At 60.1% G+C, this 56,280-nt stretch carries 52 protein-coding genes, 1 tRNA gene and 1 pseudogene; 22 read left to right on the top strand and 32 right to left on the bottom strand.

What is annotated here, in order from left to right:
* Positions 1–139: 139 nt before the first annotated feature.
* The gene (locus EIC84_RS23530) at positions 140–454 is read left to right on the top strand and encodes a hypothetical protein (RefSeq protein WP_003061444.1); all 315 of its coding nucleotides are present in this window, start codon (positions 140–142) and stop codon (positions 452–454) included.
* Between the two features lie 4 nt (positions 455–458).
* Here the strand turns inward: EIC84_RS23530 and EIC84_RS23525 are convergent, their stop codons facing one another.
* A complete protein-coding gene (locus EIC84_RS23525; protein ID WP_003061447.1) occupies positions 459–1,391 on the bottom strand; it encodes a LysR family transcriptional regulator in 933 nt (310 codons plus the stop codon).
* A 119-nt stretch (positions 1,392–1,510) separates the two neighbouring features.
* On the opposite strand from EIC84_RS23525, the gene EIC84_RS23520 reads away from it, so the two are divergent.
* Positions 1,511–2,500, top strand: coding sequence for a bile acid:sodium symporter family protein (locus tag EIC84_RS23520; protein WP_003061449.1), 990 nt, complete (start codon positions 1,511–1,513; stop codon positions 2,498–2,500).
* Positions 2,501–2,567: 67 nt separating this feature from the next.
* Here EIC84_RS23520 and EIC84_RS23515 read toward each other — a convergent pair whose 3' ends face one another.
* The 19 genes from EIC84_RS23515 to aceA form a co-directional block, all read right to left on the bottom strand.
* Entirely contained in the window at positions 2,568–4,544 is a 1,977-nt protein-coding gene (locus EIC84_RS23515) for a LapD/MoxY N-terminal periplasmic domain-containing protein (RefSeq protein ID WP_034361216.1), read from the bottom strand.
* Positions 4,545–4,609: 65 nt separating this feature from the next.
* Entirely contained in the window at positions 4,610–5,293 is a 684-nt protein-coding gene (locus EIC84_RS23510) for a transglutaminase-like cysteine peptidase (RefSeq protein WP_003061455.1), read from the bottom strand.
* 277 nt (positions 5,294–5,570) lie between these two features.
* Positions 5,571–12,497 (bottom strand): retention module-containing protein, encoded by a 6,927-nt coding sequence (locus EIC84_RS23505; protein ID WP_134737346.1) that lies wholly within the window; start codon positions 12,495–12,497, stop codon positions 5,571–5,573.
* Between the two features lie 258 nt (positions 12,498–12,755).
* Positions 12,756–13,394, bottom strand: coding sequence for a DNA-binding response regulator (locus tag EIC84_RS23500; protein ID WP_003069989.1), 639 nt, complete (start codon positions 13,392–13,394; stop codon positions 12,756–12,758).
* Positions 13,395–13,427: 33 nt separating this feature from the next.
* The gene (locus tag EIC84_RS23495) at positions 13,428–14,840 is read right to left on the bottom strand and encodes an HlyD family type I secretion periplasmic adaptor subunit (RefSeq protein ID WP_003069987.1); all 1,413 of its coding nucleotides are present in this window, start codon (positions 14,838–14,840) and stop codon (positions 13,428–13,430) included.
* Complete coding sequence (locus tag EIC84_RS23490) at positions 14,837–16,975, bottom strand: type I secretion system permease/ATPase (protein ID WP_050789012.1); 2,139 nt, start codon at positions 16,973–16,975, stop codon at positions 14,837–14,839. Before EIC84_RS23490 ends, EIC84_RS23495 begins: the two co-directional genes overlap by 4 nt.
* Before the next feature lie 182 nt (positions 16,976–17,157).
* Positions 17,158–17,403, bottom strand: a complete 246-nt coding sequence (locus EIC84_RS23485; protein WP_003069983.1) for a hypothetical protein — start codon at positions 17,401–17,403, stop codon at positions 17,158–17,160.
* A gap of 38 nt (positions 17,404–17,441) precedes the next feature.
* The gene (locus EIC84_RS23480; RefSeq protein ID WP_003069982.1) at positions 17,442–18,953 is read right to left on the bottom strand and encodes a TolC family outer membrane protein; all 1,512 of its coding nucleotides are present in this window, start codon (positions 18,951–18,953) and stop codon (positions 17,442–17,444) included.
* Positions 18,954–18,994: 41 nt separating this feature from the next.
* Positions 18,995–19,570, bottom strand: a complete 576-nt coding sequence (locus tag EIC84_RS23475; RefSeq protein ID WP_131361385.1) for a hypothetical protein — start codon at positions 19,568–19,570, stop codon at positions 18,995–18,997.
* A gap of 199 nt (positions 19,571–19,769) precedes the next feature.
* Positions 19,770–19,846, bottom strand: a tRNA-Pro gene (locus tag EIC84_RS23470).
* A 30-nt stretch (positions 19,847–19,876) separates the two neighbouring features.
* A complete protein-coding gene (locus EIC84_RS23465; RefSeq protein WP_003069980.1) occupies positions 19,877–20,326 on the bottom strand; it encodes a MerR family transcriptional regulator in 450 nt (149 codons plus the stop codon).
* 240 nt (positions 20,327–20,566) lie between these two features.
* Positions 20,567–20,893, bottom strand: coding sequence for an integration host factor subunit alpha (locus EIC84_RS23460; RefSeq protein WP_003069978.1), 327 nt, complete (start codon positions 20,891–20,893; stop codon positions 20,567–20,569).
* Between the two features lie 28 nt (positions 20,894–20,921).
* Positions 20,922–23,375, bottom strand: a complete 2,454-nt coding sequence (pheT, locus tag EIC84_RS23455; RefSeq protein WP_003069977.1) for a phenylalanine--tRNA ligase subunit beta — start codon at positions 23,373–23,375, stop codon at positions 20,922–20,924.
* Between the two features lie 165 nt (positions 23,376–23,540).
* Positions 23,541–24,593, bottom strand: coding sequence for a phenylalanine--tRNA ligase subunit alpha (pheS, locus tag EIC84_RS23450; protein ID WP_003069975.1), 1,053 nt, complete (start codon positions 24,591–24,593; stop codon positions 23,541–23,543).
* Between the two features lie 200 nt (positions 24,594–24,793).
* A complete protein-coding gene (gene rplT / locus EIC84_RS23445) occupies positions 24,794–25,153 on the bottom strand; it encodes a 50S ribosomal protein L20 (RefSeq protein WP_003053572.1) in 360 nt (119 codons plus the stop codon).
* A gap of 26 nt (positions 25,154–25,179) precedes the next feature.
* The gene (gene rpmI, locus EIC84_RS23440) at positions 25,180–25,383 is read right to left on the bottom strand and encodes a 50S ribosomal protein L35 (protein ID WP_003053571.1); all 204 of its coding nucleotides are present in this window, start codon (positions 25,381–25,383) and stop codon (positions 25,180–25,182) included.
* 193 nt (positions 25,384–25,576) lie between these two features.
* Positions 25,577–26,209 (bottom strand): translation initiation factor IF-3, encoded by a 633-nt coding sequence (infC, locus tag EIC84_RS23435; protein WP_012838978.1) that lies wholly within the window; start codon positions 26,207–26,209, stop codon positions 25,577–25,579.
* An 82-nt stretch (positions 26,210–26,291) separates the two neighbouring features.
* Entirely contained in the window at positions 26,292–28,211 is a 1,920-nt protein-coding gene (thrS, locus tag EIC84_RS23430) for a threonine--tRNA ligase (protein WP_003069971.1), read from the bottom strand.
* A gap of 324 nt (positions 28,212–28,535) precedes the next feature.
* On the bottom strand, positions 28,536–29,867 hold the full coding sequence (gene aceA, locus EIC84_RS23425) for an isocitrate lyase (RefSeq protein WP_003053566.1): 1,332 nt from the start codon (positions 29,865–29,867) through the stop codon (positions 28,536–28,538).
* 506 nt (positions 29,868–30,373) lie between these two features.
* On the opposite strand from aceA, the gene EIC84_RS23420 reads away from it, so the two are divergent.
* Positions 30,374–31,285 carry a DMT family transporter gene (locus EIC84_RS23420; RefSeq protein ID WP_003069969.1) on the top strand — a complete coding sequence of 304 codons (912 nt, stop codon included), beginning with the start codon at positions 30,374–30,376 and terminating at the stop codon, positions 31,283–31,285.
* Between the two features lie 16 nt (positions 31,286–31,301).
* Here EIC84_RS23420 and rraA read toward each other — a convergent pair whose 3' ends face one another.
* Positions 31,302–31,817 (bottom strand): ribonuclease E activity regulator RraA, encoded by a 516-nt coding sequence (gene rraA, locus EIC84_RS23415; RefSeq protein WP_003069967.1) that lies wholly within the window; start codon positions 31,815–31,817, stop codon positions 31,302–31,304.
* Positions 31,818–32,095: 278 nt separating this feature from the next.
* Here rraA and EIC84_RS23410 point away from each other — a divergent pair, with 278 nt between their 5' ends.
* A complete protein-coding gene (locus EIC84_RS23410; protein WP_003053560.1) occupies positions 32,096–32,404 on the top strand; it encodes an SWIB/MDM2 domain-containing protein in 309 nt (102 codons plus the stop codon).
* A gap of 572 nt (positions 32,405–32,976) precedes the next feature.
* Here EIC84_RS23410 and EIC84_RS23405 read toward each other — a convergent pair.
* On the bottom strand, positions 32,977–33,237 hold the full coding sequence (locus tag EIC84_RS23405; RefSeq protein ID WP_003069963.1) for a helix-turn-helix domain-containing protein: 261 nt from the start codon (positions 33,235–33,237) through the stop codon (positions 32,977–32,979).
* Between the two features lie 105 nt (positions 33,238–33,342).
* Between EIC84_RS23405 and EIC84_RS23400 the strand changes: the two genes are divergently transcribed.
* The gene (locus tag EIC84_RS23400) at positions 33,343–33,738 is read left to right on the top strand and encodes a helix-turn-helix domain-containing protein (RefSeq protein ID WP_003069961.1); all 396 of its coding nucleotides are present in this window, start codon (positions 33,343–33,345) and stop codon (positions 33,736–33,738) included.
* A 103-nt stretch (positions 33,739–33,841) separates the two neighbouring features.
* Here the strand turns inward: EIC84_RS23400 and EIC84_RS23395 are convergent, their stop codons facing one another.
* From EIC84_RS23395 to EIC84_RS23375, 5 genes are all read right to left on the bottom strand, one after another.
* Positions 33,842–35,245 (bottom strand): sulfite reductase subunit alpha, encoded by a 1,404-nt coding sequence (locus tag EIC84_RS23395; protein WP_003069959.1) that lies wholly within the window; start codon positions 35,243–35,245, stop codon positions 33,842–33,844.
* Positions 35,242–36,360 carry an FAD:protein FMN transferase gene (locus EIC84_RS23390; RefSeq protein ID WP_240701984.1) on the bottom strand — a complete coding sequence of 373 codons (1,119 nt, stop codon included), beginning with the start codon at positions 36,358–36,360 and terminating at the stop codon, positions 35,242–35,244. The genes EIC84_RS23395 and EIC84_RS23390 overlap by 4 nt, the downstream gene beginning before the upstream one ends.
* An 85-nt stretch (positions 36,361–36,445) precedes the next feature.
* Positions 36,446–37,246 carry a DUF4198 domain-containing protein gene (locus tag EIC84_RS23385; protein WP_003069955.1) on the bottom strand — a complete coding sequence of 267 codons (801 nt, stop codon included), beginning with the start codon at positions 37,244–37,246 and terminating at the stop codon, positions 36,446–36,448.
* Between the two features lie 192 nt (positions 37,247–37,438).
* Positions 37,439–37,960, bottom strand: a complete 522-nt coding sequence (locus EIC84_RS23380) for a DUF2271 domain-containing protein (RefSeq protein WP_003069953.1) — start codon at positions 37,958–37,960, stop codon at positions 37,439–37,441.
* A gap of 27 nt (positions 37,961–37,987) precedes the next feature.
* Positions 37,988–38,638 carry a PepSY-associated TM helix domain-containing protein gene (locus tag EIC84_RS23375; RefSeq protein WP_003069950.1) on the bottom strand — a complete coding sequence of 217 codons (651 nt, stop codon included), beginning with the start codon at positions 38,636–38,638 and terminating at the stop codon, positions 37,988–37,990.
* 372 nt (positions 38,639–39,010) lie between these two features.
* On the opposite strand from EIC84_RS23375, the gene EIC84_RS23370 reads away from it, so the two are divergent.
* From EIC84_RS23370 to hemP, 8 genes are all read left to right on the top strand, one after another.
* Positions 39,011–41,263 carry a TonB-dependent siderophore receptor gene (locus EIC84_RS23370; RefSeq protein ID WP_003069948.1) on the top strand — a complete coding sequence of 751 codons (2,253 nt, stop codon included), beginning with the start codon at positions 39,011–39,013 and terminating at the stop codon, positions 41,261–41,263.
* 308 nt (positions 41,264–41,571) lie between these two features.
* Entirely contained in the window at positions 41,572–42,252 is a 681-nt protein-coding gene (locus EIC84_RS23365) for a Fe2+-dependent dioxygenase (RefSeq protein ID WP_003069946.1), read from the top strand.
* A 144-nt stretch (positions 42,253–42,396) separates the two neighbouring features.
* A complete protein-coding gene (locus tag EIC84_RS23360; RefSeq protein ID WP_003069944.1) occupies positions 42,397–43,524 on the top strand; it encodes an alpha-hydroxy acid oxidase in 1,128 nt (375 codons plus the stop codon).
* A 95-nt stretch (positions 43,525–43,619) separates the two neighbouring features.
* Complete coding sequence (locus EIC84_RS23355; RefSeq protein ID WP_034358951.1) at positions 43,620–43,913, top strand: bacterioferritin-associated ferredoxin; 294 nt, start codon at positions 43,620–43,622, stop codon at positions 43,911–43,913.
* 144 nt (positions 43,914–44,057) lie between these two features.
* On the top strand, positions 44,058–44,786 hold the full coding sequence (locus EIC84_RS23350; protein ID WP_012838990.1) for an energy transducer TonB: 729 nt from the start codon (positions 44,058–44,060) through the stop codon (positions 44,784–44,786).
* A gap of 23 nt (positions 44,787–44,809) precedes the next feature.
* Entirely contained in the window at positions 44,810–45,532 is a 723-nt protein-coding gene (locus tag EIC84_RS23345; protein WP_003069935.1) for a MotA/TolQ/ExbB proton channel family protein, read from the top strand.
* Positions 45,533–45,535: 3 nt separating this feature from the next.
* The gene (locus EIC84_RS23340) at positions 45,536–45,952 is read left to right on the top strand and encodes a biopolymer transporter ExbD (protein WP_003069934.1); all 417 of its coding nucleotides are present in this window, start codon (positions 45,536–45,538) and stop codon (positions 45,950–45,952) included.
* A 250-nt stretch (positions 45,953–46,202) separates the two neighbouring features.
* The gene (gene hemP, locus EIC84_RS23335; protein ID WP_003069932.1) at positions 46,203–46,412 is read left to right on the top strand and encodes a hemin uptake protein HemP; all 210 of its coding nucleotides are present in this window, start codon (positions 46,203–46,205) and stop codon (positions 46,410–46,412) included.
* A 203-nt stretch (positions 46,413–46,615) separates the two neighbouring features.
* Here the strand turns inward: hemP and EIC84_RS23330 are convergent, their stop codons facing one another.
* The gene (locus EIC84_RS23330) at positions 46,616–47,023 is read right to left on the bottom strand and encodes a heme-binding protein (RefSeq protein ID WP_003053536.1); all 408 of its coding nucleotides are present in this window, start codon (positions 47,021–47,023) and stop codon (positions 46,616–46,618) included.
* A 192-nt stretch (positions 47,024–47,215) separates the two neighbouring features.
* Between EIC84_RS23330 and EIC84_RS23325 the strand changes: the two genes are divergently transcribed.
* The 3 genes from EIC84_RS23325 to EIC84_RS23315 all read left to right on the top strand — a co-directional run bounded on the left by EIC84_RS23325 (position 47,216) and on the right by EIC84_RS23315 (position 49,218).
* Positions 47,216–47,908, top strand: a complete 693-nt coding sequence (locus EIC84_RS23325) for a Bax inhibitor-1/YccA family protein (RefSeq protein WP_003053535.1) — start codon at positions 47,216–47,218, stop codon at positions 47,906–47,908.
* 145 nt (positions 47,909–48,053) lie between these two features.
* Positions 48,054–48,407 (top strand): hypothetical protein, encoded by a 354-nt coding sequence (locus tag EIC84_RS23320; RefSeq protein WP_003064119.1) that lies wholly within the window; start codon positions 48,054–48,056, stop codon positions 48,405–48,407.
* Between the two features lie 310 nt (positions 48,408–48,717).
* Positions 48,718–49,218, top strand: coding sequence for a DUF2325 domain-containing protein (locus tag EIC84_RS23315; protein WP_003064122.1), 501 nt, complete (start codon positions 48,718–48,720; stop codon positions 49,216–49,218).
* A 131-nt stretch (positions 49,219–49,349) separates the two neighbouring features.
* Here the strand turns inward: EIC84_RS23315 and EIC84_RS26090 are convergent, their stop codons facing one another.
* Positions 49,350–49,703 carry a hypothetical protein gene (locus tag EIC84_RS26090; protein ID WP_160162807.1) on the bottom strand — a complete coding sequence of 118 codons (354 nt, stop codon included), beginning with the start codon at positions 49,701–49,703 and terminating at the stop codon, positions 49,350–49,352.
* 46 nt (positions 49,704–49,749) lie between these two features.
* Here EIC84_RS26090 and EIC84_RS23305 point away from each other — a divergent pair, with 46 nt between their 5' ends.
* Together EIC84_RS23305 and EIC84_RS23300 are read left to right on the top strand one after the other, a co-directional pair.
* Positions 49,750–50,385 (top strand): superoxide dismutase, encoded by a 636-nt coding sequence (locus EIC84_RS23305; protein WP_003064128.1) that lies wholly within the window; start codon positions 49,750–49,752, stop codon positions 50,383–50,385.
* Positions 50,386–50,388: 3 nt separating this feature from the next.
* Positions 50,389–51,306 (top strand): ZIP family metal transporter, encoded by a 918-nt coding sequence (locus EIC84_RS23300; RefSeq protein WP_003064130.1) that lies wholly within the window; start codon positions 50,389–50,391, stop codon positions 51,304–51,306.
* 36 nt (positions 51,307–51,342) lie between these two features.
* On the opposite strand, the gene rlmD is transcribed toward EIC84_RS23300, so the two are convergent.
* Both rlmD and EIC84_RS23290 read right to left on the bottom strand, forming a co-directional pair.
* Positions 51,343–52,842, bottom strand: coding sequence for a 23S rRNA (uracil(1939)-C(5))-methyltransferase RlmD (gene rlmD / locus EIC84_RS23295; protein ID WP_003064132.1), 1,500 nt, complete (start codon positions 52,840–52,842; stop codon positions 51,343–51,345).
* A 152-nt stretch (positions 52,843–52,994) separates the two neighbouring features.
* Complete coding sequence (locus tag EIC84_RS23290) at positions 52,995–53,306, bottom strand: hypothetical protein (RefSeq protein ID WP_003064135.1); 312 nt, start codon at positions 53,304–53,306, stop codon at positions 52,995–52,997.
* Positions 53,307–53,537: 231 nt separating this feature from the next.
* Here EIC84_RS23290 and EIC84_RS23285 point away from each other — a divergent pair, with 231 nt between their 5' ends.
* Genes EIC84_RS23285 through EIC84_RS23270 form a run of 4 tightly spaced genes read left to right on the top strand, consistent with a single transcriptional unit; the run spans position 53,538 to position 55,912 of the window.
* Complete coding sequence (locus tag EIC84_RS23285; protein ID WP_012838998.1) at positions 53,538–54,077, top strand: GbsR/MarR family transcriptional regulator; 540 nt, start codon at positions 53,538–53,540, stop codon at positions 54,075–54,077.
* Positions 54,078–54,124: 47 nt separating this feature from the next.
* Positions 54,125–55,009: an NAD-dependent epimerase/dehydratase family protein gene (locus EIC84_RS23280; protein WP_003064140.1), complete on the top strand. Its 885-nt coding sequence runs from the start codon at positions 54,125–54,127 to the stop codon at positions 55,007–55,009.
* Positions 55,002–55,439: a DoxX-like family protein gene (locus EIC84_RS23275; protein WP_003064143.1), complete on the top strand. Its 438-nt coding sequence runs from the start codon at positions 55,002–55,004 to the stop codon at positions 55,437–55,439. Before EIC84_RS23280 ends, EIC84_RS23275 begins: the two co-directional genes overlap by 8 nt.
* On the top strand, positions 55,436–55,912 hold the full coding sequence (locus EIC84_RS23270) for a DUF2269 domain-containing protein (protein ID WP_003064146.1): 477 nt from the start codon (positions 55,436–55,438) through the stop codon (positions 55,910–55,912). The genes EIC84_RS23275 and EIC84_RS23270 overlap by 4 nt, the downstream gene beginning before the upstream one ends.
* Positions 55,913–56,020: 108 nt before the next feature.
* On the opposite strand, the pseudogene EIC84_RS23265 reads toward EIC84_RS23270, so the two are convergent.
* Positions 56,021–56,280: pseudogene (locus EIC84_RS23265) on the bottom strand (hypothetical protein); the annotation flags it as partial.

The following is a 56,280-nucleotide window of genomic DNA, read 5'->3' as shown; positions in this document are numbered from 1 at the left end:
CTCACGCACGTCCAGCGCACAGCCACAGCACAAATCTCGCTCATGAATTGATACAGTCTCTTCGGTGCATTGCGCTTATGCTCGCAGCGTTTTAAAACCGATGCGGCCATGGCTTGGGCCATGGACTGCCCCACCCACAATGAAGAAAATCCTTGCTCTTGTTTCCATCTGCCTGCCTGTGGTGCTGATTGCCACGCCACTGAGCAGCCAGGCACATGATCGTCATCACCATCACCACAAGCGCGAGCACAAGGAAGAGTACTGGGACGGCCACTGCAAAGTGGAGCGCAAGTGGAAGAACAATGGCGAGTACAAGGAAAAGCGAAAGTGCAGAAACCGTCCAGATGCCTACTATGCGCCACAACCGGTTTATGTAGCCCCGCCCCAGCCGGTATATGTCGCGCCGCAGCCGCAAGGGCTGGTGATTGATTCACGCATCGTGCTCAGGCCCTGAGCCGCTATTCGCCCAGAAGGCCGACAGCCTCCGCTGCAATCAGATCCCAGACCAAGTGCGCGACGGGCGATAGCTCACGCTGCTGCCGCTTGACCAGCATGATGCTGCGCTGCACCCGGGGCACCAGGGGACGGCTGACCAAAGCGGCACTGCCAGCTGCCGCAGTCGTAGCAGTCTGAGCTGCCCAGGCCGAGGGAATGGCGAGACGCGGCACCACGCTCAAACCCAGGCCTTGCTGCACCATGCTGTAGATGGTGGCCGTATGTCCCACCTCCTGCACCACCGATGCAGCCGCGCCATGCGCCTGCAGTGCGGCATCGATCAGGCGTCGGCTGCCCGATGCATGATCGAGCAGCACCAACGATTCACCAGCCAGCTGTTCCCAGTGCACCTCTTTCTTGCGCGCCAGGCTATGCGAGGAAAGGCAGACCAGACAAAAAGGCTCGGTCAGGATGGTCTGTGCATGCAGGTCCTGTTTCTCGGATGGGTCGATCACCACCCCAAAATCCACCTCCCCGCTGCGCACGCTGAGCAGCACATCGCTTTGAATACGATCGAGCAGCTGGATATTGACGCCCGGTGACTGTTGTCTGCCACGCGCAATGCATTGCGGCAGCAGGTTGGCGGAAAGCGTGGGACTGCTGGCCACCTTCACGCGGCCCTTGCGCTGAGTCGCCAGGCCTTGCACTTCGAGCAGGCAGGCATCGAGATCCTCAAGCACGCGCGAGAGATTGCCCAGCAGCAGACGGCCTGCCTCGGTCAGCTCCACCTCACGCGTAGTGCGATGCAGCAGCAGCAAGCCCAAGGCCTGCTCCAGATCCGTCACATTGCGGCTGACAGCAGGCTGGGTCAATGCCAGGGCATCGGCAGCACGACTGAAACTGCTGCTTTGGGCCACTGCCACAAAGGCACGCAGTTGACGCAGACTGACATTCATATCAAAAAATTATAGGTCTATCGAATAAATCCATTTCTCTTTTAAATGGATTGCGTGTCCAATACGCAGCCATCGCGCACCGGTCCGGTGCTTTGCATGGATGGCTTCAGTTCAAGAATATGTCTCGCCCCCGCTTTCTCCCCGATAACTTCACACTGGCACTGATTGCCACCGTCATCTTCGCCAGCTTTCTGCCCGCCTCGGGCCAGGTCGCCAAATATGTGGAACTGACCACCACCGGCATCGTCAGCCTGCTGTTCTTTCTGCACGGCGCCAAGCTCTCGCGCCAGGCCATCCTGGCGGGCATAGGTCACTGGCGCCTGCATATCTGGATCTTCATCGCCACCTTTGTGCTGTTCCCCGTTCTGGGGCTGGCGCTGCGCCCGGTGCTTTCGCCCATGGTCACCACCGAGATGTATATCGGCGTGCTGTTTCTCTGCACCCTGCCCGCCACGGTGCAATCGGCGATTGCCTTCACCTCCATGGCGCGCGGCAATGTGCCCGCCGCCGTGTGCAGCGCGTCCGCCTCTACCCTGCTGGGCATTCTGGTCACGCCGATTCTGGTGAGCCTGATACTGCACAAAAATGCAGAGGGTGGCGATGCACTGCATGCCATTGGCAAGATTGCCATGACGCTGCTGCTGCCCTTTGTCATCGGTCATCTGATGCGCCCTGTGATCGGCGGCTTTTTGCAGCGTCGTGCCTCCATCATCAAGCTGGTGGACCAGGGCTCCATTCTGTTTGTGGTCTATGCCGCCTTCAGCGCGGCCGTCATCAGCGGCCTGTGGAAGCAGACACCCATGCCCTCGCTGCTGGGCTTGATCGTGTTGTGCTGCATTTTGCTGGCCGTCGTGCTCCTCATCACCACCTGGGGTGCACGCCGCCTGGGCTTCAGCAAGGAGGACGAGATCACTCTCGTGTTCTGCGGCTCCAAGAAAAGCATGGTCAGTGGTATTCCCATGGCCAATGTGCTCTTTCCCGCCGCCTCCGTGGGTGCAATCGTGCTGCCGCTGATGCTGTTCCATCAGATCCAGCTCATGGTCTGCGCCGTACTGGCGCAGCGCTATGCCAAGCGTGTGCAGATCGCCGATCAGAGCGAAGCTCATTAAGAGCACAAGACCCATAAAAAGGGGCGCTTCATGCGCCCCTTGTTCTTTTCACGGAAGATCCATCATTTCAAGTAAGCAGCGTCAGCGCGTTTTGCTGACGCAGCAGCTTCGCAGCCTCCGTATTGACGACATCGGTCACCACCACTTGAATTCCAAGCCCGGTCGCAGTCTCGACGATGGCCTGCAGCAGATGCAAGGCACCAGGGCTTTGCGCAGCCTGCTCCGAGAATTCACCACCCAGTTTCACATAGCGCAGCGGCAAGGTATGGAGCTTGGTCAGGCCCATGGGCTGCTGATCCAGACGGCGCAGTCCCACGCCGACACCGGCCAATGCCATGGCCCGACAGAACTCGGCCACTTCCTCGGGATAAGCCGTCAGTCCATGCGCATCCAGCTCCAGACAGAGCAGGGACAGGCGATGCTCCCACTTCTGTGCACTCAGCTCTTCACGCAGCCGGCCCAGGAAGTCGGGCTGGGCCAGCGAGGGCAAGGAGATTCGAATGACCAGCTCGCAATCGTTCTGCTCAAGCCATGCAGCCCCGAGGGCCACCGCTCGCAAATCGAATTCTGCCGACAAGCCCAGGCGCACGGCGACCGGCAGGAACAGCGACCCCATCAAGGTCTCGCCGGAAGCAGTGCGCAGCGAGAGCGACGCTTCGCCGCGCTCCTGCATCCCGTTTCGGCCCTTGAATTGCAGTAGTTGAACGGACAGGGAAAGCGCATCCTGTGCCTCCAGGGCGGCAATCAGCATCTGACGCCACAAGGTTTCTCCGGCCAGATCGGAAACCACCTCATCATCGCCGTAGGCTACATATTCCACCTCGGCCTGGCCCGAACTCTCGGCTCGCATCAGACCGTAGTCCAGCCGCGCAAGCACACCTGTTACCGAACTCGATGCCGAGTAATCGGTCAGGGCAAAGCTCCAGCGGCACCATTGGCCGCTACTCAAGGTCACACGCATGGACAGCAGCACCTGTCGGATCTGCTGCACCAACGACATGGCCTGGGGCCCGGCCAGGGCCGGCATGAGAACCACAAAGTCCGAGCCATTGAGGCGCGCCAGTTGGGCCTTGCACTCGGCATGACTCTTCAACACCTGATTGACCTGTTCACCCATCGCAGCCAACCATGCATCGGCACTGGCCCGGGACATCTGCGCATTCAGAGCCAGCAGATCACGCTGCCTGAACAGCATCACATGGCCATGTGCCGCAACGCCATCAGTTTCACTGAGCGCGCGACGCAACTCATTGACAAAGTACTTGCGATTCGGCAGCTGAGTAACTGGATCAAGATTGACCTCCAGCTCCAGTGATTCGATACGCTCCATTTGCTCCTGCGCCGTAGCCTGCACCCGCTCTCGGGTGTCTGCAATGGCGCTGAGTACGGGCACCAGCTCGGCAACCGCGGCCTTGACGGGCTTCGCCGGTGCCTCACTTCCTGCCTGACGTCCAATCGCCTGAACCTGCGCCGAGATTTCCTGCTGCAAGACCTTGCGAAACCATCTGAATAGCAAGACTACAAAGAAAGCCCAGGCCAGCCCGGCCAGCACCACCACCCCCGTCAAGCGCACGCTGCTGCCCCACAGTGCCTGGCTCGCATAGCTGTCGTCCACAACCAGCGTCAATTGCCCAACCTGCTTCCAGCCATCGCTGATCACACGCTCTGCCTTTGGCGAACGCAGCGGCAGCACCTCCACAAACCACGGCGGAGCAGCACCGTCCTTGAGCTTGGCAGAACTATCGGTAATGCCGTTGTCGCGTCTGCGCTCGAACAAGGTCTCGCCCTGGGGGGACGCTAGGCGGATCAGCTTGAACTGCCCGCCATCGAACAAGGCCATCATCAGCAACTCCTGCGTGACCGGATCCTGGTTGGCCGGCTGCGACAGCGACAAGGCCAGCGAAGATGCGGCGTTCTCACTCTCGGACTGCAACTGCCCATCCAGATACTGGCGCGCAGCACCAATGCTGAAAGCCAGGGTGCCGATCAAGATTGCCACAATGGCCACCGTCACGCTTATCAAAAGTTGTTTTAACAACGACATCTTGCTGCCTTATCTGTGTCGGCCATTCAACATGGCTCCGCTGCCCGCACCGCCAAACATGGCATTCATGGCAAAAAACCTTCCTGCCTCATGCGTGCCAGCAGATCGCGCCAACGCGTGATCCTGTCCACCGAAGCAGGCTGTGCACCCGCGACATATACACCCTGTGCATTGAAGCTGAATACTGGAGTCAAGTCCTTGCGCTGGCTTGCCGGCATGATGTTGTCCAGCAGACTGTCCAGCACCAGCGGCTCGGCTGCAGGTGTCTCGTAATAGCCCAGCACCATATGCGCAATGCTCTGCGTACTACCCACGCCCCCCAGGCGGGCACGCACATAGATCAGGCGCAGTTTCTCTACCGCCACGCCCAGGCGCAGCAGCGAAAAATACTTGCCAATCACGTAATCCTCACAGTCTCCAGCCCCCCTACCCAGGGTTTCAAGAGGCGTGGCCCAATAGTCGGACTGGGACCAGAGGACGCTGTCCTCAGACTGCAACACTGCGCGATTCCAGAACGTGTTGACGGCCGGCAGCTGCTGCTGCAGCGACCTGTCTTTCTGGGCTTGCAGCATCGTCAGCCACTGACCCAGCCTCTGGACACCTGCGGCGCCATAACGAGACTGCATGCTGCTCTGCAGCCGCTCGCCGTCGAAATCCAGCGCGACGGCCTCAAATCCGTTCTGCAGCGCCCAGGCTCCGAGAATCGCCGAGCCATACAAAAGCATGCCTCTGCGCGACAGACGCTGCATTTTTTCCACGGGCTGTGGAAACAGGAGGCTAGGCGAAGTACTCAATCGAGCTGTAAAAAGAGCAGGCGCGCAAGACATAAATTGCTTGAGACGCCTGTAAATATTGTGATGACCGCTATGAATCTTGAAAGGTCGACGAGAACACAGTCAAGATGCAATGCTCACAAATGTAACCAATCAAGCAAGCTCTTGAAACAAGCTGCCGATCACAGCCGAGCGAAGAGGCAGAAGACTTGATATTTCAAGACTTCTGCCTGACCTCGCCGGGGGCGGCTTATCAGCTGTGGTCGATCTTGAGCTTGCCTTGATCGATCAGCTCCTTGATCAAGGCGTTCTGATCCGCCGTGGTGGTCAACGAGTGCCCAGCGGTGAGATCCACTCCCTTGAACGTGATCAGTTGATCGTAGTTGGAGCCTGTAGCACCCAAATTTCCATCGGTGGAGACCTTGAGCACGGTATCTGCACCACTCTTGGAGAAATTCAGGAACTTGGACAGATCCGTGCTGCCCTCCTCCCCTTGCAGCAGATCATGCAGGTCCAGCACATCATTGCCGTTGGTATCGGAGCCGCCCTTGCCGAAGTCGTTGATCACATCCTTGGCAGGAGCCGCAGTGGTTCCCTGATCGCCCTTGAGCCACAGGAAAACATCATCTCCTTCACCACCAATCAGCGTGTCATCGCCCTTGCCGCCGACCAGCACGTCATTGCCCTTGCCGCCACTCAGCGTGTCGTTGCCATTGCCCGCCAACAGGATTTCGCCGTCGTTGGTGCCTATCAGGTGGTTGCCCGACTGGTAGCTAACCGAGACGTTGGCGCTGTCGCTGTGGCCGTCCGCCGTCTGGATGGTGTACGAGCTATTCGCGGTAGCGCCGTCCAGGTTGACGTTGCTGTAGTCGACCTTCATGGTGAGCGTATAGTTTTCCGCGCTAGTGTTACCCGTGCCATTCCCATTGTCGGGGATGTTGACAATGTGGATCTCGTAGTTGCCCGACTCAGTCACAGGAATCGTACCTCCATCGGGAACCACGGTGTATGGTCCAGTCGAGCCGGCCAGACGGTATTCCATCCTGATCCAATTGGGGTCGGCGAAACTGTGATCCAAGGTCAACACTTCACCGGCGGTCAGCGCAATGAATAGAGTGTCTTGATCGTTGCCATTATTAGCGCCAACTTTGTCCAGATAGCCCTTCACCACCAGTTGGGCCTTGTCCGTACCCGCGCCGGTTTTCGTAAATTCACTGCGCGCGATCGTCAGTTCCTTAGTGTTCTTGTTGTTGGCGATGTCATAGGTCCTCAACGTGCTGCGCGTGAAGTCCTTGCCTTGATCCCAGCCCGTATTCACTGTCAGCGGGCCCATAGTCAGCGCACCCGTACCGCGCACGTCGTTGGCCAGCAGTGCGCCGGACTGCACCGTGAGCTGCGTGCCCATGATGTTGGTGATGATCTTGTCATTCACCGCATCCGGGGCCTGGTACACCGGCGCCGTCACGTTGACCGTGATGCTGGAACTCGCCGTGTCGCCGTCGCCGTCCTGCACCGTGAACTGGATGGTGTCGGTGCCGGCCGTCTTCGGTACGTAGCGGTAGTTGCCCAGGTTGTCGCCAGCCATGTCAAGCGTGAACTTGCCATGCGCGGTGGTCACGGTCAGTTCGGACGTGGCGGGGTCGAAGCTGTACGTGGCGCCCGAGGTGGCGGTCACCTTGTTGGTCGCGGCATCGTAGTTGTACGTCTTGCCTTCGATGACCAGCTGCGTGATGCGCGCACCGCTCAGGTCGGCGCCCAGCGTGCCGCCCGCGGCGATGTCGCCGTTGATGGGTGGCGCGATGGTGCCTTCGATCGCCGTGTCGAGACCGTTGAGGTCCTTCACGAGGATCGTGTTGCTGTCTGCGGGCCGGTCAGGGTTATAGGAGATCGGATCGATGTAGCCGCCGGTGGCGCCAGTACCCAGGCCGATGCCATAAGAGTTGATATGGTTGTCCGCGAGGAACTTTTCCCACGTCGCCTGTTGGGCGGAATTGACGGAACGGTTCGAATCGGGTTCTCCGTCGGTGAAGAAGTAGGAGATGTTCTGGACGTTGCCACCCTCCAGCTTGCCCGTGCCGGAGTTGTTCCAGGCATTCATCGCAGTGTCCAGCGCGGTCTGGTAGTTGGTGCCGCCGCCATAACCAAGGCCGCTCACCAGCGCCTTGGCTTCCGCCAGGGACATCCAGCCGCCGCCCTTCTGCGAGGCTGAGGTATTGAACTCCACGATCATCACGCGGACGTCGCCGGCTTCGCCGTACTTGTCGAGCAGGTTGTTGACCGAGGACTTCAGTACCGCCAGGCGCGACAGCTGCGTCCAACCGTTGTACACGCCGCTGCCATAATTCATGCTGCCAGACGTATCCAGCGTCAGCATGATGTTGGTGCCGTGCGAAGACAACGCCGAGCTTTCGGCGATCGGCTTGAGGCTGGGAGCCGTGTCGGTGATCAGCACGCCCAGGTCGCCCGTCGCCTTGCCACCGAACTTGTCTTCCACCGTAATCTGGAAGTGGTCCTGCACGTTGGTGTCGTCACCGGTGTGCGCCTGCTGGCCGCTGGTCTGGTAGGTGTAGCTGACCTTGCCGGTCGTGGCGTCGTATCCGGTCAGCGTCAGCGTGCCTTTGCTGGTCGTCAGCGTGACCGGATTGTTCACCAGGTCGGCCAGACGGTCCAGCGTCAGGGTTGCGTCGGCGTTGTCCGGGCCATCGAGCGTCAGCGACTTCAGGCCTGCGCTCGCGGTGATCGTGAACGTGCCGCTGCCGGAGGCCAGAGCTTCCGACACGCTGATGGCGCCCGGCGCAGCGAGGTTGTAGTCCTCGATGTTGAGGCTGGGAGCAGGAGGTTCCACACCCGCCACTTCGAAATGGCCAGCGGTGGAGTCACCGTCGGCATCCGTCACCTTGTAGGTGAAATCGAGCTTGCCGTCCGCGGTGCCTTGCATCGGCTGGTATTGATAGAACTCCCACTTGCCGGTGGCTGGCGTCAAGCGCATCTCGAAGATGAGATTGCCCGACGGGTCGCGGCCTTCGATCAGATTGCCGTTGCTCAGCGTCGTCGTGATGTTCGCGCCGTCGCGCGTCTTCAGGCCGCCTTCCGCGCCGGTCAGCTCCAGACGGCCTGCGCCGTCGGCCCCGTAGCCGTAGTTCAGAGTGCCTTCGCCGTAGGCGATAGCCTGGACGGTATTGCTACCCAGGAAGGTAATGCCCGTGACGGTGAAGTCGCTGTTGTCGCTGGACGAATCCTTGTGGTTGTCCGTGGCCGAAATCACGATCGTGTCGAAACCGCCTTCTTCGACGCGGAAGTTGGCTGCGTAGTCGCCGCCGTTCTGATCGGAGGTGAAGGTGCGTTCGGCGATCAACACGCCATTGCGGTAGAACTTCGCGACGCCGCTTTCCACCTCGCCGCCGTACATGGCGCCGAAATCGATAGTGGCGCCATAGGCAACCTTGCCACCAGTCAGGCGTATGGTCAGTTCTTCGGACGCGCCCTTGCCATCCGGTCCAACGCGGTAGTCGATTTCGTTGGCGATGTTGTGATACGGCGCATCCTTGCTTGCGACACCCAGGCCGGTCTTGCTTTGGTTGACATTGGCGTCGATCAGCGTCAAGTCAGACTTGGACGTGAAGCCCTTGGCCGTGACTTCGATCGCGCCATTGCCGAAGGTCATCTTCATCTGGTTGGTGCTGGTCTGGGAACCAGCGAAGCTCACCTTGCCCGTGTAGACATCAGGGATGTTGGTGGTTTGCACCGAGACGGGGTCGTTCGGTTGCACCACCGGCGAGTCGTCCTCGATCGTGATGTTGATGTTGGTGGACACCGCCGGATTGACGCCATCCGACACCTTGACGCCGACCGATAGGCCCAGCGTGTCTTCACGCGAGGTGTCGGGGTGGTCGACCGGAGCCAGCAGCTTCACGTTGTAGGCGCCGTTATCGTCGATCTTGATGACGATGGCGTCCGTGCCGCCCGCGCGGCCCGTCAGCGTGTGTCCATTGTCGGACAGCGCCCAGACTATGGGCGTGCCGTGGGACGTCAGGGCGCTATTGGCGGGCGCAACCAGCGTAATGCTGTAGGTGGCGTTGTTGTCGTCGGTGATCGACAGTTGGCCGTTCGCCTGGGGCGAATCGGTCGTATCCGATGTGCCGTTGCTGTCTTTGATGCCACCAGCCAGGCCTTCTTCGGAGACGGCCGTGTTTCCATCTCCAACGACAGGCGGCTTGTTGATGTCGACGATTGCGGCGTTGCCGCTATCGGTGATGCCCGAGGGCAGCGCGGTGCCGCTGGCGGTGGCACCGGTCAGCGTCGCCGTCAAGGTCATGCTCTCACGGCCTTCGTAAATGCCGTCGGGCGTGGTCGGAACCGTGACCACGATGCCGCCGGTGGTGCCCGCGGGCACCTTGAAGCTGTAGGTGCCGTCGGCGTTGGCAGTGACGGTGACGGACTGGCCGCCGATGCTGACAGTGGGAACACCATGGTCAGCCGCGGTGATCTCGCCGCCGAGCTTGAAGGTCAGCGTGGTTTCGGCATCAACTGCCTTGTCCAGGCTGACGTTGAAGTTCGCTGCGTTGCCTTCGATGACATCGCCCGCATCCTTTACATCCAGCTTGGGCACGTCAGCGCCCGGACCTTGGCTGTCGACGATGGCGGCGTTGCCGGTGTCGGTGATGCCGGCGGGCAGATCCACGCCGCTGGCGGTCTTGCCGCTCAGCGTGGCTTCGAGGGTCAGCTTCTCGCTGCCGCTGCCTTCGAAGACGGCGTCGTCGGTGGTCGGAACGGTGACCACGATGCCGCCGGTGGTGCCGGCCGGGACCTGGAAGCTGTAGGTGCCGTCGCCGTTGTTCACCAGGGTGACCGTGGTGCCACCAATGGTGACCACGGGCGTGCCGATATCGTCGGACTCGATGTCACCACCCAGCTTGAAGGTGATGGTGGTGGCGGCGTCGACGGCCTTGTCCAGCGTGATGTTGAACGTGGCATCGGTGCCTTCGTTGACGTCGCCGGGGTTGGACACGTCCAGCTTGGGCACGTCAGCGCCCGGATTGGGGTTGCCCGGATCCGTGCTTTCGGTGTCGACGATTACGGCACTACCCGAGTCGGAGATACCGGACGGCAGCGTGCCGCTGGACGTTTCCCCGGTCAAGGTAGCCGTGAGCGTCATCTGCTCACGGCCTTCAAAGACTGCGTCATCGTTGGTCGGAACCGTGACAACGATGCCTCCCGTGGTGCCAGCGGGAAGCGTGAAGCTGTAGGTGCCGTCGGCATTCGCTGTGACCTGGACGGTCTGGCCCCCAATGGTGACCGTCGGCGCTCCGTGATCGGCCGTTTCGATCTGGCCGTCCAGCTTGAGCGTGACCGTGGTGTCCTTGTCAAGGTCGACCGTGTTTTGCAGGCTGATGTTGAACGTGGCCGAGGAACCTTCGTTCACGTCACCGGCGTCGGAGACGGTAATCGTGGGTACGTCGAGGACCGGCGTGACACCGATATTGATGATCGAGGTGGCTTTGCCGCCATTGCCGTCGTCGACGATGACCGTGAACTGGTCAGGACCGTTGTAATTCTCGTTCGGCGTGTAGGTATATTCACCCGTGGTCGGGTTGAACACCAGCGTGCCATTCTCCGGCTGCTTGTCGACCGTGTAGGTCAGGTTGTCGCCGTCGACGTCGGTGCCGACGACCTTGCCGCTAACGGGCTGTTCCTCGGGCGTCGTATGCTCATAATTGGGAACCAGCGGTGCGTCATTGACCGGGGTGACGCCGATCTCGATGACGGAAGTGGTCTTGCCGCCGTGGCCGTCATCGACGATGACCGTGAACTGATCGGGGCCGTTATAGTTTTCGTTCGGCGTGTAGGTGTACTCGCCGGTGGTCGGATTGAATTCCAGCTTGCCGTGCTCGGGCTGCTTGTCGACCGTGTAGGTCAGCGTGTCCCCATCGGGATCGGTGCCAGTGACCTTGCCGCTGACGGGCTGGTCTTCCGGCGTGGTGTGCTGATAATTGGGCACCACAGGCAGATCGTTGGTGCCAGTGATGGTGACGGTGATGGTCTGAGTCGCTGTGCCGCCGTGACCGTCGTCGACGGTCACGGTGATGGTATCGGTGACCTTCTGACCTTCGGCCAGGGCCTGGACCTTGGGATCGTCGTTGTTCAGCACATAGGTCCACTCGCCGTTCTGGTCAACCGAGAAGCTGCCGTACTGGCCCTTACCTTCGTTGCTGACGCTCCAGCTGTGGGTATCGGTGATGTCGACATCGGCCACGTCGAGCTTGCCGGTGACCACCGACACGCCGTCTTCGGCCAAAGCCCCATCGGCCTTACCGGTGAGGACGGGATCGTCGTTGGTGCCAACGATGGTGACAGTCAATGTCGCAGAAGAACTGGCGCCGTCTTTATCGACCAGGGTATACGTAAAAGTTTCGACCAGGGTCTCACCCACACCCAATGCCTGCACAGCATTCAAGCTGCTATCAAGCTGATAGCTGTAGCTGCCATCGGAGTTGAGGGTAATCTTGCCATACAGCCCTTGATCTGCGCCGACCAGAACAACTCGATGCTCTGTGAGGACCCCTTCGCCCAATTTGTCGTTGGCGAGCACATTGCCTTGCAAGGCGGATACCGCATCTTCGAAGATCACACCCGAATCAGCACTTGCCTGGGGAATGCTTGTGACAGGCTGAGGCGGCGTAACTTGATCCGTGTTGTCCGCCAAAGCGCCCACCCCACTAAAAAGTGGAAGGACAGTAGTCGCTGGTACAGGACGTCCATACTCCAGCGCCAGCGGCGACACCGCCTCAATGATGCTGGAAAGGCGCACAAAAGTGCTGCCACCCTCGCTGCCGCCCGACAATGTGGCCGCCGTGGGATCCAGCTCATCGAACGGATCCTGGCCGGCATTGATGGCCGCAATGATCTGGTCAATCTGCGCATTCGCGGGGCTCGCCACAGCCGCCTCTTCCACGGTGGGCGGCTGAATCAGGTCCGCAGTGAGATGCACATCCTGGTTCTCGCCCACCATCAGCGGTGGCTGACCATCCGCCTGCAACTGCACGGTGCTGCCGGAAGCCGTCACTATCTCGGCGTCAGCGGGAATACGCATGCCTTCACGGAGCACCGTCAGATTGCCATCAGAACCACGCATCCAAGCCTGGCCAGTGAGTTTGGTAACGAGAACGGTTTGAGCTGCCATGAGGGTCTGCCTATCCAGTCAGATTAAAAAGTGAAGGTGCACAAAGACACCTCTCCAATATTTCAGCTGAATGGTAGAAGCCAAGGCCCCACAGCACTATTGGCGCCAAAGCCAATCGGGATCTGTTTTATTCGATCTCTGCTGCTGTAAATCAAAAAAAGCCTGAAGCCTGCATATTGCAGGCTTCAGGCTTTTCAGCAACAGGCACTCCAGAGGAAAGAGGTGACTAGGTATTCATCAGTAACCCAAAAATCAGGCTCAAGCCAGCTGCTTGCGCCCGATACCGTGAACCTTCAATGTCAGCATCAATCGATCCTGTACCTGCAGTTTCTCAAAAACAGCAGACAGATGGGCCCGCACAGTACGCTCGCTGATGGACATGCGTTCGGCAATCTCCGCATTGCTGTCACCCAGCGATGCATAGCGGGCAACCTCCTGCTCGCGTGCAGACAATGGTTCGGCCCAGTCCGACTCATGCTCAGGCAGACGGGCGTCCACATCGCGCAACAAGCGCTGCAACAGAGAACGTCCAAGCCAGATGTTGCCGCCAGCCATGCTTTGCAGCATCCGTGCCAGCACCTCCGGGCTCGATTGCGCATGGGCGTAGCCCGATGCTCCGCGGGACAGCAGGTTTCGCCCCTCCTCATCGCTGGGGCGGTTGCTGAGAACCAGAACCTGAAGATCCTTCAGCAGCTCAATCCAGCGGGCCGCTGTCGACTCGGGCAAGGATGGCAGGGCTGCATCCAGCACCACCACGGTACGACCTTGCTGCTTCCAACGTTGCAAATCGGCCAGACTCTGGCCGCGCGCAGGCATCCACTGAGGGCCTGCGATCTGCTGCCATTCCTGCCACAGCGTGGCATCCTGAGTCAGCATCAATACAGGCAAGGCATTCATAGAGTTCCTTTGTAATTGTTGGCGATCCATGAACTAACGTTCGATCAAGGCATTGGACTTGGCACGCAGAATCGGCTTGAGCAGATACTGCATCAAGGTGCGCTTGCCCGTGAGGATATGCACCTCGGCCTGCATACCAGGAATGATGGGGCGCGAGTCATCGCCCACGTGAGCCTTCTCCGTGCGCACCTTCACGACATAAAAGGAGTTCCCCTTTTCGTCGGTAACGGTGTTGGCACCGATCTGCTCCAGTTTCCCCTGCAGACCTCCATAGATGGCAAAGTCATAGGCAGTGAACTTCACTTCAGCCTGCTGACCAAAATGCAGGAAGCCGATGTCGCGCGGATTGATCTGCACTTCCATCAACAAGGTGTCATCCAGCGGCACGATGTCCAGGATGTCCTTGCCCGGCTGCACAACACCGCCGACGGTATTCGCCATCAAGGTGTTGACCGTGCCGCGCACGGGTGCGCGCACTTCGGCCAGCTTGACGCGATCCTCCAGCGCCACCTTGCCTTGCTCCAAGGTGCCCAGTTTGGCCTGGGTTTCCGAGAGCTCGGAGCGAGACTGATTGCGCATATTCAGCTCCGACTCCTGAATCTTGCGCTCCGCTTCCTGAATCGCAGCCTGAATGCGCCCGATCTGCGCACCGGCCGCCTTGGCCTCGCCACAGAAGCGAGCCACATCGCGTTGCAGGCGCAGCAAATCCACTTCGGACACTGCTCCACTCTTGAGCAAGGGGCGAGTCACCGAAAGCTCTTCGGACGTCAAGCTGCAACTGGAGGAGGCCTGGTCACGGTTGGCCTGCGTTTCGCGCAGCTCCTGCTGACGTTGGCGCAACTGGTCACGCGCAATATTGACGTTGGTGTTGAGCTCCTGGGAGCGGCTCTCCCACATGCGCCGCTCCATCTCCACCAACTGAGGCGCCAGAGCCTGCACATCTTCCGGAGCCTTGAAAGGCTCGCCCGATGCCAGGGCCTGAAGACGCGCGGCCTTGGCCTTCAATGCCAGAAGTTCGGCCTTGTTCTCGCCCAGGGACGAACTGTAGCGCGTTGGATCGATGCGCAAGATGACCTGCCCCTGCTCTACATGCTCGCCGGGGTGCACCAGAATTTCCTTGACGATACCGCCATCCAGGCTCTGCACCACCTGAACCTGACGCGAAGGAACCACCTTGCCCTGGCCTCGCACCACTTCATCAATGCGACCCAGGCAAGCCCATAGCAACAGAACCACCACGGTGACCAAAGATACCCATATCAACAGACGCGAACCACGCGCCTGCTGCTGCCCTGCAGCCCACTGCGCATCGGCCTTGAGGTCATCCGGCTGATGCGTTCCGACAACCTCGCTGCCGTCAAGCAGCCATCGCTCCAGTCGCGTCCAGCGCGCCTTGAGCGCATCCTTGAAGCGCGACGGCTTTTTTTGGGGTTTGGACTCGCTCATGCTCGCCCTCCTACTCCACCAATCCGTCCCTGCTTCAGGGCTTCGATCACCTGATCCTTGGCTCCATCGGCAACAATTCTGCCGCCATCAATCACGATCAGCCGGTCAACCAAGGTCAACAAGGCCGTGCGATGAGTGACCAGCAAAATGGTCTTGCCCTGGGAGGCCTCTTCCAGACGACGTTTGAGCTGTGCCTCGCTCTGGTTGTCCAGATTGCTGCTGGGCTCGTCCAGCAACAATATGGCCGGGTCGTTGATCAGGGCACGAGCGACAGCAATGGATTGGCGCTGGCCGCCAGAAAGTGACTCGCCCCGCTCGCCAACCAACATGTCGTAGCCCTTGGGATTGCGCGCCGCGAAATCATCCACACCCGCGATGCGTGCCGCATGCAGCATGTCTGTCTCATCCGCGAATGGCGCACCCACCAGCAGGTTGTGCTTCAAGCTGCCATAGAACAGCATCGGGTCCTGCGGCACATGCCCGATGGCCCGCCGCAGATCCACCGGGTCTATCTGGCGGGCATCCATACCATCGATCAGAACCGAGCCTTCACTGGGCTGATACAGCCCCAAGACCAGCTTTTCAAGCGTGGTCTTGCCCGAGCCGATACGCCCAATGATGCCAACCCGTTCGCCAGGTCGGAGCGAAAAGCTCACTCCCGAAAGACTGGCCTGCTCGCTTCCCGGATAGCTGAAGCTGACATTGCGAAACTCGATGGCGCCACGCAGATCCGGACGTGAGACGAATTCGCGCTCAGCTTCGTGCTCGACCGGCATCTTCATATAGTTGTCAATGGAATTGAGCGAGGTGCGCGCATTGTGAAACTGCATCATCAGCCCCGCCACCTGACCAAAGGGTGCCAGACAACGCCCTGCAATCATGGAGGCTGCAATGATGCCACCCATGGAAAGCGACGCATCCTGCACCTGATACACGCCGATGACGACCACGGCTATGGTGACCAGTTGCTGCAAGGTCTGAACAAAGTTCACCGTACCGGACGAGATGAACTTGATCTTGCCCCCCATGTAGGCAATGTACTGAGTGGAGCTCTCCCACAAACGCTGCACTCCGCTTTGGGCATTGAGCGCCTTGACCGCCTCCAGATTGGTCAGCGACTCCACGAGCAGCGCGTTGCGCTGAGACGAAGCCTGAAAGGTCTTGAGCGTCAGACTCTCCATGCGTGCCTGGGCCCAGAAGGAAACCAGCAAGATCGCGGCAATCGCCACCACAGGCGGAATCAGCATCCAGGGCGAAACCCATGCAATCGCCACCAGAAACAGAAGCACAAAAGGCAGATCCACCAAGGTCGTGAGACTTGCAGACGCAATGAAATCACGGACCGACTCAAACGAGCGCAGATTGGCCGCAAACGAACCGACGGATGCGGGTCGGCTCTCCATGCGCAAGTCCAGAACGCGCTCCATGATCTGCGCGGACAACTGCACATCCACACGCTTGCTCGCGGCATCCACAACATAGGCACGCGTCGTCGTCAGCACAAAGTTGAAGATCAGCACCAAAGAAATGCCGATAGCCAACACCCACAATGTTTCCACCGCGTTGTTGGGCACCACCCGGTCATACACGTTCATGCTGAACAAAGGCATTGCCAGCGCGAAGACGTTGATGAGTACGGCTGCCAGCAAGGCATCGCGGTACAGGCGCCGATTCTCCAGGATCACCGCCCAGAACCAGTGACTGCTGCGGGGCTCCATGCCTTGCTGCACGGAGCGCGGCTCGAAGCGGAACTGCGGACGCACAAAGCACATCAGCCCCGCGTAGTCCTGCAGCAAAGCCTGGGCCTCTACCTCGACCGGACTCTCCGACTCCGGATACTGCAACAGGAAGCGACCGCTCTCCAGCGCTCTGAGCAACAGACAGGCACGGCCTCCATTGAGAATCAAAATTGCCGGCAGCAAGCCCTGAGGAACGGCGTCAAGACTGCGCTGCACGATACGCGTGCTGAACTGTGCACGAGCCGCAGCGCGAGCCAGCAATGAAGGCGTCAGGCGCTGATCCACCAACGGCAGACCATTGCTCAGTGCCTGCGCGGTGTAGGGCTTGCCATGCAAGTTGGTGAGCTGCACCAGGCAATCCAGCAAGGGATCCGCATGGGTCTCATGGGCCGGCATGCGCCAGTCCCCGGCCGGTGCATGCGCCGAGCTTCGCGCCCCCAGAAAGGCCGGACCGGCCTGCTCCGCCGCAGCCGCGGCTTCCGGCAAAGAACCTTGCCCGGCCTTCTGAGTCGCATCCGTACCGTTGCTCGATGCCAATGAAGGCTCAAAGTCTGGTCTGGTCATCTTCAACAATCAACCTATAAAAGCTCTTCGTCGTCATCAATCAAGTCCAGCGAATTACGCATACGCTGGCGCGCCTGCTTGCGCTGGTTCAGCTTCTCCAGCGCCTGCGGCGGAAGATCCGTCAAGCGCAAAGCCCCATTGGCAAGCAAGGCGTCAATCAAGTCCTCGAGAACGCGGATGAAATCCGCATCCAGTGCCGACAACTCCTGCCGGGAGGACTGCTCCGACGGTGGTGAATCGCTTTTATCCATCTTGTTCATCAACTCCCACTAAAAGCTGCACCAGACTCCACCTGCTATCACTGGCGGCCCGTCGCACCAGATGCCGGCGCTTGGGCTGGAGCCCCCAGATCAACCGCTGCGCTGGCAGGCACAGGCGTCAGATTGCTGGTGTCCGGCACCGAGGATTTGCAGCTACGCAGCAGATCATCCGGCAAGTTCAGTGCCTGCTGCTCATCCGGACGGCTGTCGTCATGCGGCTGCGCGAGCCCCAGCACAGGCAGAATTTGGCTGGACAAAGTCAGCCACTGGTACTCGGCCTTCTTGAGGTCATATTGAGCGTTGACCAGGGCACGCTGGGCATCGAACAACTCGTTTTCCGTATTGAGCAGATCCAGCAGCGAACGCTGACCGATCTTGAATTGCTGCTGATACGCCACGCGGACCTTGGCCGTAGAGAGAACATGCTCACGCAGGAACGGCGTTTGCTGACGCAGGCGGGCCATGTTGTTCCAGGTAATCGACAGCTCCTGCTGGAGGTTGCGGCAGGTGTAATCGCGCACATCCTGTGCGGCATAGCCCTGGGCAATCGTCTGACGCAGGCGTGCCTCGTCCGCACCACCGCGATACAGGTTGTAAGTCAGCATCAGCTGCACTCGCGAACTCTGCACATCCCAGTAGGCCGGCGAGTTCTGATCACGATCACGCCCCGTGGATGCCAGCAGCTCGAGCTTGGGCATATGCGCCCCCTTGGCAGCCTTCTGACCGGCCTCTGCCGCTTGCACCAGAGCCTGCTTCGACAATAGCAGCGGACTCGCGCGCAGCGACGCGCCGAAATCCTTGGCCGCCCCGGAAGCAGGCAGCTTGGCACTCACATCGGGCACCGGGTCCAGCGTGGCCGCAGGATACTCACCCACCACGCGGCGGTAGCGCTGCAGCACATCGTTGAGGTTGTTGCTCTCGGTCATCAGATTGGTCTGCGCCAGCGACAGACGACCACTTGCCTGCTCCAGGTCAACACCGCGGCCCACGCCGGACTGCTGGCGCTCACGCAACTGCCCCAGCGTCACCTGGTGCGTGCCGAAATTTTCACGGGCCAGCTTCTCCATTTCGCGATAACGCTGCACATCCAGATAGGCGGCGACAACATCATTGGCCAAATTTTCAGTGGTGGCGCGCAGATCGTAGAACTTGGCCAGCTTCTCAAAGCCCAACTGACGGATATTGCTGCTAGTGGTGAAGCCATCAAAGATCAGCTGACGCAGTTGCAGGTTCCAGCCCGGACGGTTCCAGTTCTGCGATGGAGCATCCTGAATATGGCTGCGCCACTCGCGACCGACCCAACCTTGCGCGGTGACTTGCGGACGCCAACCTCCCCGAGCCACGTTCTGACCCTCAGCGGACGAACTGAAATCCTGAAAGCGCGCCTGCACTTCGGGATGAGTCATCAGTGCCTGCTCGACAACCTTTTGCAGTGCAACACCCTGCTCGTTGGCTTGTTGCGCATTCATGGTCGTCTGAGCCATACCCCCCATGGCCCACGAGGCCACACCCAGAGTGGTTACCACTTGTGCAATCTGACTGAATTTCATTGTTATCCCTCTTGTTTGACTCCGACCGGGCAATGCGATGCCTAGCCCGCCAACAAATTGGCGAGAGCAATCGGTGCGACTTCTGCAAATCGTTCCCGCGGAAGCTGGTTGTTAATGCGGATCGGCTCGCTGCTGCCCGAAAAGGCATTGCATACGGCCTCAGAACTCGCAAAATGGAATTCTGTAACTCTCGTGCTCACAGCCTTTGGCGTCATGCCAACACCGCACAGGAGACTGACGGTCAGGTCAAGCTTGTTGCCTGATCGACAAAACTCACTATTTTTGCTTGACGACCCACCACTTAGCAGTGGTGAAAGGATGACATCACCAATCCCTTGACCAAACAAATCGCGCGGACAGGCTGTGGAGCGTCTATCGGCTAGACACAGCGCATTTGGAGATTTTCCTTTCCACGATAGCAAGGCGGAGCCTCCGGTTTCCGGCCGGTGTTCTTGACGCATAACCCTGCATGCGAAGCCGTGCGTTGATGGCAGATCTCCTGGCAGCACCATCAAACAAATGGATTCAGTTGCAAATCTAGCACAAGGCATGCAAGGATTTGTTTCAAAAAACCACTCAACCAGCCGAACTCCGAATTTTTTGCCGGGAATTGGCAATTCTTTTCATTCCTTCTTTATATCAAAGAAATTAAGAATCAATACCGCTTCCAGCACCGCAACCATCATAGCGGTGCACGCGTTACAAAGTGAAATCAGCCTACATCCAAAGTCAAAGTCGTAATCGAACAATTGACAATGAATTGATCTGAAATAGAAAAAGGGCTCCTGACTGAATAGTCAGAAGCCCTTGTCTAATTGGTCGGAATGGCGGGATTCGAACTCGCGACCCCTTGCACCCCATGCAAGTGCGCTACCAGGCTGCGCTACATTCCGAAGACTTGAATTATACACAGAAATTCGACATCAAAGAGAAAGCAGCGCCCTGATCTGCAAAAGCTCCTCTTTGACCTCTTCAATGCCCATTGTACCGGCAGGCTCCGAACGGCCCTGCTCCAGCATTGCAGCCAGCAGATGGCTTTGCGCCAGCTCTTCCCCCTGCAGGGGCTGGGCCGGATGCACAAGCACCGGCTGCTGCTCGACTGCTTTGCCGTGACCCGTCACCAGTTCGCGCAGACGATTTCGTGCACCGCTGATGGTGAAGCCCTGCTCGTAAAGCAGCTCGCGAATGCGACGCACCATCAACACCTCATGATGCTGGTAGTAGCGGCGGTTGCCACGACGCTTCATGGGCTTGAGCTGCACAAACTCCTGCTCCCAGTAACGCAGCACATGAGGCTTGACGTCGCAAAGATCCGCTACCTCACCGATGGTGAAATAGCGCTTGGCGGGAATTGCTGGCAAAGATGAAGCCATGGCTGGTTGCAAGCGGTCAATGAAGGAATGGGTGAAAGATATGCATTCACGACTTGCGCAAATCCGGATCAGGCACGGTGTTTTGTCGATAGAAATGCCCGCTATGCATTCCTGTTTGCGCAAGTCCTAGCAATATAGCGCGAAGAGCTGACAGGACCTTGCACCGCGCGCGACGCAAGACTGTCAGCTCTTCAGTGACCGATGCTCCGCTTGACAGTGCATCAGCCGTGTGCCAATCACTTAAGACCCCGAACTCTCGCCCTGGATCAGCTCCTTGAGCTTGCTGCTGGCATGGAAGGTCACCACGCGGCGAGCAGCGATGGGAATCAGCTCGCCGGTGCGCGGGTTGCGACCGGGCCGCGGCGCCTTGGTGCGGATCTGGAAGTTGCCGAAGCCCGAAAGCTTGACATCTTCGCCGTCCACCAGCTTTTGCGAGATCAGGTCGAAAAATGCATCCACCATGTCCTTGGCTTCGCGCTTGTTCAAACCGATTTCGTCAAACAGCAGATCGGCCAGCTGCGCCTTGGTCAGCGCGGGGCTGTCGATGCTCTCTACGGCAAGCTCCATGGGTCGATCTCCTTGTGGATTGAACATATCAGCGCAGACGAGCCGCAACGCGTTCAACCAGAGCCGCAATTGTGCCCTGCATGGCGGCCTCGATTTCCGCATCGGTCAGCGACGCAGTGTCGCTGCCCAGCGTCAGACGCACGGCCAGGCTCTTTTCATCCTGAGCCAGGCTGCCCGGCGCCGCTTCCTCGCCCGCCTTGAGCTTCTTGGGACGGAATACGTCGAACAGCACGGCCGAGCGCAGAATGCCGCCCTGCACACCTTGCTGCACGGCTTCCATCACCTGGGCGTGGGTCACGGCCTCCTTGACGACTACGGCAATGTCGCGCTCCACGGCCTGGTGCTTGGCCACGGGCTTGAACACGGGAACCTGGCGGGCCAGCACGGCATCGAGCTCCAGCTCGAACATCACGGGAGCCTGGGCCAGATCCCATTCCTGGCGCCATTGGGGATGCAGCTCGCCGACAAAGCCGATGGCCTTGCCGTCCAGCAGCACGCGCGCGCAGCGGCCGGGGTGCATGGCGGGGTGCTCGGCAGGCTCGAACACGGGCTTGGCCGGGGCCAGCAGTGCTTCCACATCGCCCTTGACATCGTAGAAGTCGACCTTGACTTCTGCCCTGCCCCACTGCAACTGGTCGGCAGCGCCGTAAGCGAGACCCGCCACGCGCATGGGCTGATAAAAGCCCTTGACCGTGGTGTCGGAGTCGACCACGGACTCGTCCTTGAAGAACACACGGCCCAGCTCGAACACGCGCACGCGCTGAGCCTTGCGGTCCACGTTGAACTTCAAAACTTGCAGCAGCGAACCCAGCAGGGACGAGCGCATCACGCTCAGATGGCTGGCAATGGGGTTGAGCAGCTTGATGGCGTTGTTGTTGCCAGCCAGCTCCTGCTCCCACTTTTCTTCGACAAAGCTGAAGTTGATGGTTTCCTGGTAGCCCAGGCCCGCCAGTTCGTGGCGCACGGCATAGGGGCTGCGCTCGTTCTCGGCGCGCAGCTTGGGCGAGATCGGGGCCAGCGGCTTGGTGGTCGGCAGGTTTTCGTAGCCGATCATGCGGGCCACTTCTTCGATCAGATCCTCTTCCAGATTGATGTCGAAGCGGAACGTAGGAGCAGTCACCGAAATCACGCCTTCCGAAGCCACGGTGGCAGGCAGACCCAGGCCGTTCAGGGCATCCAGGCATTGCTGCTGCGTCACGGCCATGCCAATGACCTTGGCCGCACGCGCCACGCGCAGTTGCACAGCCTTGGAGGCGGGCATATTGGGCTTCTGGTCGTCCATGGCGCCGACTTGCGTCTCGGGCGTGCCGCAGATTTCCAGCACCAGCGCGGTGATGCGCTCGATGTGCTCGGTGGTGAACTCGGGGTCCACGCCGCGCTCGAAACGGTGACCGGCATCGGTCGAGAAGTTGAAGTGGCGCGAACGGCCGGCCACGGCCTTGGGGAACCAGAACGCGGCTTCGATGTAGATGTTCCTGGTGTCGTCGGACACGGCCGTGGCGTCGCCGCCCATGATGCCGGCCAGCGATTCAACCTGCTTGTCATCGGCAATCACGCCGACTTTGAGGAAATCGTCGATCTTGATGGTGTTGCCGTTGAGCAGCTTGAGCGTTTCGCCCTCCTTGCCCCAGCGCACATTCAGTCCGCCGCTGATCTTGTCCAGATCGAAGATATGGCTGGGACGGCCCAGCTCGAACATCACATAGTTGGAGATGTCGACCAGGGGGCTGACCGAGCGCTGGCCGCAGCGTGCCAGACGGTCCACCATCCACTGAGGCGTCTTCACTTGCGTGTTGACATTGCGCACGATACGGCCCGAGAAACGGCCGCACAGATCGGTGGCGTCAATCTTGACCGGCAGCTTGTCCTGCAAGGCCACAGCAGCAGCGGGGAAGGACAGGGCTTTCAGAGGCGTGCCGGTCAGCGCCGACAGCTCGCGCGCCACACCGTAGACGCTCAGGCAGTGCGCCAGATTGGGCGTCAACTTCAGCGTGAACAGCGTGTCGTCCAGGTTCAGGTACTCGCGCACGTTCTGACCCAGCGGCGCATCGGCGGGAAACTCCAGCAGGCCGCTGGCGTCTTCGTCGATGCCCAGCTCCTTGGCCGAGCACAGCATGCCAAAGCTCTGCACGCCGCGCAGCTTGCCGATCTTGATCTTGAAGGGCTTGCCATCGGCACCGGGAGGCAGCTCGGCGCCCACGGTGGCGCAGGGAATGCGGATGCCCACACGCGCATTGGGCGCGCCGCAGACAATGTCCAGCAGCTCGGGCTGGCCGATATCCACCTTACATACGCGCAGGCGATCGGCGTCGGGGTGCTGCACGGCTTCCTTGATTTCACCGACCACGATGCCGGTGAAGGGAGGCGCCACAGGATCCAGCTCTTCCACTTCCAGACCGGCCATGGTCAGGGTATCGGCCAGCTGCTGGGTGGTCAGGTTGGGGTTGCAGTATTCGCGCAACCAGGATTCAGGAAATTGCATAGTCAGACTCTTTGGCGTTCATGCCAGTCGCACCGCAAGCGGTCTGCCACTGGCTGGGCATGCGTATCTCAAAAAGATGAGCTATCAGCGCTTGGTACATATGGATTTCAGCATCAGAACTATCTGAAATCATTTCATAGTATGCGCTAGCAGCTCACTTTTTTATTACTGAAACTGCGACAGAAAACGGATGTCGCCGTCGAAGAACAGGCGCAGGTCGTTCACGCCATAACGCAGCATGGTCAGGCGGTCGGGGCCCATGCCAAAGGCAAAGCCGATGTATTTTTCGGGATCCAGCCCCATGTTGCGCACCACATTGGGGTGCACCTGGCCGGAGCCCGCCACTTCCAGCCACTTGCCGGCCAACGGGCCGCTCTGGAACTGGATGTCGATTTCGGCCGAAGGCTCGGTGAACGGGAAGAAGCTGGGGCGAAAGCGCAGCACCAGATCATCCTGCTCAAAGAAGGTCTTGCAGAAGTCGGTGAACACGACCTTCAGGTCCTTGAAGCTCACGTTCTCGCCGATCCACAGGCCTTCGCACTGGTGGAACATGGGCGAGTGGGTGGCATCCGAGTCCACACGGTAGGTGCGGCCGGGAGCAATCACGCGGATCTCGGGCATGGTCTGACCGGCATCGAGCGCGTTGCGGTAATTCTTCACATGCTGCACGGCATGGCGCACCTGCATGGGGCTGGTGTGCGTGCGCAGCAGATTGGGCGCGTGCTGGGTGCCGCCTTCGACATAGAAGGTGTCGTGCATGGAGCGCGCGGGATGGTCTTCGGGCGTGTTCAGCGCCGTGAAGTTGAACCAGTCGGATTCGATCTCGGGGCCCTGGGCCACATCAAAGCCCATGGAGCCGAAGATGCCCTCGATACGCTCCATGGTGATGGAGACAGGGTGCAACCCTCCCGCGCCACGACGGCGACCGGGCAGAGTCACATCTAGCACCTCGGCCTTCAGATGGGCCTGCAGCTCGGCGTCTGCCAAAGCCTTGCGACGGGCGGTCAAGGCCGCTTCGATCGCCTGCTTGGCCACGTTGATGGCGGCGCCGCGCGACTTTTTCTCTTCGACGGAAAGCTGCGCCATGCCCTTCATGAGCTCGGTCATCTTGCCCGACTTGCCCAGAAACTGCGCCTTGGCATTTTCCAGATCAGCGGGGGTGTGGGCTTGCGCAAACAGTTGCTGTGCGCTTTCGACCAGAGAATCCAACTCGTTCATATCGACTCTTTATCGACTTGTAAAAATAAACAAGGGCTAGTGCCTTTTCAAGCCCTAGCCCTTGCTGTTTGTGCATCAGCAGCTACTGAACAAGACACGACTTCTGCAATCAAGTTCAAGCAAGATGCTCGCCCATCGGCAAATGCCTTTGGGGATTCTTGTCTGCAAAAGTCCTACAAGAGTAACTACCGATCGTGACCTCAGGCAGCCAGCTTGGCCTTGACTTGGTCGACGATAGCTGCAAAAGCAGCCTTGTCGTGCACGGCGATATCGGCCAGCATCTTGCGGTCGATTTCGATGGCAGCCTTCTTCAGGCCGTTGGCGAATTGGCTGTAAGTCAGACCCAGTTCACGTGCAGCAGCGTTGATACGAGCGATCCACAGCTGACGGAACACGCGCTTCTTGGTACGACGGTCACGGTAGGCATATTGACCAGCCTTCATGACCGCTTGCTTGGCAACGCGGAAGACGTTACCACGGCGACCGCGGAAACCCTTGGCCAGATTCAGAACTTTTTTGTGACGGGCGCGAGCCGTTACACCACGTTTGACGCGAGGCATGTGTTTTCTCCTAGTTCGTCAGTGAATTACAGGCCTGCGGAAGGCAACATCTTTGCGATGGAGCCCATATCGCCGGAATGCACGTTGACAATGCCACGCAGGTGACGCTTGTTCTTCGTGGTCTTCTTGGTCAAGATGTGACGCTTGAAGGCTTGACCGCGCTTGACGGTACCACCGGGACGAACGCGAAAACGCTTCTTCGCGCTGCTCTTGGTCTTCATTTTGGGCATGTGAATGCTCCTATTGAATTTGTGCTCGCAAGGCGGTGTGCAACCCGCACACACTTCGCTGGCCTCCGAGGCACTTGTTTGTCAGTCCGGCCAGGCCGGGCTGACGTCTTGCAGGCAAGCCTGCAAATTCTTTGTCTGCCGCATAAAACAAAAGTGGGCCAAGCCCACTTTTGCCGATAAGGCAAAACCGCAATTATGCCTTATCTGCAGCCTCAGGTGCAGCTGCGGCGCCATCAGCCTGTGGTTTTGCACCACCGGCGGGCTTCTTGCCGCCTGCACGAGCCGGTGCCACCATCATGATCATCTGACGGCCTTCCAGCTTGGGGAACTGCTCCACCTGGATGGAATCAGCCAGATCGTCACGCAGACGGTTGAGCAGATTCAGACCCAGCTGCTGGTGCGTGATTTCACGACCGCGGAAACGCAGCGTGATCTTGCACTTGTCGCCATCCGCCAGAAAACGGCGGATATTGCGCAGCTTGATGTTGTAGTCACCATCATCCGTACCAGGGCGGAACTTCACTTCCTTGATTTCGATGACGGTCTGCTTGGCCTTGGCTTCAGCAGCCTTCTTCTGTTCCTGGTACTTGAACTTGCCGTAATCCATCAGACGGCAGACCGGAGGAGATGCGTTGGCCGCAATTTCCACCAAGTCGACATCCAGCTCGCCGGCCATGCGCAGCGCTTCTTGCAGCGGCACGATGCCCAGAGGCTCGTTGTCGGGACCAGACAGACGCACTTCAGGCGCCATGATTTCTCGGTTCAGTCGATGCTTGCGCTCTTCACGGTGGCGCCGATCGCGAAATTCAGTAGCTATGGTTTTCACCCTTGGATTGAAATGGCTACAACAGCGTAGCCGGCTAGCGTGCCTTGCACGCTGACCGGCCCGCCACAAAAATTAATCTGCTTCAGGCCTTGGCCGCGATGTCCTTGGCGAGCAATTCAATGAATGCATCAACCGACATCACTCCGAGGTCTTTGTTACCCCGGGCGCGCACTGCAACCGCACCAGCAGCCTTCTCCTTGTCGCCCGCGACAAGGATGTAGGGCAGCTTCTGCATGGAATGCTCGCGTATTTTATACGTAATCTTTTCATTGCGCAGATCTGTCACCACTCTAAGGCTTTGATTCGGCAATGCTTTTTGCAGCTTCTGCGCAACTTCCTGCGCATAGTCGGCCTGAGCGTCCGTGATATTGAGCACGGCAGCCTGCACGGGAGCCAGCCAGGCAGGCAGCGCGCCCGAGTGATGCTCGACCAAAATGCCGATGAAACGCTCGAGCGAACCCAGGATCGCGCGGTGCAGCATGATGGGTCGATGGCGCTCGCCATCCTCGCCCACGAATTCCGCATCAAGACGCTCGGGCATGTTCGGGTCCACCTGGATGGTGCCGCACTGCCATTCGCGGCCCAGCGCATCCTTCAGGGTGTACTCGATCTTCGGGCCGTAGAACGCACCCTCGCCCGGCAGATACTCGAACTCGCAACCCGATGCACGCAGACCTTCGGCCAGCGCGTTCTCGGCCTTGTCCCAGGCTTCATCGGTGCCGATGCGCTTTTCGGGACGGGTCGACAGGCGATACAGGATGTTGGTGAAGCCGAAGTCGGCATACACCTTCTGCAGCAGCGAGGTGAAAGCCGTCACCTCGGCCTGGATCTGGTCTTCGGTACAGAAGATGTGACCATCGTCCTGTGTGAAGGCACGCACGCGCATGATGCCGTGCAGCGAACCCGTGGGCTCGTTGCGATGGCAATTGCCGAACTCGCCAAAGCGCAGAGGCAGATCGCGATAGCTCTTGATGCCTTGCTTGAAAATGATGATGTGGCCCGGGCAGTTCATGGGCTTCAAGGCATATTCACGCTTTTCCGAATCGGTGGTGAACATGTTTTCGCGGTACTTGTCCCAGTGGCCGGTCTTCTCCCACAGGCCCTTGTCCAGAATCTGCGGAGCCTTGACTTCCTGGTAGCCGTTGTCCTGATAGACGCGGCGCATGTACTGCTCGACCTGCTGCCAGACCGCCCAGCCCTTGGGGTGCCAGAACACGGTGCCGGGCGAGTGTTCGTCGATGTGGAACAGATCGAGTTCGCGCCCAAGCTTGCGATGGTCGCGCTTTTCGGCTTCTTCCAACCTGAACAGATAGTCCTTGAGCTCGTCCTTGGTTGCCCAAGCGGTACCGTAGATGCGCTGCAGCATCTCGTTGCGATGGTCGCCACGCCAGTAGGCACCGGCCACTTTCATCAGCTTGAAGTGCTTGAGCTTGCCGGTGCTCGGAACGTGAGGGCCACGGCACAGATCTTCGAAGGCGCCTTCGCGATACAGGCTCACATCCTCGTTGCTGGGGATGGAGGCAATGATCTCTGCCTTGTAGGCTTCGCCGATGCCCTTGAAGTACTGCACGGCCTCGTCGCGCGGCAGCACGCGGCGCACCACCTGCTCGTCCTTGTTGGCCAGCTCGGTCATCTTCTTTTCGATGGCGGCCAGATCTTCGGGCGTGAAGGGACGCTTATAAGAAAAGTCGTAGTAGAAGCCGTTTTCGATCACGGGACCGATGGTGACCTGCGCATCGGGAAACAGCTCCTTGACGGCATAGGCCAGCAAGTGAGCGGTGGAGTGGCGGATCACCTCCAGACCGTCGGCATCCTTGGCGGTGATGATGGACAGCGGCGAATCCTGCTCGATCACAAAGCTGGTGTCCACGACCTTGCCGTTGATCTTGCCGGCCAATGCGGCCTTGGCCAGGCCGGAGCCGATCGAAGCAGCGACGTCAGCGACCGAAACCGGGCCTGGATATTCGCGCTTGGAGCCATCGGGGAGCGTGATGTTGATCATGAAATTCCTTGTCAAACCAAATTTGTGTGGGTGAGGGCCAGCGCCAGAGCTTTGGAGTTGCCTGAAAGCAAAAAGCGCGGAACCAGTCCGCGCTTTGATGAGGGTGTCGAGAAATCTCGGGCAGGCGCGAACCGCCAGCTGCCATCAGCAGCTGAAGTACATCTCCGATGTAGTTCGCGGTGTCATAACCGTTGATGCCTTTCTCGCCCTTGTGAATTGAAGTCGCGCCATTTTAACCCGGCAAACAAAAAAGCGCCCGAGACTTTCGCCCCGGGCGCATAACCCCACTTTTTCTACCTAGACAGAGTCACGATTCATCGTGGCTCAATGGAACTGCTCTTCCTCGGTGGAACCGGTCAGCGCCTTGACGCTGGAAGAGCCGCCCTGGATCACGGTGGTCACGTCGTCGAAGTAACCTGCGCCCACTTCCTGCTGGTGCGAGACAAAGGTGTAGCCCTTGTCACGTGCCGCGAATTCGGGCTCCTGGATCATTTCCACGTAGTGCTTCATGCCCTCGCCGCGAGCGTACTCGTGGGCGAACTTGAAGGTGTTGTACCAGTTGCTGTGAATGCCGGCCAGCGTGATGAACTGGAACTTGTAGCCCAGTGCGGACAGATCTTCCTGGAAGGAAGCGATCTGGCTGTCGTTGAGGTTCTTCTTCCAGTTGAACGAAGGCGAGCAGTTGTAGCTCAGCAGCTTGCCTGGGCAGGCTGCGTGCACGGCCTGAGCGAATTCGCGGGCAAAGCCGATATCGGGCACACCGGTTTCGCACCACACCAGATCTGCATAGGGAGCGTAGGCCACGCCGCGGCTGATGGATTGCTCCAGACCGTTCTTGACACGGTAGAAGCCTTCCTGAGTACGCTCGCCAGTCAGGAACGGGATGTCGTTCTCGTCATGGTTGCTGGTGATCAGGTTGGCCGCCTCGGCATCGGTACGGGCCAGCACAATGGTGGGCACGCCCATCACATCGGCTGCAAAACGGGCGGCAATCAGCTTTTCGACCGCTTCGCGGGTGGGCACCAGCACCTTGCCGCCCATGTGACCGCACTTCTTGACCGCAGCCAGCTGGTCTTCGAAGTGCACTCCGGCAGCACCTGCCTGAATCATGTTCTTCATCAGCTCGAACGCGTTGAGCACGCCGCCAAAGCCGGCTTCCGCATCAGCCACGATGGGCAGGAAGTAGTCGATGAACTCCTTGTCGCCGGGGTTGATGCCCTTGCCCCATTGGATTTCATCGGCGCGCTTGAAGGTGTTGTTGATGCGGCGCACCATGGTGGGCACGGAGTCATAGGCGTACAGCGACTGGTCGGGGTACATGGTCTCGGAGGTGTTGCCGTCGGCAGCTACTTGCCAGCCCGACAGGTACACGGCTTCCAGACCTGCCTTGGCCTGCTGCATGGCCTGGCCTGCAGAGATGGCACCGAAGGCGTTCACATAGCCCTTCTTCGAGCTGCCGTTGATCTTGTCCCACAGCACTTCAGCACCGCGCTGGGCCAGGGTGTACTCTGGCTGCAGGCTGCCACGCAGACGCACCACATCGGCAGCGCTGTAACCGCGCTTGACGCTCTTCCAGCGTGGGTTCTGTGCCCAGTCTTTTTCGAGGGCTGCGATTTGCTGTTCACGGCTCAGTTGCTGAGTCAGGGATTGGGGCATGGTGCACTCCTTAGCGGTTAAAACAAGATGAATTGGTGTTCGTCCTTGGGATCTACTTTATGTCTGCAACGTTCTTCCGCAGAGTCTTATGTCTTATAAAAGACTGAAATTTATATTCAATAAAATCAATGGCTTATTTTTATTTTTCACAATAAGAAAACGCATTTCTCGTATTGAGAAATTTTGCGGCAGCGCAACATTTCAATTTTTCATAATAAGAAATTGAATTCTTGCTTCATGAAAAATTTGCGGAAGCATGGCCTTCGGAGTCGGCATCCTTTAAACGCAGTACGAAAAAAGTCCCGGTGCCTGTCTTGATCTACTCATTTACCCAGCACGAAGACAGGCCAAGCCACTTGAACAAAAACAGGTGACACGACAAAGACATGGCGCCCAAGGCGGCGAGAACCAAAAAACAACAGTTCCCTCCCCTGGGTCAAATGCATGCAACAGCCCTGCCACACTGCTTTGCATCACCTTCTCTTGTCATTGAAATTCATTTCGCCATGCACACGCCCAGCCGCCCCATCGCCTATCTCTGCCTGGCGCTCAGCATGTCTTTGGTAGGAAGCTATGTGGCCTTGTCCAAGCCTCTGGCTGCCATCTTTCCGGTCATGCTGCTGGCTTGGCTGCGCTTTGGCATCGGTGCCGTGGCCATGCTGGGCTGGCTCAGGCCACCGGCGCACGAGACAACTCTGACCAGACAGACCAAGTGGCTGCTGTTTTTTGAGTCCTTCTTCGGCAATTTCCTTTTCACGCTCTGCATGATCAGCGGCGTGGCCTTGACCAGCGCGGTCACGGCGGGCGTGACCATGGCCGCAATTCCTGCCGCAGTCGCCATCATGAGCTGGCTTTTTCTGCGCGAAGCCGTTGGCGCACGTACATGGACAGCCATTGCTTTCGCAGTGGCCGGCATAGGGCTGAATGCCTTGAGCAAGACCGAAAGCAGCAGCCTTGCCGCACATCCCCAGCAAGGCCTGGGCCAGTTGCTGCTGATTGCCGCCGTGCTGTGCGAGGCCGCATATGCCGTGATCGGCAAAAAGCTCACCGCCAGCGTAAGCCCCAAACGCATTACGGCGCTGATCAATCTCTGGGGGTTTGTGCTTTCCGCACCCGCCGGGCTCTATCTGGCCTGGCAGTTTGATTTTTCCCGGGTTTCGGCGCCCGCATGGGGTCTGTTGCTGTTTTACGCTCTGGCCGCCTGCGTCTGGACGGTGTGGCTGTGGATGACGGGATTGCGCGCCGTTCCCGCATCACGGGCCGGCATTTTTACCGTGCTGCTGCCCATCAGCGCCGCTGTGGTGGGCATGCTGGCCCTGGGCGAGCGCGTCGGCAGCATGCAATTGCTGGCCTTCGGCATTGCCCTGACCAGCGTGGTGATTGCAACCTGGCCCGGTTCATTGCAGATCAGGCGCTAGGCGCCGTCGATTTCAATCAGGAAAGAAGATTGCGGCGGCTCAGCACAATGCCGTTGGCGTCGGCATACAGCCAGTCGCCCGGGCGAATCCACAGGCCGGCGATCTGCACATAGACATCGCGCAGCCCCTGGCCTTGCTTGACGGTAGGCATGGGGTTGAGCGCCAGCGCATACAGACCCACGGACGTCGATTTCAGCTCGGCCACGTCGCGCACGCAGCCATAGACAAGCACCCCGGCCCAGCCGTTCTGGGCCGCCGATGTCGCCACATTCCCCCCCACCAGAGCCCGGCGCAGCGAACCGCCGCCATCGACCACCAGCACACGACCACCTCCCGGCTCGGCCAGCGCCGCTCGCACCAAGCTGTTGTCGTCCAGACACTGCACGGTGCTGACCTCCCCCATAAAGCCGACATTCCCGCCATAGCTGTGGAACACGGGCGGCAGCACACGAAAGTCGCTGCTGTCATCGCTGATATGCGCATCGCACAAATCGCAGGTGCTGAAGCCAAGAGAAGCCGAGGAATCGCTCATGAAAATCTCCACAGAACCAAGTCTCCCGCATCTTGCCCTGAGCACCTGACATAGCACAAGCACCAGCGGACACACACAGAGAGCAACTTTTTCACAACACTCTCGAGGAAAAACCCGTGAAAACGGACACTAAAGGGCCTGAGAGCAACAAATCGAGGCAAAAAAACAGCCCACTAGCTTGGAAGAGCGATTTTTTGCCATTAGCATCAGACTCAGCCAGTGGATTGCAGCTGTATTTCGCTGGTGATAAGTCCACTACCCAATTAGGAATAAGCAATATGGCAACTGCAAAGAAGGCACCCGCTGCAGCACCGGCAGCAGCTCCCGCCGCTAAGAAGCGCACTCCCAACGCTGCCTTCATGAAACCTCTGACCCCCAGCGCCGCTCTGGCTGCCGTGGTTGGCAAGGATCCCCTGCCCCGTACTGAAATCATCAGCAAGCTGTGGGTCTACATCAAGGCCAACAACCTGCAAGACGCTGCCAACAAGCGCATGATCAACGCCGACGCCAAGCTCAAGGAAGTCTTCGGCAAGCCCCAAGTCTCCATGTTCGAGATGGCCGGCCTGATCGGCAAGCACGTCAAGTAAGCACTGCGCTTGCGCTGACCACAAAAAAGCTGGCCCGAGCCAGCTTTTTGTATTTCTGAGGCAAGTGTCGCGTACAGGCCGACGCGACTGGGACGGCTTTACCGCAGCAATGCATGCGTGCATGCCTCGGTCTCGACGCCGACGGAATCACGGCCGCGAACGCTGGTCAGGACGGAACCGGCCGGCAGGTCTTTCCGACAACCGCGCGGCCCTCACGAAGCTGACCCCGGGCTATCTCCGCCATCGTGCCCCGCCATGCTTGCCCCCTGAACCGCACATTCCTGCAAGACTGCAGCTGCCGGGCAGCCAGGACATGGGCTCCACAGGCATGGAGACGCGTGCGCACGTTCGGGTCTCGGTGCGGCGAACGCCTCCCCGGCAGCCCCGGCCATGGCAGGTCCACAAGCTTGAGCGCTGTCCCTCAGTAACCGTCCAAAGCCGTCACGACGCCGGCAATGCCCATGAGACATCCGCAGAGGAGACCGGCCAAGAAAATCAGTGCTGCAATTCCAAAGCTCATTGAACGCCTCTCCTGCCGCGCAGGGCCGTGTGATTGCGACACGCCGTGCGACTCATGGCGCCCCCCTTGCGATACGCGCGTCCGCTCCTTCTGGGCGTGTGCTGTGCAGTGCATGGCGCTCGTTGACAGGCGGCCAGAGCATGTCGACGGACATGCCTGTGATTTCTGCAATGCGCTGTCGAATGCGGGCCGATACCGCACGACCGCTGATGACTTGCGACACGCTGCTGTTGGCCACGCACATTTCGGACGCCAATGCCGTGGGGGAAATGCCTTTCATGCGCAGCGCCGCTTTGATTTGCTCGGGATGCATCTGGTAGCCTTTCGCCTAATTATTTAGGTTGAAGCACGTCGTCGTGCTTTTGGCGAATTATGGGAAAGATTTCTTTCCCATGCAATACACCTTGGACAAGTTTTTATGACCCTAGGGGAACGGCTGCGCGAAGAAAGAAACCGGCTGGGCATGAGCCAGCCGGCCTTCGCTGCACTTGCTGGCACTACGAAGCAAACTCTTTTTTCCTGGGAATCCGGCAAGACAGCGCCGGATGGCTTTCAGATGACCGCGCTGAGCGCACACGGAGTGGACCTGTTGTATGTGCTGGCAGGACACCGCACACCGGCAGTTCACCCTGCAGAGGCTCTGTCAGACGATGAACTCCGCCTCCTTCACGGGTATCGCAGCTGCAATGCGGATGGAAGGCAGCACCTCATACGATCCGCAGAGCTGCTGTCTGCGGCACATGCCATGTCCGCCGAAGACCGCAAGCAGGCCCTCCAGGATCGGCCATATCGATCGGGTGAAGACGCCCTCTGATCCATCCTGCCCGATGTCCGAGCGGTGCGGTACCTATAGGATGCGGTGCAGTCCTGCTCCAAGACGGTGACAGGGCCTGCTGCCATCCCCCGCCTGGACGTGCTCAATACACATCGCGCCGGTAGCGACCCGAGCCCAACAGCTCGGCCACCTTGGCCTCGCCCAGAATGGCCTGCAGCGTCAGATGCACGCCTTGGCCCATGCCGTTCAGGCTGCCGCAAACATAGATGGCCGCACCACGCTCCACCCATTGCCGGACTTCCTCTGCATGGCTGCGCAGCAAATCCTGCACATAGCGCGAATCCTTGCCGTTGCGCGACCAGGCATGATCCAGCCGTGCCAGTCGGCCCTGCCTGAACCATGCGCCCAATTGATCGGCAAATAGCGCGTCATGCTGTGGACTGCGCTCTCCGAACAACAGCCATTGATCACCTAGCTCCTGCTGCACACGGGCCTTGATATGGCTGAGAAGGCCCGCCAGGCCCGAGCCATTGCCGATCAGAATCAGCGGTCGCCCGGCGTTGTCACCGAGTCTGAAGCCGCGGTGCTCGCGCAAGGTCAGCGGCAGCACATCTCCCTCGGCCATGCCGCAGCACAACCAGTTCGACGCAAGGCCCGGCGAACCATCGGCGCGCGTGCTCTCGCGCACCAGCAGTTGCAGGCTGCCGTCGGCCGTGATCGAGGCGATCGAATAGTCGCGCGCGCGCTCAGGGTCGGCGGGCACGCACAGAGACACCAGATCGCCCGACTCCCAGTGCGGCAGCTCGCCGGACTGCGGCGTCCACTCCAGCAGGTATAGCGCCCCGCCCTGGCTGCCGGGATTGAGCAAACGCCGCCGACCAAGCACAAAGGGTATGCTGACCGGCGCCTGCAACCAGTCCGAATCCGGTTCCTGGGCGGGCGCAGACTCGCCCAGCAAGTCCTGTCGCATCTGAGCGACCTGAGTCTGCCAGCTCTGCAAGCTCGAGGCATCCATATTGTCCACGCAGACCAGATCGCTGCGCGCGCCGCTGGTCTGCAACCATTCGTGCACCTCCACACCAAACGCACAGAACTCCTGGTATTCACGATCACCCAGCGCCAGCACCAGGCTTTGGTGCTGGGTCAGCGCAGGCTGAGTGGCCATGAGCTGCTGCACAAAGCCCAGCGCATGATCGGGCGCATCGCCCTCGCCCGTAGTGGACAGCAGCCACAGGCTGTGTGCATATTGCTGCAGCAGCTCGGTCGTCAGCTTCTCGACGGGCAGCAGACGCACCTGCAGACCACCATCGACCAGCATCTTGCCCGTGGCGCGTGCCAGAGCTTCGGCCTGCCCCGTCTGGCTGGCATAGGCGACCAGGACGGCAGGCGCAGCAGCATCGCCCTGCGAGGCCTTGCTCTCGGCCTCATCGGCCAGGCGTTGCTTGCGTACCTTGGTGCCAATACCCCAGCACATGCCTGCGTAGGCGGCCACCAACCCCATAGCCCCATAGATGCGCTCGGGCGTCAAAATCCATTCCACTGTCATGCCTCAAATTGGTTGATCCAGGCCGGTGTCTTGAGCACCTGTCTGCAGGCCTCATTGCCATCGAATGCGAGATGCGATGTGAGCACAGCCGCAATCTCATGTTGGCGGGCAAAGTCCATGCCTTGCTGCGGACCCAGCACCGTGAGCACGGTGGCCAGCGCATCGGCGTGCATGCATTCCTCATGGAACACGGTCACGCTGGCCAGATCATGCGTCACCGGCCAGCCCGTGCGCGGATCCAGCGTGTGCGAATAGCGCCTGCCAGCCTGCGTGAACTGATGCCAGAAATCGCCCGAGGTGGCAAATGCACCCTCCCTGCAGGCCACGACCAGCGACTCGGCCTCGACAGAACCGCCCGTGCCCAGTTGCACCTGCCAGGGCCGCCCATCAGGGCGCTCCCCCCAGCTGCGCAGCTCACCGCCGATTTCGAACATGCCCGCAGCCCAGCCAGCCTCCTGCAGCTTTTGCACCGCCCAATCCACGGCAAAGCCCTTGGCAATGCCGCAAAAATCCAGCTCCAGACCACCGCTCTGCTGCAACTGCCGGGTCTGTGCATTCCAGCGCAGATGGCCATGGCCGCTGGTCTTCAGCAAGCGCTCAATCTCCTCGCCGGCCGGTGTCTGCCCTGAATGCGGCTGCAGCGGGTTCTGGCGCGGCCCGAACCCCCATAGCGAAACCAGCGCTCCCATGCCGGGGTCCATCGCCGCGCCTGAAAGCCTTGCCCAATGCAAGGCCGCTTCCAGAACCTGAGCAAACTCCGCCGGAACTACATGCATTTCACCGGGTCTTGAACGATTGAACCGGGTGATCAGCGAATCCGCCTCCCAGTTGCTCATCTGGGCAATGACATCCTCAAAAACCTGCTCCAGCAGGGCCTGCACCGGCTCCATGGGCAGGTAATCGGAATTGAGCAGGCGCAGCGACCAGTGCGTGCCCATGGTCTGGCCGGACAGACGATGAATACGCCCGTCCTGCTGGTGTTGCAGGCTTGCAGGTCTCCAGCGCTGCACGCCAAAGTCAAGCGCCGGCGTCCGGGGGCGAGCCTGACTCTGTGCCGCCGACGAGGGCAGTTGCCAGAGACTGGCGTCAAAGCGTACGCGGGGGGGGGTGGGCATGGGCATCCAGACAATGACGAAAACAGCAGCGAAAACAACGACGCGCCCGTAGCGGGCGCGTATTCAATCCATCAAGCGCCAACGCTTAAGGCAGGACTTCCAGAGTCGCGATATAGCCCAGGCGGCGCTCCGTTGCCTTGGCAATGCTGGTCTTCTTGTCCGTGGCATCGGCATTCAGCCAGAACAGACCTGCACGGGGGAACTTGATCTTGACCTGACCCTTGGCATCGGTCTTGAGCTTCATGGCGTCCACACCGTCGCGATAGCGAATACCGTCGGCCACCAGCTCCAGCTCCAGATCCGCAGCGGGCTTGCCGTCAAGATGGAATTCGAAAGTCGCCTCTTCGCTGGCCACCAGGTCATTGGGGTGAGTCACGGGCTTGAGCTCCAGACCCTTGCCGGTCAGCGCCAGCGCCGAGGGCTTGCCCAGAGACACAAAGGTTTCCATGCGGCGCAGATTCTCGGTCACGCGCACTTCCTTGGCATCGGCAGGAATCTGCTTGAGCACTTCTTCCACCGAACCGCGCAGGCGCTTGGGCTGGCCGTTGGCATCCTTGTAGCCACCCATCACGCCGGTCATCAGCATGGTGACGCGGTAGGTACCGGTCTTTTCTGGCTTGAAGTCGAACATGCTGCGCAACTCGCCCTTGGCGACATTCTTCATTTCCACGGCTGCACCATCGGGTGCGGTCACCTTGACGGCTTCCAGACCCAGCGGACGGTGGTTGAAGAAGAACACATCGTTGGACACGGCCGCATCCACCGTCACCCAGTCGGACTTGGACAGCACGGTGCTGGAAGGCTTGAACCACAGATCATGCGCCTGGGCGCCCAGGGCAGCCAGAGCCAGAGTTGCAGCGACGATGGCACGAGTTTGGAACTTCATATCAGGTCCTTGAAAACAGAAAGGGTGACAAATCAAAAGAGAGAGGTGTGCCGGCTAAGCAACACCCTAAAACTGGCGCTACGCAGACAAGAGACACCAAGGAAGGGCCGCCCCGCACCGAGGGTGTCGTCCCCCTCCCGCGAAGCGAGAGAGGGGGAAGCGGCGAGGCCGCTCAGGGGGTGAGAATCAAGATCAAGGCTTCAATTCCAGCTTGATCGCGCCCAGCTCGGTGCTGCCATTGGCGCTCAGGCTGGTGGCCTGCTTGACGGGCCACTCGAAGGGAATGGACACCAGTTCGCGGCCACCGACTTCACGCGCAGCTTCCACCATCAGCTTGTACTGGCCGGGAGCCAGCAGAGGCAGCGGGTTCTTGCCTTCGGCAAAAGACAGCGCATGGGTGCCCACGGGCTTGGTCGGCTGGGTCACACCATCGATGGGAAAGCTCAGCTCGCGGCCGGTACGACGCCACCACTGGCGCATGTCCTTGAGCCACTTGGTACCCTCGGCATTCTTCATCTTCACGTCATACCAGACGGACAGATTGGCAGCCACACCGCCGTCGGCCTTTTCCAGCCACACGGCGACATAGGGCTTGTGGTATTCGGCCACCTGCAACTGGGGCACGGTCACCGCCACATTCATCCCGCCCGCGATTGCCGGCAGGCCCACCACGGCGCTCAGCGCCACCGTGGTCTTGAAAATCCGCTTCGCCATTTTTCTTCCTTCACAAAATTCTTGGGCTCAATGCACGAGCAGCAACACCAGCAAGGCGGGCAACACCAGACCCAGGCCCACCATGGGCCAGGTCATGGGGCGGCGCTGCGCATGCATCTTCAGGATCAGCAGACCCGTGATGCAGAACACCAGGCAGCCAATCGCAAAGACGTCTATGAACAGGCTCCAGGCTCCGCCCGTATTGCGCCCCTTGTGCAAGTCGTTGAGGTAGGAGATCCAGCCCCGGTCGGTTTTCTCGTACTCCACCGAGCCCTCCTTCAGGTCCACACGCAGCCAGGCATCGCCGCCCGGGCGCGGCATGGGCACATAGGCCTCGTCTTCGCTCCACTCCACGGCAAACCCCTTGGCACTGACCTTGATCTGCTGAGCCAGCCAGCCATCCACCTCGGCAGGCAAGCCCACGGCATTCTTGTCCGCCGCTTCCACGCCCTGCTTCTGGGCTTGCTGCAGTTTTTCGAGCAAATCCCGAGGCAGTTGCGCATCACGCGATTCGACCTTGGGCTTGGACTCGATCTGCCCGGCGTGATTCAAGGTGAATCCCGTCACGGCAAACAGCAGCATGCCGATCAGGCAGATGGCGGAGCTGATCCAGTGCCACTCATGTAATTTTTTGAGCCAGTACGCCCGCTGCGGGGCGTTGGAGGAAGCCGCGGTCATTCAGAACTTTCTGGGATTGCGTTGCCGCCGGACCGGGCCGAGCCGACCTTTGGGACATAGCGCCACAAGGCCAGTCCTTGCTTGCGCAGCAAGGCGGCATTCTAGTTGCGCAAATTCTAAATGCATCTCACTTTTATTTACTTTACTTGACGTAAACAAAGCGCCCTCGCGCCCAGGGCTTTTGCCAGCTCAGCAAACCCGTGGCTCGACCGATTCCGGCGATCCGCTGCACGCCCTCCGCTCACGAATCTGTTGCCTCACTGCAACAAAACGTAGATTGCCGATACTCATTATTGAATGGTATCGAGAATTATTATCAATATCACCTAGAATCCGCACGCTTTTTCAAAAAATCGACTCTTCATCAAAAGCATGTCCAACAACCATCTGACCCCGACCGACTCCAACGGCTTGCGCTGCGAGCTCAAGCAAATCGTGATTGCCGCAGGCCTGTGCCTGATTGGCGCCAGCGCGATGGCTCAGCAGGAAACCACCTTGTCCACCGTGAATGTGGAAGCCTCTGCCGACGCCAGCTTCAAAACCGAAGCCAGCCCTCAAGGCAAGTTCACCGCCCCTTTGCTGGACACACCCAAGACCGTTCAGGTCATCAATGAAGAGATCATCAAGCAGACCGGCGCCACCAGCCTGCAAGATGCCCTGCGTTCCACCCCCGGCATCACCTTCGGCAACGGCGAAGGAGGCAACCCCACTGGCGACCAGCCTTTCATTCGCGGCATGGACGCCCAGTCCAGCACCTTTGTGGACGGCATGCGTGACATCGCCTCCGGCACCCGCGAGCTGTTCAACGTCGAAGCCGTGGAAGTCATCAAGGGCGCCGACTCGGCCTATGCTGGTCGCGGTGGTGCAGGCGGCTCCATCAATATCTCCACCAAGAAGGCCAAGAACGAGAACTTCATCTCCGGCGACGTGGGCCTGGGCACCGACAACTATCTGCGCGGCACGCTGGACATCAACCGCAAGATCAACGAGACCACCGGCATTCGCCTGAACGCCATGGGCCACAGTGCCGACGTTCCCGGCCGCAACGGTCCTGACAACAAGCGCTGGGGCATTGCCCCCACCGTGACCTTCGGCATGGGCACAGCCACCGAAGTGACGCTGTCCTGGCAGCATCTGCAGACCGACAACACCCCCGACGGCGGCGTGCCTTATCTGTACAGCAATGCCGCCATGGCCACCCTGCCCGGCGGCAGCACCGTGCGTCCCACCTATGGCAACGACCGCGCCAACTGGTACGGCCTGCACAACCGTGATTTCGAGAAGGAAAAGAGCGATCTGTTCACCGCTTCGGTCACCCACAAGTTCACCGACACCAACAAGATCCGCAACAGCCTGCGCTATAGCAAGACCAAGCAGGACTACGTCTGGACCCAGCCCGACGACTCCAAGGGCAATGCCATAAATGGCTATGTCTGGCGCCGCGGCAACTACCGCGTCTATGACACCACCACACTGCAGAACGTGACCGAATTTACCGGCAAGGAACAGACCGGCTCCATCGGCCACAGCTATGCCTTCGGTCTGGAACTGTCCAAGGAAAAGGCTGACGGCAGCTCGGGCGCCATCCAGAGCGGCGGCACCTGCACAGGTGTTTCCGATCCTTGGTGCACCACTTTGAGCAACCCCAGCGGTGCCAATGCCCCCTGGAACTTTGCCTGGTCACTGCCTGCGCAATCCACCGTCAACAAAATCGACACCATTGCCGTCTACGGCTTTGATACTCTGAAGCTCAACGAGCAGTGGCTGGTGAATGCAGGTCTGCGCGTGGACCACTACAAGCTCAACGCTTCCGGCCCCGCCGGCGGCCGTGGCGCCAGCGCCTACCCGGCGTATGACCTGAGCCGCAGCGATACGATGTTCAACTACCAGCTGGGTGTGGTCTACAAGCCCGCATCCAATGGCAGCATCTACGCCAACATCGGCACCTCTTCGCGCCCCGGTGGCTCGACTCTGGGCAACGGCAGCGAGGACCTGACCACGACCACCGATGCGCTGATCAGCCTGAAGCCGGAAAAGACCAAGTCCATCGAGCTGGGCACCAAGTGGGACCTGCTGGACAAAAAGCTGAACCTGACTGCCGCAGTCTTCCGCAATGAAGTGACCAATGTGCGCATCAGCGATGCAACCGGCACGTACATGGGCGGCAACAAGGAAGTCAATGGCATCGAACTGGGCTTTACCGGCCAGATCCTGTCCAATCTGAGCGTGTTCGGCGGCTATACCTTTATGGATAGCGAATTCAAGAACATGGGCAAGGACGATGTTCGCAATGGCCTGCCCTTCTACAACACGCCCAAGCACAGCTTCAGCCTGTGGACCAGCTACAAGCCCATGGCCAAGCTGACCTTGGGCCTGGGTATCTATGCTCAGAGCGACGTTGCTGCCAGCTACATTCAAGGCAAGGGGGGCATCGTGACCAAGGGCGCTTCCGGCTATGCCCGTTACGACGCGATGATGGCCTACCAGATCGACAAGAACCTGAGCTTCCAGCTGAACGTCTACAACCTGGGCAACAAGGTGTACTACACCGGCGTGCGCTCGCCTCATTACGCCAATATGGGCGCTGGCCGCTCGGCCGTGGCCTCGCTCAAGTTCACGTACTAATTCATGTACTGACAGGTGCAATGGCTGTCCTGCCTGCGCTTGATCTGGCGCAGCCTGGCTGCAAACCATGCCCCAAAGCCCCGCAGGCCTCTGATGCCAGCGGGGCTTTTTACATGCACACTTGGCGGGTCAAGCGCATTGCCGCTCGCAAAGCCTGATTTTTGCCATCAAAACCATAGCTTATAGCGCCTGTCCACAAATGTTTTCAAGCCAATAAGTCATTGAAATCTATAGTCATCAAGCGCTACCAGCTATGGTTAATGATGTAACCCGGATCATCAACAGATAGATATCGCCTCACTCCTGCCATGTTGCTACGCATCCCCTGCCTGCTCACTCCCGATGAAGTACGCCACTGCCGTCAGGCTCTGGAAGCCGCCAGCTGGCAGGACGGAAAGACCACGGCCGGCCACGTGGCCGCTCAGGTCAAGAGCAATCTGCAACTGCCGCTGGACAGCAAGACCGGCCAGCAGATAGGCGATCTGATCCTGGACCGGCTGGGCCGCAACCCGCTGTTCATGTCGGCAGCCCTGCCGCTCAAGGTCCTGCCGCCGCGCTTCAATCGCTATGAGGGTGGAGGCACTTATGGCAACCATATCGACAACGCCTTCTTCACCATTCCGGGCACGGCCATCAAGGTCAGAACCGATGTCTCCACCACGGTGTTCTTCAGCGACCCCGACGAATACGAAGGCGGCGAGCTGATGGTGGAAGACACTTTCGGCCAGCAAAGCGTGAAGTTCGCGGCCGGCGATGCCATCATCTACCCCGGCACCAGCTTGCACCGAGTCAACCCCGTGACGCACGGCACACGCTATGCCTCGTTCTTCTGGACGCACAGTCTGGTCAAGTCGGCAGAGCAGCGCCGTCTGCTGTTTGATCTGGACCAGAGCATTCAGCAACTCACCCAGGAGCAGCCCGAGCATCCGCGCATCGCCGCCCTCTCGGGCACCTATCACAATCTCTTGCGCATGTGGTCCGAAAGCTAGCTTCCTGAGCGGCTTTGCCGCCCCCCAAGGAGGACGGCAGCCTTTGCTGGGGCTGCCTTTGCTGGCTGCCCCCTCCCCACCGAGCCATGCCTGCCTTGCTGCCTCATCCCAATCCAACCGGCTTGATTTATGACTGTTGAACCTTTGAATGCCGCAGGCCAGCCCGTCAAACCGCCACTGACGCAGATTTCCGCGCAGATAGGTTCCCTGGCGGACTACGCCCGGCTGGCCCGCGAGCATATGGAGGCTCAGGCCTGGGCCCACCTGGAAAGCGGTGCGGACCAGGGTCTGACTCTGGCCCACAACCGCCAGGCCTTCGACCGTATCCGTCTCTGTCCTGAGCCGCTCGCCGATCTGTCCTCCGCGCATACGCGGCAAAGCCTTCTGGGTCAGAGTCTGGACTGGCCGTTGTTGCTGGCACCGGTCGCCTACCAGCGGCTGGCGCACCCCGAAGGCGAGCTCGCCACAGTGCGCGCGGCCATGGCCATGCGCACCGGCATGGTGGTCAGCACCCTATCCAGCTGCACGCTGGAGGAAATCGCCCAGGCCGCGCAAGCTGCAGCGCAGGAGCTGGGGCGCAGCGGCCCGCTGTGGTTCCAGCTCTACCAGCAGCCAACGCGCGAGCACACGCTGCAGCTGATTCGCCGCGCCGAAGATGCCGGTTATCAGGCCCTGGTCTGGACGGTGGACGCCCATATCAAGCGCTCCAGCTACCCGCTGCCGCCAGGCGTGGAGGCCGTCAATCTGCGTGGCATTCCCCAGCAACGGCAGACCGGCGATCTGATGAGCGAGCACATTCTGTTCGGCAGCGAGCTGGCCCGAGGCGCGCCCACCTGGGACGACCTGGTCTGGCTGCGTCAGCAAACCCGGTTGCCGCTGATCGTCAAAGGCCTGCTCTCGGCCCGTGCCGTCGCGCAAGTCGTGGAGCTGGGGGCCGATGCCATCGTGGTCTCCAACCATGGCGGGCGCGTGCTGGACACCGCCGTCTCCGCCCTCGAAGTGCTGCCTGCCATTCGCGCGGCCACGCCTGCCCATATCCCGCTGCTGATGGATGGCGGCGTGCGCCAGGGCACCGATGTGCTCAAAGCCATCGCCCTGGGTGCCAGCGCCGTGCTGCTGGGCCGGCCGCAGATGCATGCCCTGGCGGTGGCCGGTATGGTGGGGGTGGCCCATATGCTGTATTTGCTGCGCGTCGAGCTGGAGTTGGCCATGGCCCAGACCGGCTGCGCCAGCCTCGATCAGATCGGGGCCCGGCTCTTAACCACTTGCTGATTGTGCGTAATTTGGCGGCATGCATTGCAAATGCGATGGATTCTCATTTATACTCCGCCTATTACATCAATAGCCAGCAACAACTGCCTGTAGCCATGATCGTCTGTGTATGCCGCCGGGTTTCTGACCGAGAAATAGCACGCCACGCGCATGCGGGGATGAGCTTTGACGAAATCCAGTTTGAATTGGGTGTTGCCACACAATGCGGGCGCTGCGAAGGCTGCGCACGCGATGTCGTCGCCCAGTGCAGTGCAAGCCATCCGATCGCGGCCATCCACAACGAAGCGCAATCCTGCGCGTCGGTGCAGACGGTTCAGCTTGCCACCAACATTCTGGAAAGCAAAGCATGGCCCACCTCTCCGTCCTCTCAGCCGTCTTTGGCAGTCTGATTCTCGTGATGGTATGCACCTGGTGGATCCTGCGTGAATGATGCGATCCTGTCTGCGTGCCCTGCTTCCTGTGCCTGCTATTGCCGGTTGACCAGCGCTTTTCCTTTCTGATCCCAGCCTGCGCTGGTTGCTCTTCTCGTTCTTATGTCCCAGTCTGATCGATTTGCACCTGCCAGCGGCCCGAGCCGCAATATGGCAGTTGCTGGTGCTGTGGTTGTCGTGCACGCTGCCGCCCTGTGGGCCATGCAGCATGGCCTGGCACAGCAAAAGCCGCCAGAGATAGTGATTCCCGCCAGCGTGATTGCCCAGTTTGTGGCACCGCCGGCTGCCGAACCTGCCCCGCCGGCCCCTCCCCCTCCACCCAAGCCTCCGGCGCCAGCGCCCAAGCCCGAGACCAAACCGCAGCCCAAGCCCGAGGTCAAGAAGACTCCGCTGCCCAAGGCCATCAAGGACCCGACACCGGCACCGGCTGCACCTCAGGGGGCATTGGAGGACAGCGACAGCAAACCGGACAAGACACCACCGGCGCCACCCGCGCCCCCGGCACCTCCGGCTCCGCCTGCGCCTCCCGCACCACCAGCTCCGCCCAAGATCGAGCAGCCATCGAGCAATGCGGCCTATCTGAACAACCCCGCTCCCGCTTATCCTTCGGTCAGCAAGCGCATGGGGGAACAAGGCAAGGTGCTGCTGCGCGTCTATATCAACGAGCAGGGCCAGCCCGAGAAAATCGAAATCAAGCAGTCCAGCGGCTTTGAACGCCTGGATGACGCCGCCGTCAACACCGTGCGCCAGTGGAAGTTTGTCCCCGGCAAGCGCAACGGCGTGGCCGAACCCATGTGGCACATCGTGCCCATCAACTTTGTTCTCAAATAAATCTGCAGTTCTCAGGAGTACCCATGGAATCCCAATTCGGCATTGCCCACGTCTGGACACAGGGCGACTTCGTGACCAAAGGCGTGGCCATCATCTTGCTGGTCATGTCGGTGGCCTCTTGGCTGGTCATCATTCTCAAGGCGCTGGATATTGTGAAATTCAAGAAGTTCGCCACCCAGGCGCAGGACTTCTGGCACAGCCCCGATCTGGCCACCGGCCTGGAAAAGCTGGGTGACGACAAGCAGAACCCCTTCCGCTTCATGGTGCTCGAAGGCCGTGAAGCCTCCGCCCACCACCGCAAGACCAGCGTCCATCTGCATGACACGCTGGACATCAGCGACTGGGTGACCCGCTGCCTGCGCAACGGCATCAACGAATTCACGGCCCGCCTGCAATCCGGCCTGGCCATTCTGGCCTCCGTGGGCTCGACCGCCCCCTTCATCGGCCTGTTCGGCACCGTCTGGGGCATCTACCACGCTCTGGTGGCCATCGGCATGTCCGGCCAGTCATCCATCGACAAGGTGGCCGGCCCCATCGGCGAAGCGCTGATCATGACCGCTCTGGGTCTGGCCGTCGCCATCCCCGCCGTGCTGGGCTATAACGCTCTGGTACGTGGCAACAAGGGCATTTTGAACGCCCTCAACAGCTTCGCCCACGACGTGCACGCCTACTTCGTGACCGGTGCCCGCGTTTCCGTGGACGGCCAGGTCTCTGGCAATGTGCTGCCCCTGAAGAAAGGCGCCTAAGCCATGTCATTCGGAACCATGGACGATGGGGACAGCGATGATGTGATGAACGAGATCAATATGACCCCCCTGGTGGACGTCATGTTGGTGCTGCTCATCATCTTCATCATCACCGTGCCCGTGATGAAGCACTCGGTCAACGTGGACCTGCCCCGCGCCACCAACCAGCCCGAGGACACCAAGCCTGCCACCGTGCAGCTGGGCATCACGGCCGACGGCAAATACTCCTGGAACGGTCAGGAAATCAGCGACGAGCAACTGGATACCAATCTTCAGGCCGAGGCAGTCAAGGAGCCCCAGCCCGACCTGCATATCCGCGGCGACAAGGAAGTGCGCTACGAGCGCGTGGCCCAGGCCATGGCCTCCGCCCAGCGCGCTGGCGTCAAGAAAATCGGCTTTGTGACCGACCCATCCAAATAAGCCCATGCTTGCAAAAAACGGCCCTCAAGGGCCGTTTTTTTATTGTGGAACCTGCATCAAAACAGCACTCAAGCCGCCCGGCACAGGCACAAACTGCTGATGGACCGCAGGCACAAGTCCTCAGATGCGGCGGGACAGATTCCACATGAAAAATAAATGGCAGTTTTTTGCGAATGAGATTAAGTATCACTTGCTTTTCAATTGAGAATTGTTATCATTACACCAGTTTTTGATCTTAAGGAATCACGGCATGTCTGCACCGCTTGTTGCGACCTCACAGCCCAACAACCGTAGCACCCCCTCCATGGCTGCTGCAACCCCCTCAGCCGCTTCCGGCTCCAGCCTGGGCCTGGACAGCGCCCTGCTGCTCAACGGCCAGAAGGCAGTCACCATCCTGCACAACGGCACTCCTTATCGCCTGCAGGCCACCAAGCTGGGCAAGCTCATTCTGACCAAATAAACCGTTTCATCGTGGGGCGACACTGCAAGTGTCGATTCGCCAGCCATAGTCGTTGTAGAGCACCTGCCCTCTCTTGTGCTTACGCTTCACATAGCCACGCGTTTTTTCCTCATTCGCAACCCGCCAAAACAAAACCCCTGCGCGCATCAAGCGGCAGGGGTTTTGTTTTGGACTCTGCCGCTGCAGCGGCAGAAATCAAGCCATTACAGGCCCAGGGCTGCGATGCCGGCCTTGGCAACCTGTGCGTCTTCGTTGGCCTTCACACCCGAGACACCCACAGCGCCCAGCACCTGACCGTCCTTGACGATGGCCACGCCACCTTCGAGCAGACCGTCCACAAACGGAGCGCTCAGGAAAGCGGTACGGCCATTGTTGATCATGTCTTCAAAAGCCTTGGTGTCCTTGCGGCCCACGGCTGCAGAGCGTGCCTTGGCGGGGGCGATATGCGAAGAGATGGGAGCAGCACCATCCATACGCTGCAACAGCAGCAGATGGCCGCCGTCGTCCACGATGGAGATCGTCACGGGCCAGTTGTTCTTCAGTGCTTCAGCTTCGGCAGCCGCAGCGATGGCTTTCACATCGGCCAGTTCGAGTTCGTGCTTGGTCTTCATAAGATAAAAAGCTCCGTTGGATTGTCAATGCAGCAAGCATATTCTGTACTTTGCAGGCAAAAGTAGATGCGATGTGAAAAACATTCCATCCTAAAACTGCCGCATTGCAACGGGGTATTGCAAAGGCTTCTCAAGACCCCCACCTAGAATGACAATGTTTCAACACACAATTCCTGAAGGAGGAATGGCTACATGAACGAACAAGTCACCACACTGGGCTCTGCGGGCTACGGTGTCTCGCAGCAAGAGCGCAACCGTGTCTTGCGCAATACCTACTGGCTGCTGGCACTCAGCCTGATCCCCACCGTGCTGGGCGCTTGGCTGGGCGTAGCCACTGGCATGACTCGCGCGCTGACGGGCGGCGTGGGCCTGATCGTGTTCATGGTCGGCGCCTTCGGCTTCATGTTCGCGATCGAAAAGACCAAGCACAGCGCCGCTGGCGTGCCCGTGCTGCTGGCCTTCACCTTCTTCATGGGCCTGATGCTATCGCGCCTGATCGGCATGATTCTGGGCTTCTCCAACGGCACCCAGCTGATCATGACCGCCTTTGCCGGCACCGCTGGTGTGTTCTTCGTGATGGCCATGCTGGCCACCGTGATCAAGCGCGACCTGTCGGGCATGGGCAAGTTCCTGTTCGTGGGTGCTCTGGTGCTGATGGTAGGCGCCATCATCAATGTCTTCGTGGGTTCCACGGCAGGCATGATGGCCATCTCCATGCTGGCCATCGGTATCTTCTCCGCCTACATGCTGTATGACCTCAAGCAGATCATCGACGGCGGCGAAACCAACTACATCAGTGCCACCCTGGCCCTGTATCTGGACCTGTTCAACGTGTTCCAGAGCCTGCTGGCCCTGCTGGGTATCATGGGCGGCGACCGCGACTAAACCTCGCCACCACCCAAGCAGAAAGGAGTGCCTTGCGCACTCCTTTTTGTTTCCGGTAACCTTGACGTCAAGCGCGGTCATCGCATTGATGGATATTTCAGTCATGGCCTAAATTTCCGACTGCCGCTGCCGATAAGCAGACAAGATGAAGCCAAACCACCTTCCCCGCGCACTTGCCATTGCCCTGCTGCCTCTGGTACTGGCAGGCTGCAAGATTGAAGACATTCCGGGCCTGGGTCCAGACCCACGCACCGTGGCGCGCGAGTCCGAAGCCAAGGCCATTGGTGGTGCCTGTCGGCATGCCATGCGCGGGCTGGAGGATTGCTACGTCCTCAACCCCAAGGCGCCCAAGGCGCTTGTGTTTGCGGGCTGGAAGGACATGGATGAATACATGCGCTCCAACAAGATCGAAGGCGTACCTTCCGTACTGGGTCAGAGCGCAGCAGAAAAACGCAGCACTGCGGAGCCCGAAAACAGCGCCAGTCGCAACCGCAGCTGAAATCGCTTGTGCCAGGCCCGGATCATGAGTTCCGGGCCAGTGCCAGCCAACGCCCCCACAGGCCGTAGCAACACTGCTACGGCTTTTTTCATGTTCGACATCTCTCACGGCAAGCACCTCTGATGTCATATTTCCTTTATGGACTTTGAATACAAACAATTCTCATTTATATTCATTGACTATTGATTCCATTCTTAGCCGCACATACGCGCATCCCAGCGACAAGTTCTGTTGTGCTCTCAACCATGGGGACAAGACTGCCGTGCCAGATGATGACTTCAACCAAATACGCCTTGAGCATGAGGCCCTCATGCTGACCTATACGGAAGTGCAGACCCGCTGCACGGCACAGATGCAGTCGCTGGCACGGGAAGTCGAAGCACTCCGGCAGCAGCTCGTACAGCTCAGGGCCAAGGTCATTGTCCGCGACAGCGCTCTTGCCTGGGAGCGTGAGCAGCGCCACGCCCTGGCCCAGGCGATGGCACTGGATCTGCTGCGGGAAACACCTCAACCCACAGCTGAACAGACAGTGTCCGGCATCGACTGGCCTTTGGTTGAGGATGCCGACACCCAGGCCTTGTCCGAGCAGCAGCTACTGGAAGACAGCCTGCACGCCGCCGACCTGGTGATTTGCCAGACAGGTTGCATCAGCGACGGAGCCTACTGGCGTGTGAAGGATCACTGCAAGCGCACCGGCAAGACCTGCCTGCTGGTGGATCAGCCGACCGCCTTGCGGGTGGTTCGCATTCACCCATCGGGAGAGAACGGAAAGGTCGTTGCTGCCCAAGCCTGCATTGAGGGTGCTCCATGAGCCACGGCACAGGAAAAACCTGGGCTGCAGATTTGCTGTCTGCCTGGAAGCAGCAGACCCGCACAGCACTGGCTGCAACGCTGGAGCATCGCCATCTCTCAGCACTTGAACACTATAGACATGCACAACAGCTAGGCTTGCAGTTGCTGGTCGCGGAGTCCGGCGATATTGCCGACGATGACCGTATCGCCGCTTATGTCGTTGCCCACCTGAATCTGGCAGATGCTCTCGTCGAAGCGGACCGGGCGGGCGCTGCATTTGAATGCCTGCATGAGGCGCAACAAGCCCTGATGCCATTGCTGCAGCAGGACTCCACCAGCCAGTCCCTGAGTCTGGCGATATACCGTCATCTGCCGCAGCTCCTGGCCGCGCAGGCTGAGCATGCGGGAGCACAGCCCCATACCTCCTCCGGTGCCTGTGCCCCAGCCCCCGTCCACCTCGCCAGCAACAGGCACTCTCGCCTTGCCAGCTTCGAGTCCGCGCATTCATCACTGCACTGACTCCCTTCTCTCACTGCCAAGGCTTTTACTCATGAGCTACACCCTGCCCCCACTGGCCTACGACTACGCAGCGCTGGAGCCGCATATCGATGCGCAAACCATGGAGATTCACTACTCCAGGCACCACCAGACCTACGTCAACAACCTCAACGCGGCACTCGAAGGCAGCGAGTACGCGCAATGGCCGCTGAACGATCTGCTCGTCAAGATCGAATCGCTGCCTCAGCCGCTGCGCCAGGCCGTGCGCAACAATGGCGGCGGCCATGCCAATCACAGCTTGTTCTGGCAAGTCATGTCTCCCAAAGGGGGCGGCCTGCCGCAGGGCGCTCTTGCGGCAGCCATTGACAGGGACCTGGGCAGCTTCGAGAACTTCAAGACCGAGTTCACCAAGGCCGCCATCAGTCGCTTCGGCAGCGGCTGGGCCTGGCTCAGCGTGGACTACAGCGGCAAGCTGCATGTGGAGAGCAGCGCCAATCAGGACAGCCCTCTGATGCCTGGCATTGGCAGCGGCAACACACCAATCCTGACCCTGGATGTCTGGGAACACGCCTATTACCTGAAATACCAGAACCGCCGTCCCGAATACATCGCCGCTTTCTACAATGTGGTGGACTGGAACGAAGTGGCGCGCCGCTTCGCTACCGCCACCCAGGCTGTCAGGAGCTGAACCATGGGCCCGGACGGACTGCAGACCGCCTCTTCCAGCCATACCCCTCTGCCGCTCAGGACCAGACTCGGGCTGCTGATCTCTGTGGCCGGCGCTCTGGTGCTGGCATCCATGCTCTGGAAACAGCTGCAGAGCAATCCCGCAGCACTGAATGCTCTGCTGGGCGGCAGCGTGGCGGCGCTGGCAACGGCGCTGGGCGCTCTGCCTGTGCTGCTGACCCAACATCCATCCGAGCGCACGCAGGACACTCTATTTGGCTTTGGCGCAGGAGTGATGCTGGCCGCTTGCGCCTTTTCATTGATTCTGCCCGGACTGGAAGCCGCCAGGGCCGCCACCCCGAGCGGGAGCAGCGAATGGCTGGGCGGCGCCATGATCGGCGTCGCCATTTTGCTCGGCGGTGCCGCTCTGCTGGCCATGGACCGCCTGCTGCCGCACGAGCACTTCATCAAAGGCCGCGAAGGCAGCCATGCCCGCCAGCTGCGACGCACCTGGCTGTTTGTGATTGCCATCACCCTTCACAACCTGCCCGAAGGTCTGGCCATCGGCGTGGGCTATGCAGCCAACGACGGGCTGCGCGCAAGCTCGCTCACGCTGGGCATTGCCATACAGGATGTACCCGAGGGTTTCGTGGTCGCAGCCTCTTTGCTGGCTGCCGGCTATACCCGAGGCTTTGCGGTAGTGCTGGGTGCGCTGACAGGGCTGGTCGAGCCTCTGGGCGCCGTGATCGGCGCCATCGTGGTCAGCAGCTCCACCATGCTGCTGCCCTGGGGCCTGGGCTTTGCAGCCGGTGCCATGCTGTTTGTCATCAGCCACGAAATCATTCCCGAATCCCACCGCAAGGGCCATGAAGCCTGGGCCACCACAGGACTCATGCTGGGCTTTGTGCTGATGATGATTCTGGATACGTCGCTTGGCGGCTGAACTGCGCCGCTCAGGCGCAGTTCAGGGCTTGCTCTCTTATGCCCGCTCGAAAACGGCCATGGACTCCACATGCGCCGTATGCGGGAACATGTTCACCACACCCGCCGCCACACAGCGATAGCCGGCCTGGTGCACCAGCAAGCCTGCATCACGCGCCAGCGTGGCCGGGTTGCAGCTCACATAGACAATGCGCTTGGGGAACTGCCAGCTTTCCTGACCCTCGGGCAGCGGAGGCAGCAAATCGGGCTGTTCTTCGCTGGCAACGCCGGTCTGCTTGGCGCCGATGCGGATCTGGTGAATATCGGCAAGTGCCTTGGACAGGGCAAACGCACCTTCACGCGGAGGATCGACCAGCCACTTGTCGGAATTGCCGTCGGCAATCAGCATGGCGGGTGTCATCTCGAACAGATTGCGCGCCACAAAGCTGGTGGAAGCCAGCTTGTCGTCTTCGCTGCGGGTGGCGTTGTTGGCCGCATAGTTCTCGTGCGAACGCTTGACGAGTGTTTCCGAGCCTTCAATGCCCAGTACCTCGCGCGCCATGGTGGCAATGGGCAGCGTGAAGTTGCCAAGACCGCAGAACCAGTCGATGACGCGCTCGTCCTTTTTAGCATCCAGCAGGCGCAGCGAGCGCGTGACCAGCACGCGGTTGATATGTGGATTGACCTGGGTGAAGTCGGTCGGCTTGAACGGCATGGTGATGCCGAAGTCCGGCAGACCATAGGACAGCTGTGTACCGCCTTCTTCCATCAGGTGCACGGTATCCGGACCCTTGGGCTGCAGCCACCACTGGACGTTCTGCTCGGCAGCAAAGTCGCGCAGGCGCTGCTTGTCGGCATCCGACAGAGGCTCCAGATGACGCAGCACCAGGGCAGTGACATGGTCGCCGCAAGCCACTTCGATCTGAGGACAGGTTTCGCGCGCATCCATACTGGCGATCAGTGCGCGCATGGGCATGAGCATTGCGTCCACATGGGGCGGCAAAATCTTGCAGACCTCCATGTCGGCGATGTAGCGGCTCTTGCGCTCGTGGAAGCCCACCAGCACCTTGCCCTTCTTGGCCACATAGCGCACCGACAGGCGCGAGCGAAAGCGATAGCCCCAGGCCGGGCCTTCGATGGGGCGCAGCAGCGTCTCGGGCTTGACCTTGGCCAGATGCCAGAGGTTGTCTTCCAGTACACGCTGCTTGACGGCGACCTGGGCCGCCACATGCAGATGCTGCATCTTGCAGCCACCGCAGGCGCCGGCATGCAGCCCGAAATTAGGGCAGCCGGGCGTCACACGCTGCGAGGACTCGCGGTGGATTTCAGTCAGCGTGGCCGCTTCCCAGTTGTTCTTCTTGCGATGGGTGTTGGCGCTGACGATTTCACCGGTCAGGGCGCCGTCGATGAAGACCACCTTGCCGTCGGGCTTGCGGGCTACGCCCTGGGCATCCATGTCCATGGACAGCACTTCCAGCCAGCCCTCGGGCAGCGCCGGGGCATCAGACGGGACTTCGGGCAGGTTTTCGGGAATTTTGTTGTCGCGGGATTCACTCATGGTGCCCGATTGTCTCAGGCCACCCCATACCCGAGAGCCGACCACGGCAAAAAACTGCATGGGCGCCCATATCACGCGCCCAGCCGATAGGCCCTCTGCAAGGCAAAATCAAGCCTCAATGTGCCGCCGAAGCTTGTCTGACAGCTATGCAATCAGAAGCGTTGCTCTTCACGCAGCCTGCGCTCGCGGCTATTGCGCGCCGCAGCAATCTGGGCGCGCTCGGCGATCAGGTTGACCTCGGTGGCACAGTTGTACTCGTCGAGCGAGAAAAACATGCGGGCTCCGGGGGCGAGTTGCGACACCGTCTGATGCAGGGGCAGAGACAGGTCAACCGGCGCCACATTGGAGCGATAGATCAGCTCGTTATTGGGTGCATAGACAAAATAGCAGGCAGCCGATGCGACCTGGGCCCAAGCACAGGCCGACAGAACCAAGGCGGCACGCAGGACGGATGCAGCGGTCATGAACTCTCCCTTCCCTGACGGGGCTCCATGCCCCTGTAATGCGGCTATTTTACGAGTAGCGACGCAGCGACCGGGTCGATGCGAAATTTCTTCATTGCGAGAAAATTGCTTGCCGCCATGCCCCCCTATGCGCACAGCCTGTACAAGCACCTTGCGGATCCCGCTCGGGCATTCGCACGATTATAAATTTCTGTATTGACAGAAATTTCAAGCAAGACCACACTTCATCTCATGCAACTGAGTCCTATCGCTGAACGCTTTGTGCATCACTGGGGAGATATGGGCAACGCCTGGGGCGTGAACCGCACGGTGGCACAAATTCATGCACTGCTGTTCTTTCATGGCCGTCCCCTCAATGCCGACGAAATCTGCGAAACCCTGGGCGCGGCACGCTCCAACGTCAGCAACAGCCTCAAGGAGCTGCTGAACTGGAACCTGATTCGCAGCAGCCGCAAGAGCGGTGACCGGCGCGAGTATTTCGAGACCTCGGCCGATGTCTGGGAGCTGCTGCGCACCATTGTGCGAGAGCGCAAGCAGCGCGAGTTCGACCCCACCAGCGCACTGCTGCGCGAATTGATCGCCCAGCCCGAATTCGAGCAGGAAACGCCCGATGCCCAGGACCGCGTGCACGAGACGCTGCGCCTCATGGATTCGCTGGGCATCTGGACCGACGAAATGCTGCGCCTGTCTCCAGCCACGCTGGACAAGATCCTGCGCCTTGGCGCCAGCGTCCAGCGCTTTGTCCGAGGCAAGGATGGCGGCAACGATTGAAGCCAAACTGAATTCTGTCAAGGCAGAAAACTGCAAAGGAGTAGCGTATGCGAGTTCTGATCTGCGGCGGCACAGGCTTTCTGGGCCGACATATCGTGAATGCGCTGGCCCTGCTGGACCACGACCCCGTGGTGCGCAGCCGCCACAGCCAGCCGCCGCTGGACTTTGGCACCTGCACCACAGCCGAGGCATGGCTTGAGCATCTGCAGGGCATCGATGCCGTCATCAACGCCGTCGGTGCTCTGCGCGACAAGCCCGACCAGGATCTGCAGACCCTGCACTCTCTGGCTCCCATCGCGCTGTTCGATGCCTGTGCCCAGGCCGGCGTGCGCCGCGTGGTGCAGGTCTCGGCCCTGGGCGCGGGTCAGGGCGGCACCCAGTACGCAAGCACCAAGCGCGCAGCCGACGAACATTTGCTGGCGCTGGGCAGACAAGGCGGGCTCCATCCCGTTGTCGTGCGACCCAGCATCATCTTTGGTGCGGACGGAGCCAGCAGCCAGCTGTTCCTGAATCTGGCCAGGCTGCCCGTTCTGCTGCTGCCCGAACTCATGCGCAGCAGCCAGATACAGCCCGTGGCCGTGCGCGACCTCGCCGAAGTGCTCGCGCATATGGCGACATCGGACACCTCCGAAGGTATCGTCGAAATCGGCGGCCCCCAGCCACTTTCGACAGAAGCCTTCATCGCCAGCCTGCGCAACCAGATGGGTTACGGCCCGGCATCGGTATATGCCCTGCCCGACTGGATGAGCAAGGGCAGCGCCAGAGTCGGCGACCAGATCCCTTCCCTGCCCTGGTGCAGTGAAACCATGGCCTTGCTGGAAAACGACAACGTTACCGATCCTCAGACCCTGGCCTCGCTGCTGGGGCGCGCTCCCGTGGCTCCGGATGCCATGCTGGCCACCTTGCCCAAGGAAGGCCGCCGCCATGCCTGAGTTGCAAAACAGCAGCAGACCCAACCCGCAGAAGCAAGCTGCCCAATTCATGCACGCGAGTCTGGTCGTCGTCTGGCTGGGCACGGCTCTGGTCAGCGCACTGGACTATCTCGGACTCTCGGGCCTCAACCACGAAGGAACCCGCTTGCTGGACCAGGGCGGCATTGGCGATACACGCTGGCAGGCACTGCTCATCTGGTCCGGCCTGCTGGCCGATTTGGCTCTGGGTCTAGCCTTGCTGCTGCGTCCAGGCCGCGCCATCTACCTGAGCGCCCTGCTGCTGATGACGGCCATGACCGTGATCGGCACGGCTCTTCAACCCACGCTGTGGCTGCACCCTCTGGGGCCGCTGCTCAAGAACCTGCCCATCGCCGCCATGCTGTGGTTCTTGCTGCAAACAGATCACTCGTACAACAGGCTTGAATCATGAATACCTATCTGTTGCTCAAGACACTGCACATCCTCTCCAGCGTGCTGCTGGTAGGTACCGGCCTCGGCTCGGCCTTCTACATGTTCTTTGCCAACCGCAGCGGCTCGGTCGCTGCCCAGGCAGTGGTCAGCCGCCTGGTGGTGCGGGCCGACTGGTGGTTCACTACTCCCTGCGTCTTCATTCAGCCGGTCACGGGCATTGCCATGGCCCATCTCGCAGGCTGGCCGCTCACCACTCCCTGGCTCGCGCTTTCGCTCGGCCTGTATGCGCTGGCCGGCATCTGCTGGCTGCCCGTGGTCTGGCTGCAGATCCGCATGGCGGCGATGGCGACCCTGGCGCATAGCCAGAGCCAGGCCCTGCCGCCGCTTTTCCGGCAATACCAGTTGCGCTGGGAGGCCCTGGGCTACCCCGCCTTTGTGGCCATGGCTGGCACCTATTATTTGATGGTGAACAAGCCACAGCTCTGGGGCTGAGGCGCCTGCCATGATCGGCTCGTCCACACCTCGCTCATCAGGAAGGACGGCAGCCCGCTCATTGCAGCGATAGCGGCCATGCCGTCTCAACCTTTTGCGACTCGTCGGCTATCGAAACACGCCAATCGCTTCCACGAGATTTTTCACCTGCCATTGCATGCTGCTGGAAGCCTGCGCCCCCTGGGTCACCAGCTGCGCGTTCTGCTGCGTCAGATAGTCCATGTCCGCCACCGACTTCCCTACCTGGCTGATCTCCTCGCTTTGTTCGCGCGTGGCCTTGCTGATCTCGGCAATGAAGTCCGCCACGCTGCGCGCCTGGGAGACAATGTCGCCGATATTGCTCCCCGCATCGCTGACCACCAGAGAGC

Source organism: Comamonas sp. A23, assembly GCF_004522605.1.
GTDB lineage: Bacteria > Pseudomonadota > Gammaproteobacteria > Burkholderiales > Burkholderiaceae_C > Comamonas > Comamonas thiooxydans.
Note: the sequence above shows the minus strand (reverse complement) of the source record. Positions and strands in the feature narration are given on the sequence as shown.

What these genes read in the sequence shown, in the direction of transcription:
- EIC84_RS23530 (WP_003061444.1), top strand. Translation starts at nt 140, where the DNA reads ATGAAGAAAATCCTTGCTCTTGTTTCCATCTGCCTGCCTGTGGTGCTG.
- EIC84_RS23525 (WP_003061447.1), bottom strand. Translation starts at nt 1,391, where the DNA reads ATGAATGTCAGTCTGCGTCAACTGCGTGCCTTTGTGGCAGTGGCCCAA.
- EIC84_RS23520 (WP_003061449.1), top strand. Translation starts at nt 1,511, where the DNA reads ATGTCTCGCCCCCGCTTTCTCCCCGATAACTTCACACTGGCACTGATT.
- EIC84_RS23515 (WP_034361216.1), bottom strand. Translation starts at nt 4,544, where the DNA reads ATGTCGTTGTTAAAACAACTTTTGATAAGCGTGACGGTGGCCATTGTG.
- EIC84_RS23510 (WP_003061455.1), bottom strand. Translation starts at nt 5,293, where the DNA reads ATGCAGCGTCTGTCGCGCAGAGGCATGCTTTTGTATGGCTCGGCGATT.
- EIC84_RS23505 (WP_134737346.1), bottom strand. Translation starts at nt 12,497, where the DNA reads ATGGCAGCTCAAACCGTTCTCGTTACCAAACTCACTGGCCAGGCTTGG.
- EIC84_RS23500 (WP_003069989.1), bottom strand. Translation starts at nt 13,394, where the DNA reads ATGAATGCCTTGCCTGTATTGATGCTGACTCAGGATGCCACGCTGTGG.
- EIC84_RS23495 (WP_003069987.1), bottom strand. Translation starts at nt 14,840, where the DNA reads ATGAGCGAGTCCAAACCCCAAAAAAAGCCGTCGCGCTTCAAGGATGCG.
- EIC84_RS23490 (WP_050789012.1), bottom strand. Translation starts at nt 16,975, where the DNA reads ATGCCGGCCCATGAGACCCATGCGGATCCCTTGCTGGATTGCCTGGTG.
- EIC84_RS23485 (WP_003069983.1), bottom strand. Translation starts at nt 17,403, where the DNA reads ATGAACAAGATGGATAAAAGCGATTCACCACCGTCGGAGCAGTCCTCC.
- EIC84_RS23480 (WP_003069982.1), bottom strand. Translation starts at nt 18,953, where the DNA reads ATGAAATTCAGTCAGATTGCACAAGTGGTAACCACTCTGGGTGTGGCC.
- EIC84_RS23465 (WP_003069980.1), bottom strand. Translation starts at nt 20,326, where the DNA reads ATGGCTTCATCTTTGCCAGCAATTCCCGCCAAGCGCTATTTCACCATC.
- EIC84_RS23460 (WP_003069978.1), bottom strand. Translation starts at nt 20,893, where the DNA reads ATGGAGCTTGCCGTAGAGAGCATCGACAGCCCCGCGCTGACCAAGGCG.
- pheT (WP_003069977.1), bottom strand. Translation starts at nt 23,375, where the DNA reads ATGCAATTTCCTGAATCCTGGTTGCGCGAATACTGCAACCCCAACCTG.
- pheS (WP_003069975.1), bottom strand. Translation starts at nt 24,593, where the DNA reads ATGAACGAGTTGGATTCTCTGGTCGAAAGCGCACAGCAACTGTTTGCG.
- rplT (WP_003053572.1), bottom strand. Translation starts at nt 25,153, where the DNA reads ATGCCTCGCGTCAAACGTGGTGTAACGGCTCGCGCCCGTCACAAAAAA.
- rpmI (WP_003053571.1), bottom strand. Translation starts at nt 25,383, where the DNA reads ATGCCCAAAATGAAGACCAAGAGCAGCGCGAAGAAGCGTTTTCGCGTT.
- thrS (WP_003069971.1), bottom strand. Translation starts at nt 28,211, where the DNA reads ATGATCAACATCACGCTCCCCGATGGCTCCAAGCGCGAATATCCAGGC.
- aceA (WP_003053566.1), bottom strand. Translation starts at nt 29,867, where the DNA reads ATGCCCCAATCCCTGACTCAGCAACTGAGCCGTGAACAGCAAATCGCA.
- EIC84_RS23420 (WP_003069969.1), top strand. Translation starts at nt 30,374, where the DNA reads ATGCACACGCCCAGCCGCCCCATCGCCTATCTCTGCCTGGCGCTCAGC.
- rraA (WP_003069967.1), bottom strand. Translation starts at nt 31,817, where the DNA reads ATGAGCGATTCCTCGGCTTCTCTTGGCTTCAGCACCTGCGATTTGTGC.
- EIC84_RS23410 (WP_003053560.1), top strand. Translation starts at nt 32,096, where the DNA reads ATGGCAACTGCAAAGAAGGCACCCGCTGCAGCACCGGCAGCAGCTCCC.
- EIC84_RS23405 (WP_003069963.1), bottom strand. Translation starts at nt 33,237, where the DNA reads ATGCATCCCGAGCAAATCAAAGCGGCGCTGCGCATGAAAGGCATTTCC.
- EIC84_RS23400 (WP_003069961.1), top strand. Translation starts at nt 33,343, where the DNA reads ATGACCCTAGGGGAACGGCTGCGCGAAGAAAGAAACCGGCTGGGCATG.
- EIC84_RS23395 (WP_003069959.1), bottom strand. Translation starts at nt 35,245, where the DNA reads ATGACAGTGGAATGGATTTTGACGCCCGAGCGCATCTATGGGGCTATG.
- EIC84_RS23390 (WP_240701984.1), bottom strand. Translation starts at nt 36,360, where the DNA reads ATGCCCACCCCCCCCCGCGTACGCTTTGACGCCAGTCTCTGGCAACTG.
- EIC84_RS23385 (WP_003069955.1), bottom strand. Translation starts at nt 37,246, where the DNA reads ATGAAGTTCCAAACTCGTGCCATCGTCGCTGCAACTCTGGCTCTGGCT.
- EIC84_RS23380 (WP_003069953.1), bottom strand. Translation starts at nt 37,960, where the DNA reads ATGGCGAAGCGGATTTTCAAGACCACGGTGGCGCTGAGCGCCGTGGTG.
- EIC84_RS23375 (WP_003069950.1), bottom strand. Translation starts at nt 38,638, where the DNA reads ATGACCGCGGCTTCCTCCAACGCCCCGCAGCGGGCGTACTGGCTCAAA.
- EIC84_RS23370 (WP_003069948.1), top strand. Translation starts at nt 39,011, where the DNA reads ATGTCCAACAACCATCTGACCCCGACCGACTCCAACGGCTTGCGCTGC.
- EIC84_RS23365 (WP_003069946.1), top strand. Translation starts at nt 41,572, where the DNA reads ATGTTGCTACGCATCCCCTGCCTGCTCACTCCCGATGAAGTACGCCAC.
- EIC84_RS23355 (WP_034358951.1), top strand. Translation starts at nt 43,620, where the DNA reads ATGATCGTCTGTGTATGCCGCCGGGTTTCTGACCGAGAAATAGCACGC.
- EIC84_RS23350 (WP_012838990.1), top strand. Translation starts at nt 44,058, where the DNA reads ATGTCCCAGTCTGATCGATTTGCACCTGCCAGCGGCCCGAGCCGCAAT.
- EIC84_RS23345 (WP_003069935.1), top strand. Translation starts at nt 44,810, where the DNA reads ATGGAATCCCAATTCGGCATTGCCCACGTCTGGACACAGGGCGACTTC.
- EIC84_RS23340 (WP_003069934.1), top strand. Translation starts at nt 45,536, where the DNA reads ATGTCATTCGGAACCATGGACGATGGGGACAGCGATGATGTGATGAAC.
- hemP (WP_003069932.1), top strand. Translation starts at nt 46,203, where the DNA reads ATGTCTGCACCGCTTGTTGCGACCTCACAGCCCAACAACCGTAGCACC.
- EIC84_RS23330 (WP_003053536.1), bottom strand. Translation starts at nt 47,023, where the DNA reads ATGAAGACCAAGCACGAACTCGAACTGGCCGATGTGAAAGCCATCGCT.
- EIC84_RS23325 (WP_003053535.1), top strand. Translation starts at nt 47,216, where the DNA reads ATGAACGAACAAGTCACCACACTGGGCTCTGCGGGCTACGGTGTCTCG.
- EIC84_RS23320 (WP_003064119.1), top strand. Translation starts at nt 48,054, where the DNA reads ATGAAGCCAAACCACCTTCCCCGCGCACTTGCCATTGCCCTGCTGCCT.
- EIC84_RS23315 (WP_003064122.1), top strand. Translation starts at nt 48,718, where the DNA reads ATGCTGACCTATACGGAAGTGCAGACCCGCTGCACGGCACAGATGCAG.
- EIC84_RS26090 (WP_160162807.1), bottom strand. Translation starts at nt 49,703, where the DNA reads ATGCGCGGACTCGAAGCTGGCAAGGCGAGAGTGCCTGTTGCTGGCGAG.
- EIC84_RS23305 (WP_003064128.1), top strand. Translation starts at nt 49,750, where the DNA reads ATGAGCTACACCCTGCCCCCACTGGCCTACGACTACGCAGCGCTGGAG.
- EIC84_RS23300 (WP_003064130.1), top strand. Translation starts at nt 50,389, where the DNA reads ATGGGCCCGGACGGACTGCAGACCGCCTCTTCCAGCCATACCCCTCTG.
- rlmD (WP_003064132.1), bottom strand. Translation starts at nt 52,842, where the DNA reads ATGAGTGAATCCCGCGACAACAAAATTCCCGAAAACCTGCCCGAAGTC.
- EIC84_RS23290 (WP_003064135.1), bottom strand. Translation starts at nt 53,306, where the DNA reads ATGACCGCTGCATCCGTCCTGCGTGCCGCCTTGGTTCTGTCGGCCTGT.
- EIC84_RS23285 (WP_012838998.1), top strand. Translation starts at nt 53,538, where the DNA reads ATGCAACTGAGTCCTATCGCTGAACGCTTTGTGCATCACTGGGGAGAT.
- EIC84_RS23280 (WP_003064140.1), top strand. Translation starts at nt 54,125, where the DNA reads ATGCGAGTTCTGATCTGCGGCGGCACAGGCTTTCTGGGCCGACATATC.
- EIC84_RS23275 (WP_003064143.1), top strand. Translation starts at nt 55,002, where the DNA reads ATGCCTGAGTTGCAAAACAGCAGCAGACCCAACCCGCAGAAGCAAGCT.
- EIC84_RS23270 (WP_003064146.1), top strand. Translation starts at nt 55,436, where the DNA reads ATGAATACCTATCTGTTGCTCAAGACACTGCACATCCTCTCCAGCGTG.